This is a genomic window from Nonomuraea marmarensis, from assembly GCF_043197025.1.
GTDB lineage: Bacteria > Actinomycetota > Actinomycetes > Streptosporangiales > Streptosporangiaceae > Nonomuraea > Nonomuraea marmarensis.
Window position 1 is genome coordinate 283223 of the sequence record NZ_JBICRM010000005.1, and the last position, 56037, is coordinate 339259.

The 56037-nt window shown below is 71.1% G+C and carries 52 protein-coding genes (2 of these 52 only partly in view); 29 read left to right on the plus strand and 23 right to left on the minus strand.

Annotated features, from left to right (window positions below):
• Together ACFLIM_RS10610 and ACFLIM_RS10615 are read left to right on the plus strand one after the other, a co-directional pair.
• A protein-coding gene (locus ACFLIM_RS10610; RefSeq protein ID WP_393164294.1) for a hypothetical protein crosses the window boundary here: on the plus strand, positions 1-91 show its 3' end. Its footprint begins 491 nt before the window's first position; 91 of the gene's 582 nt are visible here — the last part of the coding sequence; its start codon lies off the left edge, out of view; it ends in the stop codon at positions 89-91.
• On the plus strand, positions 75-605 hold the full coding sequence (locus ACFLIM_RS10615; protein WP_393164295.1) for an OmpA family protein: 531 nt from the start codon (positions 75-77) through the stop codon (positions 603-605). Before ACFLIM_RS10610 ends, ACFLIM_RS10615 begins: the two co-directional genes overlap by 17 nt.
• Positions 606-713: 108 nt before the next feature.
• Here ACFLIM_RS10615 and ACFLIM_RS10620 read toward each other — a convergent pair whose 3' ends face one another.
• Together ACFLIM_RS10620 and ACFLIM_RS10625 are read right to left on the minus strand one after the other, a co-directional pair.
• The gene (locus ACFLIM_RS10620; RefSeq protein WP_393164296.1) at positions 714-1778 is read right to left on the minus strand and encodes a S1C family serine protease; all 1065 of its coding nucleotides are present in this window, start codon (positions 1776-1778) and stop codon (positions 714-716) included.
• An 18-nt stretch (positions 1779-1796) separates the two neighbouring features.
• Complete coding sequence (locus ACFLIM_RS10625; protein WP_393164297.1) at positions 1797-3227, minus strand: AMP-binding protein; 1431 nt, start codon at positions 3225-3227, stop codon at positions 1797-1799.
• Between the two features lie 389 nt (positions 3228-3616).
• On the opposite strand from ACFLIM_RS10625, the gene ACFLIM_RS10630 reads away from it, so the two are divergent.
• The 8 genes from ACFLIM_RS10630 to ACFLIM_RS10665 all read left to right on the plus strand — a co-directional run bounded on the left by ACFLIM_RS10630 (position 3617) and on the right by ACFLIM_RS10665 (position 16937).
• Positions 3617-4489, plus strand: coding sequence for a hypothetical protein (locus ACFLIM_RS10630; RefSeq protein WP_393164298.1), 873 nt, complete (start codon positions 3617-3619; stop codon positions 4487-4489).
• Positions 4490-4553: 64 nt separating this feature from the next.
• Complete coding sequence (locus tag ACFLIM_RS10635; protein WP_393164299.1) at positions 4554-6803, plus strand: acyl-CoA dehydrogenase; 2250 nt, start codon at positions 4554-4556, stop codon at positions 6801-6803.
• Between the two features lie 139 nt (positions 6804-6942).
• Positions 6943-8406, plus strand: a complete 1464-nt coding sequence (locus ACFLIM_RS10640; RefSeq protein ID WP_393164300.1) for a hypothetical protein — start codon at positions 6943-6945, stop codon at positions 8404-8406.
• 124 nt (positions 8407-8530) lie between these two features.
• Entirely contained in the window at positions 8531-8662 is a 132-nt protein-coding gene (locus ACFLIM_RS10645) for a hypothetical protein (RefSeq protein ID WP_393164301.1), read from the plus strand.
• A gap of 85 nt (positions 8663-8747) precedes the next feature.
• The gene (locus ACFLIM_RS10650) at positions 8748-9980 is read left to right on the plus strand and encodes a glycosyltransferase family 4 protein (RefSeq protein WP_393164302.1); all 1233 of its coding nucleotides are present in this window, start codon (positions 8748-8750) and stop codon (positions 9978-9980) included.
• Positions 9977-14116, plus strand: a complete 4140-nt coding sequence (locus ACFLIM_RS10655) for an alpha-(1->3)-arabinofuranosyltransferase domain-containing protein (protein WP_393164303.1) — start codon at positions 9977-9979, stop codon at positions 14114-14116. The genes ACFLIM_RS10650 and ACFLIM_RS10655 overlap by 4 nt, the downstream gene beginning before the upstream one ends.
• Entirely contained in the window at positions 14113-15963 is a 1851-nt protein-coding gene (locus ACFLIM_RS10660; RefSeq protein ID WP_393164305.1) for a hypothetical protein, read from the plus strand. Before ACFLIM_RS10655 ends, ACFLIM_RS10660 begins: the two co-directional genes overlap by 4 nt.
• Positions 15964-15968: 5 nt before the next feature.
• Entirely contained in the window at positions 15969-16937 is a 969-nt protein-coding gene (locus ACFLIM_RS10665) for a DUF3068 domain-containing protein (RefSeq protein ID WP_393164306.1), read from the plus strand.
• Here the strand turns inward: ACFLIM_RS10665 and ACFLIM_RS10670 are convergent.
• Positions 16878-17618, minus strand: a complete 741-nt coding sequence (locus tag ACFLIM_RS10670) for a class I SAM-dependent methyltransferase (protein WP_393164307.1) — start codon at positions 17616-17618, stop codon at positions 16878-16880. The two genes, ACFLIM_RS10665 and ACFLIM_RS10670, sit on opposite strands and share 60 nt — an antisense overlap.
• A gap of 34 nt (positions 17619-17652) precedes the next feature.
• Between ACFLIM_RS10670 and ACFLIM_RS10675 the strand changes: the two genes are divergently transcribed.
• A complete protein-coding gene (locus tag ACFLIM_RS10675) occupies positions 17653-19482 on the plus strand; it encodes an ArnT family glycosyltransferase (protein WP_393164308.1) in 1830 nt (609 codons plus the stop codon).
• Here the strand turns inward: ACFLIM_RS10675 and ACFLIM_RS10680 are convergent.
• Positions 19419-20672 carry an acyltransferase family protein gene (locus ACFLIM_RS10680; RefSeq protein ID WP_393164309.1) on the minus strand — a complete coding sequence of 418 codons (1254 nt, stop codon included), beginning with the start codon at positions 20670-20672 and terminating at the stop codon, positions 19419-19421. The genes ACFLIM_RS10675 and ACFLIM_RS10680 overlap by 64 nt on opposite strands.
• A 118-nt stretch (positions 20673-20790) precedes the next feature.
• Between ACFLIM_RS10680 and ACFLIM_RS10685 the strand changes: the two genes are divergently transcribed.
• The 5 genes from ACFLIM_RS10685 (at position 20791) to ACFLIM_RS10705 (ending at position 25839) form a co-directional block, all read left to right on the plus strand.
• The gene (locus ACFLIM_RS10685; RefSeq protein WP_393164310.1) at positions 20791-21711 is read left to right on the plus strand and encodes a DUF3068 domain-containing protein; all 921 of its coding nucleotides are present in this window, start codon (positions 20791-20793) and stop codon (positions 21709-21711) included.
• The gene (locus ACFLIM_RS10690) at positions 21708-22595 is read left to right on the plus strand and encodes a decaprenyl-phosphate phosphoribosyltransferase (RefSeq protein ID WP_393164311.1); all 888 of its coding nucleotides are present in this window, start codon (positions 21708-21710) and stop codon (positions 22593-22595) included. The genes ACFLIM_RS10685 and ACFLIM_RS10690 overlap by 4 nt, the downstream gene beginning before the upstream one ends.
• Positions 22592-23914 (plus strand): FAD-binding oxidoreductase, encoded by a 1323-nt coding sequence (locus tag ACFLIM_RS10695; RefSeq protein WP_393164312.1) that lies wholly within the window; start codon positions 22592-22594, stop codon positions 23912-23914. Before ACFLIM_RS10690 ends, ACFLIM_RS10695 begins: the two co-directional genes overlap by 4 nt.
• Positions 23911-24648, plus strand: coding sequence for an SDR family NAD(P)-dependent oxidoreductase (locus tag ACFLIM_RS10700; RefSeq protein WP_393164313.1), 738 nt, complete (start codon positions 23911-23913; stop codon positions 24646-24648). The genes ACFLIM_RS10695 and ACFLIM_RS10700 overlap by 4 nt, the downstream gene beginning before the upstream one ends.
• Positions 24649-24732: 84 nt before the next feature.
• Positions 24733-25839: an NAD(P)H-dependent flavin oxidoreductase gene (locus ACFLIM_RS10705; RefSeq protein ID WP_393164314.1), complete on the plus strand. Its 1107-nt coding sequence runs from the start codon at positions 24733-24735 to the stop codon at positions 25837-25839.
• Between the two features lie 3 nt (positions 25840-25842).
• Here the strand turns inward: ACFLIM_RS10705 and ACFLIM_RS10710 are convergent, their stop codons facing one another.
• From ACFLIM_RS10710 to ACFLIM_RS10720, 3 genes are read right to left on the minus strand one after another with little or no spacing between them, the layout of a single operon-like run.
• A complete protein-coding gene (locus tag ACFLIM_RS10710) occupies positions 25843-26247 on the minus strand; it encodes a type II toxin-antitoxin system VapC family toxin (RefSeq protein ID WP_393164315.1) in 405 nt (134 codons plus the stop codon).
• Entirely contained in the window at positions 26240-26518 is a 279-nt protein-coding gene (locus ACFLIM_RS10715; RefSeq protein WP_393164316.1) for a type II toxin-antitoxin system Phd/YefM family antitoxin, read from the minus strand. Before ACFLIM_RS10715 ends, ACFLIM_RS10710 begins: the two co-directional genes overlap by 8 nt.
• 49 nt (positions 26519-26567) lie before the next feature.
• The gene (locus tag ACFLIM_RS10720) at positions 26568-27377 is read right to left on the minus strand and encodes a crotonase/enoyl-CoA hydratase family protein (protein WP_393164317.1); all 810 of its coding nucleotides are present in this window, start codon (positions 27375-27377) and stop codon (positions 26568-26570) included.
• Between the two features lie 223 nt (positions 27378-27600).
• On the opposite strand from ACFLIM_RS10720, the gene ACFLIM_RS10725 reads away from it, so the two are divergent.
• Genes ACFLIM_RS10725 through ACFLIM_RS10745 form a run of 5 tightly spaced genes read left to right on the plus strand, consistent with a single transcriptional unit; the run spans position 27601 to position 33784 of the window.
• A complete protein-coding gene (locus tag ACFLIM_RS10725) occupies positions 27601-29145 on the plus strand; it encodes an acyl-CoA synthetase (RefSeq protein ID WP_393164318.1) in 1545 nt (514 codons plus the stop codon).
• Positions 29135-30034, plus strand: a complete 900-nt coding sequence (locus ACFLIM_RS10730; protein ID WP_393164320.1) for a Zn-ribbon domain-containing OB-fold protein — start codon at positions 29135-29137, stop codon at positions 30032-30034. The genes ACFLIM_RS10725 and ACFLIM_RS10730 overlap by 11 nt, the downstream gene beginning before the upstream one ends.
• The gene (locus tag ACFLIM_RS10735; protein ID WP_393164321.1) at positions 30031-31050 is read left to right on the plus strand and encodes a thiolase domain-containing protein; all 1020 of its coding nucleotides are present in this window, start codon (positions 30031-30033) and stop codon (positions 31048-31050) included. Before ACFLIM_RS10730 ends, ACFLIM_RS10735 begins: the two co-directional genes overlap by 4 nt.
• Positions 31050-32198, plus strand: coding sequence for a thiolase domain-containing protein (locus ACFLIM_RS10740; protein ID WP_393164430.1), 1149 nt, complete (start codon positions 31050-31052; stop codon positions 32196-32198). Before ACFLIM_RS10735 ends, ACFLIM_RS10740 begins: the two co-directional genes overlap by 1 nt.
• The gene (locus ACFLIM_RS10745; RefSeq protein WP_393164322.1) at positions 32198-33784 is read left to right on the plus strand and encodes an acyl-CoA synthetase; all 1587 of its coding nucleotides are present in this window, start codon (positions 32198-32200) and stop codon (positions 33782-33784) included. Before ACFLIM_RS10740 ends, ACFLIM_RS10745 begins: the two co-directional genes overlap by 1 nt.
• On the opposite strand, the gene ACFLIM_RS10750 is transcribed toward ACFLIM_RS10745, so the two are convergent.
• The 3 genes from ACFLIM_RS10750 to ACFLIM_RS10760 all read right to left on the minus strand — a co-directional run bounded on the left by ACFLIM_RS10750 (position 33771) and on the right by ACFLIM_RS10760 (position 41448).
• Entirely contained in the window at positions 33771-39854 is a 6084-nt protein-coding gene (locus ACFLIM_RS10750; RefSeq protein WP_393164323.1) for a hypothetical protein, read from the minus strand. The two genes, ACFLIM_RS10745 and ACFLIM_RS10750, sit on opposite strands and share 14 nt — an antisense overlap.
• An 85-nt stretch (positions 39855-39939) precedes the next feature.
• Positions 39940-40566: a LysE family translocator gene (locus ACFLIM_RS10755; protein WP_393164324.1), complete on the minus strand. Its 627-nt coding sequence runs from the start codon at positions 40564-40566 to the stop codon at positions 39940-39942.
• Between the two features lie 21 nt (positions 40567-40587).
• On the minus strand, positions 40588-41448 hold the full coding sequence (locus ACFLIM_RS10760; protein ID WP_393164325.1) for a LysR family transcriptional regulator: 861 nt from the start codon (positions 41446-41448) through the stop codon (positions 40588-40590).
• A gap of 110 nt (positions 41449-41558) precedes the next feature.
• Here ACFLIM_RS10760 and ACFLIM_RS10765 point away from each other — a divergent pair, with 110 nt between their 5' ends.
• Entirely contained in the window at positions 41559-42089 is a 531-nt protein-coding gene (locus ACFLIM_RS10765) for a cysteine dioxygenase family protein (protein ID WP_393164327.1), read from the plus strand.
• On the opposite strand, the gene ACFLIM_RS10770 is transcribed toward ACFLIM_RS10765, so the two are convergent.
• Positions 42068-42718 (minus strand): alpha/beta fold hydrolase, encoded by a 651-nt coding sequence (locus tag ACFLIM_RS10770; protein WP_393164328.1) that lies wholly within the window; start codon positions 42716-42718, stop codon positions 42068-42070. The genes ACFLIM_RS10765 and ACFLIM_RS10770 overlap by 22 nt on opposite strands.
• 216 nt (positions 42719-42934) lie before the next feature.
• Here ACFLIM_RS10770 and ACFLIM_RS10775 point away from each other — a divergent pair, with 216 nt between their 5' ends.
• The 3 genes from ACFLIM_RS10775 to ACFLIM_RS10785 are packed head-to-tail and all read left to right on the plus strand — an operon-like array spanning position 42935 to position 43871.
• The gene (locus ACFLIM_RS10775; RefSeq protein WP_393164329.1) at positions 42935-43060 is read left to right on the plus strand and encodes a hypothetical protein; all 126 of its coding nucleotides are present in this window, start codon (positions 42935-42937) and stop codon (positions 43058-43060) included.
• Between the two features lie 49 nt (positions 43061-43109).
• The gene (locus ACFLIM_RS10780) at positions 43110-43697 is read left to right on the plus strand and encodes a winged helix-turn-helix domain-containing protein (protein WP_393164331.1); all 588 of its coding nucleotides are present in this window, start codon (positions 43110-43112) and stop codon (positions 43695-43697) included.
• A 9-nt stretch (positions 43698-43706) separates the two neighbouring features.
• Positions 43707-43871, plus strand: a complete 165-nt coding sequence (locus ACFLIM_RS10785; RefSeq protein WP_393164332.1) for a hypothetical protein — start codon at positions 43707-43709, stop codon at positions 43869-43871.
• A gap of 60 nt (positions 43872-43931) precedes the next feature.
• Here the strand turns inward: ACFLIM_RS10785 and ACFLIM_RS10790 are convergent, their stop codons facing one another.
• Together ACFLIM_RS10790 and ACFLIM_RS10795 are read right to left on the minus strand one after the other, a co-directional pair.
• Entirely contained in the window at positions 43932-44309 is a 378-nt protein-coding gene (locus ACFLIM_RS10790) for a VOC family protein (RefSeq protein ID WP_393164333.1), read from the minus strand.
• 86 nt (positions 44310-44395) lie between these two features.
• Entirely contained in the window at positions 44396-45751 is a 1356-nt protein-coding gene (locus ACFLIM_RS10795; protein WP_393164334.1) for a dipeptidase, read from the minus strand.
• Between the two features lie 262 nt (positions 45752-46013).
• Here ACFLIM_RS10795 and ACFLIM_RS10800 point away from each other — a divergent pair, with 262 nt between their 5' ends.
• Both ACFLIM_RS10800 and ald read left to right on the plus strand, forming a co-directional pair.
• Positions 46014-47396, plus strand: coding sequence for an aspartate aminotransferase family protein (locus ACFLIM_RS10800; protein WP_393164336.1), 1383 nt, complete (start codon positions 46014-46016; stop codon positions 47394-47396).
• Between the two features lie 49 nt (positions 47397-47445).
• Positions 47446-48555, plus strand: coding sequence for an alanine dehydrogenase (gene ald, locus ACFLIM_RS10805; protein WP_393164338.1), 1110 nt, complete (start codon positions 47446-47448; stop codon positions 48553-48555).
• On the opposite strand, the gene ACFLIM_RS10810 is transcribed toward ald, so the two are convergent.
• Positions 48552-49007 (minus strand): VOC family protein, encoded by a 456-nt coding sequence (locus ACFLIM_RS10810; RefSeq protein WP_393164340.1) that lies wholly within the window; start codon positions 49005-49007, stop codon positions 48552-48554. The two genes, ald and ACFLIM_RS10810, sit on opposite strands and share 4 nt — an antisense overlap.
• The gene (locus ACFLIM_RS10815) at positions 49004-49321 is read right to left on the minus strand and encodes a PadR family transcriptional regulator (protein WP_393164341.1); all 318 of its coding nucleotides are present in this window, start codon (positions 49319-49321) and stop codon (positions 49004-49006) included. Before ACFLIM_RS10815 ends, ACFLIM_RS10810 begins: the two co-directional genes overlap by 4 nt.
• A gap of 60 nt (positions 49322-49381) precedes the next feature.
• Here ACFLIM_RS10815 and ACFLIM_RS10820 point away from each other — a divergent pair, with 60 nt between their 5' ends.
• A complete protein-coding gene (locus ACFLIM_RS10820; RefSeq protein WP_393164342.1) occupies positions 49382-49750 on the plus strand; it encodes a VOC family protein in 369 nt (122 codons plus the stop codon).
• Here ACFLIM_RS10820 and ACFLIM_RS10825 read toward each other — a convergent pair.
• The 7 genes from ACFLIM_RS10825 to ACFLIM_RS10855 form a co-directional block, all read right to left on the minus strand.
• The gene (locus ACFLIM_RS10825; protein ID WP_393164344.1) at positions 49747-51105 is read right to left on the minus strand and encodes a tetratricopeptide repeat protein; all 1359 of its coding nucleotides are present in this window, start codon (positions 51103-51105) and stop codon (positions 49747-49749) included. The two genes, ACFLIM_RS10820 and ACFLIM_RS10825, sit on opposite strands and share 4 nt — an antisense overlap.
• A 73-nt stretch (positions 51106-51178) precedes the next feature.
• On the minus strand, positions 51179-52060 hold the full coding sequence (locus ACFLIM_RS10830; protein WP_393164431.1) for an urease accessory protein UreH domain-containing protein: 882 nt from the start codon (positions 52058-52060) through the stop codon (positions 51179-51181).
• Positions 52061-52148: 88 nt separating this feature from the next.
• Positions 52149-52427 carry an SHOCT domain-containing protein gene (locus ACFLIM_RS10835; RefSeq protein WP_393164346.1) on the minus strand — a complete coding sequence of 93 codons (279 nt, stop codon included), beginning with the start codon at positions 52425-52427 and terminating at the stop codon, positions 52149-52151.
• Between the two features lie 132 nt (positions 52428-52559).
• The gene (locus ACFLIM_RS10840; protein ID WP_393164347.1) at positions 52560-52931 is read right to left on the minus strand and encodes a VOC family protein; all 372 of its coding nucleotides are present in this window, start codon (positions 52929-52931) and stop codon (positions 52560-52562) included.
• Positions 52915-53679, minus strand: a complete 765-nt coding sequence (locus ACFLIM_RS10845) for a class I SAM-dependent methyltransferase (protein WP_393164348.1) — start codon at positions 53677-53679, stop codon at positions 52915-52917. Before ACFLIM_RS10845 ends, ACFLIM_RS10840 begins: the two co-directional genes overlap by 17 nt.
• Before the next feature lie 47 nt (positions 53680-53726).
• Positions 53727-54182, minus strand: coding sequence for a Clp protease N-terminal domain-containing protein (locus tag ACFLIM_RS10850; protein WP_393164349.1), 456 nt, complete (start codon positions 54180-54182; stop codon positions 53727-53729).
• 9 nt (positions 54183-54191) lie between these two features.
• A complete protein-coding gene (locus ACFLIM_RS10855; protein ID WP_393164351.1) occupies positions 54192-54395 on the minus strand; it encodes a hypothetical protein in 204 nt (67 codons plus the stop codon).
• A 52-nt stretch (positions 54396-54447) separates the two neighbouring features.
• Between ACFLIM_RS10855 and ACFLIM_RS10860 the strand changes: the two genes are divergently transcribed.
• Complete coding sequence (locus ACFLIM_RS10860) at positions 54448-55866, plus strand: FAD-dependent monooxygenase (RefSeq protein WP_393164353.1); 1419 nt, start codon at positions 54448-54450, stop codon at positions 55864-55866.
• On the opposite strand, the gene ACFLIM_RS10865 is transcribed toward ACFLIM_RS10860, so the two are convergent.
• Positions 55863-56037, minus strand: the end of a protein-coding gene (locus ACFLIM_RS10865; RefSeq protein ID WP_393164354.1) for an ATP-binding protein. The gene runs 1304 nt beyond the window's last position; the window shows 175 of its 1479 coding nt (coding positions 1305-1479); its start codon lies off the right edge, out of view — the gene reads right to left on this strand; it ends in the stop codon at positions 55863-55865. The two genes, ACFLIM_RS10860 and ACFLIM_RS10865, sit on opposite strands and share 4 nt — an antisense overlap.

A 56037-nucleotide genomic window follows, 5' to 3' on the forward strand; every position in this document is an offset into this window, starting at 1 on the left:
CGCGATCTTCGCCGCGCCGCCCCCGGACGTCACGAAGGTCAACGTCGAGATGCCCATGATCGGCGTGATCACCGATGTTCCTATCTCTTAGCGTCGCCCTGGCCCTCGTCGTGTCCCCGACACCGCCGCCGGACGCCACCGGCGCCATCGAGAACCTGGTGCTGCCCGTGGAGGACATCATCGGCGAGGTCGAGTCGATGGACGGCTCGGAGAGCGAGACCAAGCAGGGGCGCCAGGTGACGCTCGCGCTCACCAGCGACGTGCTGTTCGCGCTGGACAAGTGGCAACTGACCGCCAAGGCCAGGCAGCGGCTGGCTCAGGTGGCAGAGAAGGTCGACGCGGAGGGCGCCGGCGGGGTGGTCAAGATCGACGGGCACACCGACGATCAGGGGAGCGACGCGTACAACGTCACGCTGTCGCAGCGGCGCGCCCAGGCCGTACAGGCGGCGATGCGGGGGTTGCTGACCGGCACGGGGGTGACCCTGCAGGCGAACGGGTACGGGGAAAGCCGCCCGAAGCTGCCCAACCTGATCGACGGCAAGCCTGTGGACGAGAACCGCGCCAAGAACCGCCGCGTCGAAATCGTCTTCACCGCCAAGCGATGACTCCGGCCTCCGGTGCCCAGCCTCGGGCGTCGCGCCCGCGGCGCTCGACGGGAAGGGGCCTCACGCGCCGGACGAGGGCCATCCAGCGAGCGGAGGCGCCGGGTGCCGTCAGTCGCCCGGCAGTTGGCCCAGCGTCACGTTGATCGTCTTCGGGGTGCCGTCCGGAAGGGTCAGCTCCACCCGGACCCGGGAGCCGGGTTTGAGGGTGGTGAGGGTTTCCGAGAGGTCCGCCATCGTCGGCGTCTTCTTGCCGTTGATCGAGACGATCACGTCCCCGGCCCGGATCCCCGCCTTGGCCGCGCCCCCGCCGGGCTCCACCGAGGCCACCGCCACACCGCTGGGCTCCCCGTCGTTGCCGATGATCGTGCTGCCACGGATGCCCAGTGCGGCCCGGTGGCTGTTGACGACCTTGCCGTACTTGACGATCTGGGCGGCGATGTCCGTGGCGGTGTTGCTCGGGATCGCGAAGCCGATGCCCGGCGCGGCGCCCCCACCGAGGTCGGGGTCCGTGGCGGCGAGGGTCGGGATGCCGATCACCTGCCCTGACAGGTCCACGAGCGCCCCGCCGCTGTTGCCGGGGTTGATCGCGGCCGAGGTCTGGACCGCGCCCGTGATCGTGGCGCCGGGCGAGCCGGGGTTCTGCGGCTCGGTGACCGTACGGCCGAGGGCCGAGATGATGCCGTTCGTCACGCTGCTGGACAGGCCCAGGGGGTTGCCCATGGCCAGGACGATCTGACCGACCCGCAGCTTGCCCGAGTCCCCGAACTTCGCCGGTCGCAGCCCGTTCGGCTTGTCCACCTTGATGACCGCCAGGTCGCCGGCGTTGAAGGACTTGACCAGTTTGGCCGGGCGCGGGGCGCCGCCGCTGGCGACCGTGACGCTCATCTGGGTGGCCTGGCCGATCACGTGCGCGTTGGTGACGATGTGCCCGGCGGAGTCGTACACGATGCCGGAGCCGAGCCCGACCTTGGTGTTGATCTGCACGATGGACGGCAGGACGTCCGTGATGACCCGCTCGTACGCCGTCTGCAGCGAATTCAGCTCCGTCGTGGGGGTCGCGGTCGGCGAAGCCGAGGTCGGTGCCGGCGTGGGCGTTGCGGTCGTACCGGCATTGGGAGGCCCGCAGCCGGCGAGCAGTACGGCGGCGGCCAGCCCTGCGACGATCTCCCTCATGGCAGCTGACTGCCCATCTCAGCCAGAAAGATACGTTTCCCGGACATAACGCCTGCTCAACTTGCCTGTCGGCGTCCGCGGCAACGCTTCGCGATACTCGATCACCCGCGGATGTTTGAGCCTGGCCAGCCGGGGCGCGCAGTGCCGCAGGAGCTCCGCCGTGAGCTCCTCCCCAGCCGAAACCCCCGAAGCGGGCTGGACGAGGGCGACGACCTTGTGACCCCACTCCGGATCCGGTACGCCGATCACCGCCACGTCCGCCACCGACGGATGTTCGAGCAGCGCCGCCTCGATCTCCGCGGGGTAGATGTTGACCCCGCCCGAGATGATCAGGTCCGTCCGCCGGTCCAGCAGGAACAGGTAACCGTCGTCGTCCAGATAGCCGATGTCCCCAGGCGTGTACGCGGCCCCGCGCATGGCCGCCGCCGTCTTGCCCGGGTCCCGGTGGTACTCGAACCGGTTGATCCCGCCGATGTACACCAGCCCCGGCGCGCCCGGCCCCACCTCCCGGCCGTCCTCCCCGACGATCGTGAACGCCATCCCCTCCAGCGCCCTGCCCACCGTCCCCGGCCTGGCCAGCCACTCCTGCGACGACACCATGGTCGCCACGGCCGCCTCCGTGGACCCGTAGTACTCCCACAACACGGGCCCCACCCAGTCGATCATCGCCTGCTTGACGGCCGGCGGGCACGGCGCGGCCCCGTGGTAGAGGTGGGTGAGGGACGACAGATCGTACGACTCCCGCCCCGGCACCCCCAGCAGCCGGTGGAACATCGTGGGCACCATGAACGCGTTAGTCACCCGATACCGCTCGATCAGCCGCAACGTGTCGACCGGGTCGAACCGTGCGGGCGCCACGATCGAGTGCCCGAACTGCAGCGCCATCATGGCCTGCCCGTACGGCGCCGAGTGGTAGAGCTGCGAGCACACCAGGTGCACCCCGCCGAGCGGCAGCCCGAAATGCCGCCAGCTCTTGCGCATCAGGATCGGGTACAGCTTCTCCGGCGTCAGATCCAGCAGCCGCCGCCGCACCCCCTTCGGCCGTCCCGTGGTCCCCGAGGTGTAGAGCATCATCGACCCGGCCCGCCGGTGCGCGGGCGCGGTTGAGGGTTGCCCCGACACCAGCTCGCCGACCGTCAGCGCCGCGGGCGAGATCACCACCTCGGCCCCGCAGTCGGCCACGATGTAGTCGATCTCCTCCGCCGTGAAGTGCCAGTTGACCGGTACCAGATAAGCCCCGATCTGGTACGTCGCGAGCATCATGGTCAGCGCGTCGAGCCCGTTCTTCAGCACGGTGACCACGCAGCCGCCAGGTCCGGCTCCGCGCGAGGTCAGGCCGTTGGAGGCCTGGTTGACGCGGGCGAGCAGCTCTCCGTAGGTGGTGCCCTCGTCACCGAGCAAGGCGGGGCGTTCAGGGTCATCGGCGGCGATCTCGTAGAAACCCCTCATGTCCGCAGACCTTACAGAATTAGATTCTGCAGGGGGAATAGAGGAATTATCCCTCGCCCTCGTGACGTAACCTCAAGGCCATGGCGGACGTCGGCGACCAGAGACCTTCAAGCGATGCATCATCCACCACCCCGTTCCGCAAGGTCGTCCTGCCCGCCGAGGAGACGATCAGGATCGCCAGGCCCCCGGCGCCGGGGCCGTCCACGCCGATCCGCCCCCCCTCGCAACCTCCGTCCCAGCCTGCACAACAGCCTGCGCAACAGCCCAAGCAGCAGCCCGCGCAGCAACCTGCGCAACAGCCCCCGCAGCATCCGGCCCAACAGCCCTCGCAGGACCATGGGCGACAGGCGCCGCAACAGCATGGGCAACAGTCCCTGCAGCAGTTCCCCATGCAGCCTCCACCCCAGGCTCTGCCCCGGCCTCCAGCTCAGGCTCCGGCGCAGCCGCCGGTCCAGCCCCCGGCGCACCAACCGCCGTACCCCCAGTTACTGCCACCGCCCAAGCCCCCGGCCAGGCGCCTCGGTGACATCCCGATCAAGGCCGTCTACCTGTTCGGCGCCATCCTCGGGACCGTCCTGGCGGTACTGCTGATCTTCGTGGTGTTCTCCGGCGACGTGCCCAACCGCAAGGAGGCCGAGCAGGTCGTCCCGGTCGCCCCCGTGCCGTCGAGCGCCACCCCCACGGTGTCGCCCACCCCGACCGTCACCGAGACCCCGATCGCGTTGCCGCCGGTGCCGGAGAGCAAGAAGTACGCCACCTTCTCCGGCACGGCGTCCGTCGTCACCGGCCTGATCACCGACAAGACGGTGGGGATCACCTATCCGCGGCTGGCGACGCCGTGGCAGGCCAGGTCGTTCCCGCCGTACTCGATCGCGCAGCGCATCGGCAAGGTCAAGATGCCGTTCACGGTGGTCGGCTCCGTGATGTTCCCCGGCGATTCGCCCGCGAAGAAGCCCTCCTCGAACGCCGACTACCGCGAGCTCGCCACCCAGGCCGTCCGCTGGGCGATCCGCACCCAGTACCCCAAGGGGGCCACGCTCACCTGGACCGCCTCCAAGAAGATCCCGGTCGGCAAGGGCTGGACGCTCGGCTACAAGGTCACCTACACCTCCGGCGGCAAGGAACAGGTCGCCCAGGCCATGCTGACGGTCGTCGAAGTGGGCAAAACCAAGCCGGGCATGCTCCTGGCGTCCATCCCCCAGACGAACAAGGCGCGCTGGCCCGACCTGAACACCCTCGCCGAGCAGGTCCGCCCGCTCTAGGTCAGAAGCATGCTCTAGAATATGATTCTGGGCATGGAATCGTACCTGGCTGGAGGCTGAGCAGATGGCGATCGGGTTGAGCGAGGAGCACGAGGCGCTCCGCGAGTCGGTGCGTGGCTGGGCAGAGCGGAACATCCCCTCCGAGCTGCTGCGCGCCGGGGCGGGCGAACGTCCCCCGTTCTGGCCGGGCCTCGCCGAGCAGGGGCTGCTCGGCCTGCACGTGCCCGAGGAGTACGGCGGTTCCGGCTACGGACTGCTGGAGGCCGCCGTGGCCGTCGAAGCGCTGGCCGAGCGGGTGGCCCCAGGGCCCTACGTACCGACCGTGCTGGCCAGCGCCGTGATCAATGCTTCCAAGCGCCCGGAACACCTGGAGTCGTTCGCCGACGGCACCCTCACCGGCGCCGTCGCGCTGACCGGCACGCTGAGCGGCACCCGTACCGAGGACGGCTCGCTGATCGTCTCCGGCACGGCCGACCCCGTGCTCGGCGGCTCGCTGGCCGATGCGCTGGTGCTGCCGGTCGCCACGGCCGACGGCGAGGAGTGGGTCCTCATCGACGCCTCCTCCGCCACCGTCACCGAGATCAAGTCCCTCGACCTGACCAGGCCGGTGGCCAGGGTGGAGCTGTCTGAGGTGATCGTGCCCGCCGAGGGCATCCTGGGCGGCGTCCAGGGCTCCGACGTGCGCAACCTCGCCGCGATCCTGCTCGGCGCCGAGGCGGCGGGCCTGGCCTCGTGGTGCGTCACGGCGGCCGCCGAATACGCCAAGGTACGCGTCCAGTTCGGCCGCCCGATCGGCCAGTTCCAGGGCATCAAGCACAAGCTCTCCCGCATGCTCGTCGCGTTGGAGCAGGCCCGCGCCACGGTCTGGGACGCCACCCGCGCGGCGGAGCGGCGAGCCGGGCCGGAGGGAGCGACGAAGGAGCCAACGGAGGCCCGTGGGAGCGCGACCATGAGCGCAGCCAAGGAGCTGGAGTACGCCGCCGCCATCGCCGGCGCGATGGCCCCCGACGCCGCCGTCCAGTGCGCGAAGGACGCCATCCAGACGTTCGGCGGCATCGGCTACACCTTCGAGCACGACGTACACCTCTACTACCGCCGCGCCCTCACCCTGCGCGCCCTGCTCGGCTCGTCGGCCGGATGGGCGGCCAAGGTGACCGAGCTGGCCCTGCAGGGCGTCTCCCGCGAGATGGAGATCGACCTGCCCGAGGACGCCGAGGAGCTGCGTGAGTCGATCCGCGCCGAGATCGCGGAGATCGCCCGGCTCGAGGGCCAGGAGCAGAAGCGGGCGCTGGCGTCACGCGGCTTCGTCATGCCCCACCTGCCCAGGCCGTGGGGCCGCGACGCCAAGCCGCTGGAGCAGGTGCTGATCGCCCAGGAGCTCAAGGCCGCCAAGGTACGGTTGCCCGCGATGATCATCGGGGCCTGGGTGGTGCCGTCCATCGCCACCTACGGCACCCCCGAGCAGCAGGAACGGTTCCTGCCCAAGACGCTCAGCGGCGAGCTGATCTGGTGCCAGCTCTTCTCCGAGCCCGGCGCGGGATCCGACCTGGCCTCGCTGCAGATGAAGGCGGACCAGGTCGAGGGCGGCTGGAAGCTCAACGGCCAGAAGATCTGGACCTCCGTCGCCCACGTGGCCGAATGGGGCATCTGCATCGCCCGTAACTCCAGTGCGGGCTCCAAGCACGAGGGCATCACGTACTTCCTGGTCGACATGAAGGCCCCCGGCGTCACGGTCCGGCCGCTGACCGAGATGACCGGCGAGAACCTGTTCAACGAGGTCTTCCTCGACGATGTCTTCGTCCCTGACGACCTGGTCGTGGGCGAGGTCGGCGAGGGCTGGAAGGTTGCCCGCAACACGTTGTCGAACGAGCGCGTCTCGTTGTCGGCCGGCTCGGGCGGCACCGGCGCCTCGGTGCGCGACCTGCTCGGCCTGATCGGCCGGCTCGGACGTGAGCTGACGCCGGTCGAGGCCCAGCACGTCGCCGAGGTCGTCTGCGAGGGCCACTCGATCAACGCGCTGTCGTTGCGGGTCACGCTCAAGCAGCTCGCCGGGTCCGAGCCGGGCGCCGACGCCTCCGTACGCAAACTGCTGTCCACCTCCCACGCCCAGCACGTCTCGGAGGCCGCGGTGGACCTGCTCGGCCCCGCGGCGGTGGTGGCCACCGACATCAAGCTCGGCGACGCGGGCTACTGGAACCGGGCGGTGCTCGCCACCAGGGCGATGACCATCTACGGCGGCACCACCGAGGTGCAGCTCAACATCATCGGCGAGCGCATGCTGGGCCTGCCCAGGGACCCCGAGCCCGGCAAGTAACACATGTGACTCCGCGGCGGCTACTCTCCCCTGTGCCTGGAATGTCTGGGAGCAGGGGAGAGGTGGTGCTTCGATGGATGTCGAGCGGTCATCGTCCGTGCACCAGAGACCCGAGCGCGTGCGCCTGAGGCTTGCGCGGATGGCTCCCGCGCTCTTGGGCGCGGGCCTGGCGGTGCTGGCGCTGGGGCCTGCCCTGGGCTGGGGGCTGGTGCTCCGCTACGACCTGCTCTTCGTGCCCGACCCGCCGCTGCTGCCGGACCGCGGCGGCTTCCCCCGCGCCGTGCCCAGCGATCTGGTCGTGGCGTTGCTGTCCCGGGTGCTGCCCGTGGAGATCGTGCAGAAGGGGCTGCTGGCCGGCATCTTCGTGCTGGCCGCGACCGGCGCGGCGGCGCTGGTGCCGCCGGAGCGCAGGCTCGCCCGGCTGGTCGCCGCCGCCTGTTACGCCTGGAACATCTATCTCGCGCAGCGGCTCATGCTCGGCCAGTGGGCGCTGCTGCTCGGCGTGGCCGGGTTGCCATGGGCGGTGCGGGCCATGGGCCTGCGCTGGACCCGCCTGGCTCTGGCGCTGCTCCCGGCGGCGGTCGGCGGGTTCCAGGCGATGCTGGTCTCGGCGCTCACCCTGATGCCGATCGCCTTCGCCCGCCGCAGGGCGCCCGTGGCCGCCGGGATCCTGATCGTGTTCAGCCTGCCCTGGGCGGTTCCCGCGCTGCTCTCGGGCGCGGAGACGGATCCGGTGGGGGTGGACGCGTTCGCCGCCCGCGCCGACGGGCCCTTCGGCGTGCTGGGCAGCCTGCTTTCCCTGGGCGGCATCTGGAGCGCCGACGCCGGGCTGCCCGGCCAGGAGTCGTGGTGGCTCGCCACCGCGCGCCTGCTCATGGTCGCGGTAGGCGTCTTCGGGTACGTACGGCTCCGCTCCGCCTCTGACCGGCCGGAGTGGTGGGGCGGGCTGGCCGTGTCCGCCGTGGCCGGGTTCTGCCTCGCCGCGCTGGGGGCGTTCCAGGCGGGGCGCGAGACGCTCAAATGGCTCATCGCGTTGTGGCCTGGATTCGGGCCGCTGCGCGACGGCCAGGTCTATCTGGCGCCGCTGGTCCTGCTGGTCGCGGTCGGCCTGGCCGCGGCCCTGCGGTCGGGTGCCCCCGCGCTGGTGGGGGTGCTGGCGCCGGTGCTGGTGCTGCCGACGTTCGCGTTCGGGGCGTTCGGCCGGCTGGCGGCGGTCACGTACCCGCCTGACTGGCGGGCCGTGCAGCGGATCGTCAACGCCGATCCCGTCCCCGGAGCGTTGTTGTCGCTGCCCTGGGGCGCGCACCGGGCCTTCGCCTGGAACGGCGGCCGGATCGTGCTCGATCCGGCGACCAAGCTCTTCGAGCGCCGGGTGATCTGGGACGACACCCTGCTCGTCGGCCTGCATGATGGCGGCCGGCTGCGGGTGCGCGGTGAGGACCCGCTCGACCGGCGCGCCGGCCAGCTCCTGGCCGCCCGCGACTACGCACGGCTCCCGGCCAGGTACGTGCTGATGGCCACCAGCCAGAACGGGTTACTCCTTGAGCTGACCGGCTGGAAGACGGTTTTCAAGGGCAAGGAGCTCCACTTACTGCGGCGTTGACCGGCTGTTTCGTGAGGTACCGGATAGTAACTTGCTTTATCACGGTTTGACTAATTTCATGGAGTCAAGGCGAAGAAAGTTCTAGTCTCGGCACACTGCGCCACTGATCGGAAGGAGTGCTCTGTTGTTGAGACTTCTCGTGGCCTTGGCCATCGGAGTTCTGCTGGCGGTCGGAGCATCCGTCGCTGTGGTCAATGTGGCCTCACCCTCCCTGACTCCGCCGAACCAGCCGCTCTACAACTACAGCACCAGGTGATCCCTCCCGCTTGACGGGTCGTACCAGCTCAGCAGCACAGAGGTTGGCTTTGTCATGCCCGCGTGCGCGCTGATGAGGAGTGACGGTGGTCTCTACCGGTGGGCACCAGGCGGAGGCGGCTCGCCTGGCCGAGCCGCGGATCCGCGGCAAAGGGGGGAGCGAAAGGGGGGACGAGCGGCCGCTCGCGGGGATCCGCGTCGCCATGCTCAATTTCCGCGAGCCCCGGCAGTCGACCGCCGGCGGCGCCGAGGAGTACGCCTGGCAGGTCAGCCGGTTCCTGCTGGCCCAGGGGGCGTCGGTCGTCCTCGTGACCGGCCGCCAGCGGGGACAGCGCCGCGCCGAGGTCGTGGAGAACATCCAGCTGCGCAGGATGGGCAATCCCTATCTGGTCTACGTGCTGGTGCCGCTCTGGTTGTTGTTCCACCGGCGCCGCATCGACGCCGTGATCGACACGATGAACGGCATCCCGTTCTTCTCCCCCCTCGTGGTGCGCCGCAGAACGCCCGTGCTCTGCCTCGTACATCACGTCCACGACCAGCAGTTCCACGCCTTCCTGCCGCGGTGGCTGGCCCGGATCGGCTGCTTCGTCGAGGGGCCCGTCGCCCGGCTGCTCTATCGCCGCTGCCTGACGATCACCGTCTCGGAGTCGTCCAAGCTGGAGCTGCTGCAGAAGCTGCACTGGCTCGCGCCGATCACCGTCGTGCCCAACGGGTGCGTCGAGCCCGAAGAGGTCGCGCAAGAGCCTGGCCAGGGCGATCCCGCGATCGTGTACGCCGGGCGCCTGGTCGGGCACAAGCGCATCGAGCGGGTCGTGGACCTGGCTGCCGAGCTGGACGCGTCCTGGCCGGGGCTGACCGTGCACGTCGTCGGGCGCGGTCCCGAGCAGGGCCCGCTGGCCAACCGGGTCGCGGGCAAAGGGCTGCGCGAGCGGGTCGTGCTGCACGGGTTCCTGTCCGAGTCGCGCAAGAACGCGCTGCTCGGCGCCGCCCGGCTCAACGTGACGGCCTCGGAGTTCGAAGGCTGGGGGCTGACCGTGATCGAGGCCGCCGCGCTCGGGGTGCCGACGGTGGCCTACGACGTGGCGGGATTGCGCGACTCCGTACGCCATGGTGTCACCGGGTGGCTCGTGGGCGAGGGGGAGAGCCTGGCCGACGTCGTCGAACGCGCGCTCAAGGAGCTGTCGGACGAGGACCGACGGGCCGAGGTGGCCGACGCCTGCCGCGCCTGGGCGCGGGAATTTACCTGGACGCGAACTGGAGCTAGCATAACCGGACTTATCCTGGCGAACCTCCAAGATCGCGGCGGAGCCTATCAGTGACCCAAGCCTCGCCTGAACTCATCAGGGGGGAGCTCGCGGAGCCCGCCACCGAGAGCTACGAGACACGGATCAGGCACAGGCTGCGACTGCTCGCCTCGTGCCTCCTGCTCGGGGCCATCGCGTTCAACACCTCGACCGAGAAGATCATCCCCGAGACCAAGCTCGACATGGCGGTCAATCCGCTGGGATTCCTCGGCAGAGCCCTGCATCTGTGGGACGGCGCCTACTTCGGTCACCTGCAGAACCAGGCCTACGGCTACCTCTTCCCGATGGGACCGTTCTACGCGCTCGGCCTCGAGCTGGGCATGGATTCCTGGACGGTCCAGCGGTTGTGGATGTCCCTGGTCCTGTGCACCGCCTTCCTCGGCGTGGTCCAGCTGGCCCGTGCCTTCGGCATCGGCGGCCCGTACACCCGCGTGATCGCCGGTTTCGGGTACGCGCTCGCGCCGCACGCGCAGGCGCTGATCGGCATCAACTCCTCGGAGTTCCTGCCCAGCGCCGTCCTGCCGTGGATCGTGCTCCCCCTTGTCAAAGGGGCCAGGGGTGAGCTGTCACCGCGCCGGGCGGCCACGCTGTCCGCGTTCGCGTTCCTCTTCTGCGGCGGCGTCAACGCCGCGGCCGAGGCCGCCGTCCTCGTCGTTCCGCTGCTGTACCTGCTGACCAGGCGCGGCGGACCCGAAAAACGCCGGCTGATCGCCTGGTGGCTGCCGCTCATCGCGCTGGCGTCGATGTGGTGGGTCGCGCCGCTGCTGACGCTGGGCAGCTACATCTTCTCCTTCCTGCCCTACATCGAGACGGCCGGCGCGACGACCGGCGTCACCTCGCTGGTCAACGCGCTACGCGGGACGTCGAGCTGGCTCAGCTTCCTGACGGTGGACGGGCAGACCTGGCTTCCCGACGCGAACCAGCAGGCCACGGTTCCGTGGCTGATCGTGGTCACCGCGGCCGTGTCGGCGCTCGGCTTCGCCGGCCTCACCCTCCGCAGGCTGCCGGAGCGGCCCTTTCTGCTGATCAGCCTGCTGCTCGGCGTCGCCATCATCACGACGGGCCATCCGGGGACCCCCCACCACGAGCTCATGGTCGAGCTGCTGGACGGCCCGCTCGCCGCCTTCCGCAACCTGCACAAGTTCGACGCCCTGATCAGGCTGCCCGTGGCGCTCGGCCTCGCCGGGCTGCTGTCCCTGGCACGCCTGCGCTGGCGCAAGCCCCTGACCGTGGTCGCGGTCGGGCTCATGGGGCTGTCGAGCCTGCCCATCCTCTACGCGGGGCTCGCGCCGGCCGGCGGCTTCACCGCGATCCCCGACTACTGGAAGCAGGCCATCTCCTGGCTGGGGCGCACCGCCGGAGACGGGATGGTGCTGGCCGTGCCCGGGGCCAAGCGCGGCGAGTATCTCTGGGGGCGCCCGCTGGACGAGCCGCTGCAGGCGGTCTCGCAGGTCCGCTGGGCCACGCACACCATCGTGCCGTGGGGGACGGCCGGCATCTCGCGGCTCATGGCGGCCATCGACGAGCGCCTGTCCACCGGTGTGGGGTCCGCGGGGCTCACGGCCACGTTGCGCCGGATGGGGGTGACGTACCTGGTGGTCCGCAACGACCTGGACCGCGCCACCATCGGCACGGCCTGGCCCGTCCGCGTGCATCAGGCGCTGGAGGACTCGCCCGGCATCTCGCTCGCGGCCCGGATGGGGCCCGGCGTCGGCATCGCCCAGTACGGCAGGGCCGCCGCCTGGCTGGACCAGCCCTACTCCGCGATAGAGATCTACCAGGTGTCGGGAGCCGCGCCGCTCGTCGGCACCGTCGACGCCACCCGCCCGCTGCGCGTGGGGGGCGCCCCGGAGGCCGTGCTCGACCTGGCCGAGCAGGGACTCCTGGACGACGACCGCCCGGTCCTGCTCAACGACGACCCGGGCCAGGTCGAGGTGCCCGCGCACGACACGGTGCTGACCGACACCCTGCGCCGCCGCGAGGTCTCCTTCCCCGACCTGCGCCGCAACTCCAGCGCCACGCTCACCGCCGACGAGCCGTTCCGGGGTGACTCGCCGTCGAACGACCTCCTCGACCCGGGATGGGAGAGATACCTGGCCACGGCGAGTATCACCGGGATCGCGAAGGTCACGGCGTCCACCTCCGAAGCGGATGTCACGGCGGCCCCCCAGACCAGGGAGCCCGGCCATCAGCCCTTCGCCGCGCTCGACGGCGACCGGCGCACCAGCTGGCGCTCCACGGGCTGGAACGGCGCGGTCGGCGAATGGCTGGAGGTCACCTTCACCGAGCCCCTGACGGTCCCCACGATCGAGGTGGCCTTCGAGAACTCCTCCATCGGCCCTCCGCCCAGCGAAGTGGTGGTGGAGACCGACACCGGCGCGCTGCGCCAGAAGGTACGCGCGACCGCGGACCCGCAGGAGCTGGTGGTGCCGAAGGGCCCGGTCAACCGGTTGCGCCTGAAGGTCGCCGCCACCTCCTACGAGCCGGCGAGCAGGCTCGGCAGCCGGGTCGGGATCACCGAGCTGACCATCCCCGGCGTGCACGCCGGCCGCTCGATCACCGTGCCCGACCCCGGCGCCGGCTCACCCGAGCCACCCTCGGTCGCGGTCAGCAGGACCGGTGACGTTCCCGGCTGCGTCAGGGGATCGCTCGCCTGGAGTTGTGCCAAGGGCCATGAGGTTCTGGGCGACGACGGCACCGGATTCGACCGGTCCTTCACCGTCAGGAAGGACGGCTCCTACGGCGTCTCCGGCCGTACCGTGCTCACCGAGCGCGCCGCCATCGAGCGGCTCAGCACGCTGCCCGGCGACCCCATGAAGGTGCAGGCGTCCTCGACCGCGGTCGAGGACGGCGCGGCCGGCGGCCGGTGGGCGTTCGACGGCGACCTGAAGACCGCCTGGTTCGCTGATCCGCTCGACCCGAGGCCCACGCTGAGCGTCGAACTCGCCCGCAGGACGCAGCTGTCGCAGATCCGGGTCGTCACGCCCGACTCCTACCTCGGTGCCCCGCCCATCCGGGTGACGATCCGCGCCGAGGGCGGGGTCAGGCAGAGCTGGGTGGGCCAGGACGGCCTGATCCGCTTCCCCGTCATGGCGGCCCAGCGGATCAAGCTGGAGTTCGGCGCTTCGAGCGGCCGCCCCATCGAGATCAGCGACATCGCCTTCCCCGGGGTGCGCCCGCTCGGCGCGTTGACCGGCTTCCCGCTCAGGCTGCCCTGCGGCTTCGGCCCGACGCTCACCGTCGACGGCGATGCCGTGCGCACCGAGATCGTCGATGGCACGCTCAACGACGTGGTCACCGGCAAACCCGTCGCGTTCAGGACCTGCGATCCGCTGCGACTCGTGACCGGCCGGTCCCGGCTGGCCGTACGGCCGGGAGATTCCTACCGCATCGAGTCCGCGATCATCAGTCCCGAGTCCGGCAGCCCGAAGGTCGCGCCCACGGAGATGCACGAGGTGGCCGTGGAGTCCTGGGACGCCGGCGAGCGCGTGGTCCAGGTCAGTGTCACCAACGACTCCTACCTGATCGTCAACGAGAACTTCAACGCCGGGTGGCGGGCCCGGCTGGGAGTCGTCGAGCTCAAGCCGGTCCGGCTCGACGGCTGGCGGCAGGCGTGGTTCCTCCCTTCGCTCACGGCGGGCACCGTCACGCTCACGTACGAGCCCGACGGCCTCTACCGCGCGGGGCTGGCGGCCGGCGGCGCCCTGGCGCTGCTCGTCGCGGTGCTCGCCCTGGTCGGAACGGCCCCGCCGGCGCGCCACCGGGCGCTGGTCCGGCCCGCCCGCCTGCGCGCGACCCACCTCCTGCCCTTCGCCCTCGCCCTGGGGTTCTGGGTGGGCGGAGCGGCGGGCGCGGCGGTGGTCGGCGCGGTCTACGTGCTGGGGGCGTGGCTGCGCCCGCTGCGCGAGGCCGGGCACGGGCGCGCGGGGCCGCGCCGGCGCCTGCTGCTCGGGCCGCCGGCGGGTGTCGCCCTCTACCTGATCGGTGCGGGCCTGGTGGCCGTGGGCGTGGGTGGCCTCTGGCCGCAGCTGCTCTGCCTGCCACTCCTGGGGCAGCTGCTCGCCGAGATCCCCGCCAGACGGGCGGCCAGGCTGCCCGAGATCCCTGTCCCCGTCGCCGCAGGCGGCCCGACCATGACGAGTGTTTCGTGACCGAGACGACCGAGCGCCGCACCGGCATCGTCCTCACCGTCCCCGCCCCGATGGCCCGGACCGCCGCGGCAGTGTCCCGGTGGGCCCGGCGGCACGGCGTCCTGCTGGCCGCGCTCGCGCTCATCGGCGCGGCCATGGCGTGGAAGACGGCCATCCTCCAGAGCGCCTACTTCAAGGAGGACGATTTCGAGTTCGTGGCCAGGGCGATGGAGAGCGATCTCTCCTTCGACTACCTGACCCGGATCCATTTCGGCCAGTTCATGCCGGGCGGTTTCCTGCTCGCCTGGTTCTCGGCCCGGCTGGAGCCGTTCGGCTGGGGTTACGCGGCCGGCGGGATCCTGGTGTTGCACGCCTGCGCCGCCCTCGCCGTCCTGCGCATGCTCCGCGTCGTGTTCGGCGACCGGCCCGCGATCCTCGCCCCGCTCCTGGTCTTCCTCGTCGCGCCGATCGCCGTGCCCGCACTCGTGTGGTGGGCGGCGGCGCTCAACACCGTCTTCCTGCAGATCGCCCTGCCCATGGCGGTCGCCTCGCACTGGCACCATCTGCGGTCCGGCCGGCTGCGGCACGCCGTGGCCGCCGCGCTGTGGGTGCTGTTCGGGCTGCTCGGGTTCGTCAAGGGCTTCGCGCTGCCGCTGGTGCTGCTCGCGCTCACGGCGATCTACCACGGCGGTCTCCGTACCGCGCTGCGCAGGTACGTGACGGCCTGGTCGATGTACCTGATCGTGCTGGCGGCCTTCGGCGCGCTCTACGTCCAGCGGTCGCTGTCGGCGCCCAACACAGGGGCACTGCCGATCTTCGATCAGGCCGCCGGCTTCCTGTGGGAGCTGCTCGGCAAGACCTTCGCCACCACTGTGCTCGGCGGCCCCTGGCGGTGGTTCGCGGCCGCCGACTGGGGAGTGGCCGCGCCGCCGCTGCCGGTCGTGATCGCCTCCCTCGTGACCATCGCGGCCCTGGTGTCGGTCACCGGGTACTACCGCAGGCGAGCCGGGCTGGCGTGGGCGCTGCTGCTCGGGTACCTCCTCGTCGCCGACGCCCTGCCGGTGTTGTGGGGCCGGGTCCATCTGCTCGGCTCGTTCGCCGGCACGGACACGCGGTACGTCGCCGACGCCATCCCGCTGGTCGCGCTGGTCGTCGGGCTCGTGCTGCTGCCGCTCCCCGGCGAGGCGGAGCCGTACCGGAGGGCGCTGCCCGGCAGGGAGCGGCTGGCCGGGATCGGCGGCGCGGTGCTCGGGGTGTTCGTCGGCGCGTCGCTGGTGTCGGTCTCGCTCTTCGCCGGCTACCTGGGCGCGGACCGGCGCCACCGCTACATCGAGACGGCCCGCGCCGAGCTGGCCACGGCGCCGCCCGACGCCGTGATCTACGACCGGCTCGTGCCGGCCGACGTGCAGCCGAGCGGCTACCGGACCTACAGCCTGACCTCCAGGGTGCTGGGCGCGATGGCCACGCCGCGGCTCAGGGCCAGGATGCAGGCGCCGCCCGCGGCGCTCGACGCCCTGGTCTTCGACGACCAGGGCCGCCTGCGGCCCGCGGACGTGCAGGGCATCCCGCTCGCCCCGAGCACGCGGGACGGGTGCTGGCCGGTCACCGGCGGCACCGTGCAGGTGCCGCTGGACAACCGGGTCAGCCGCGTGGAGGGCACTCTCGTCCGGCTGGGGTACGCCGCCCGCTCGGACACGAAGCTCACGATGTGGATGGCCGATCGCGCCACCGACGTGGAGCTGCGGGCGGGTCTGGGCAAGGTGTTCATGCTCGCGGCACCGGGCGCCGACCGCATCGTCGTCCACGACGTGCCGCCGGGCGTGTGCGTCGGCGCCGTGACGCCGGGACAGGCGGTGCCGCGACCGTGAACCTCATGAGCCGCAGGAACCTCGCGCTGGTGCTGGCCGGCCTGGGCGCCTTCCTGCTGACGCTCATCCCCCTCACCCGCCTGTACGTGTCCGTCCACGTGCTCAAAGCACCGCTGGAACAGCAGAGCATGACCAGGTCGGTGGCGGAGTCGGCGACCTACCTGGACCCGGTCACGATGCGGCCGGCGGTGGGGGACCTCGTGCAGACCCGATGGCTGATCGGCGACGTGCTGGCCGGGAACGACGACCGCGCGGTGTGGGGCGAGTCGGTCTCCCTGTCCACGCGGGACGACGAGCGGCTGGACTACCACGAGCGGCGCCTGGCCTTCGACCGCCGCACGGGGGCCATCGTCAACTGCTGTGGCGAGTACCTCGACGACGACACCGCGATCAGGCAGTCGGGGCAGGCGTTCCGCTGGCCCTTCAACGCCCAGCGCCACGACTACACGCTGTTCGACCTGCGGCTGCGCCGCCCGGTCACGGCCGCGTTCGACGGGGTCGAGCAGGTGCGCGGCGTCGAGACCTACCGCTACGTCCAGCGCACGCCGCGCCGGCTCGTGCCGGGAGAGACGGCGCCGCTGCCGCGCCACCTGCTCGGGCTGCCGGGCACGGGCGACGTCGGGCTGGCCCGCTACGCCGAGATCCGGCGCACGTACTGGGTGGAGCCGGTCAGCGGCCAGCCGGTCAAGACGCTGGACGAGGTGAAGGAGACGCTGGTCACGGCCGACGAGCGGGGCCGGCTGACCGCGCTGGACGCGGCGTTCCGCAGCACCGAGGCCGACGTCGCGACGGCGCTGAACACGGCCGCGGCCTACCGCCGCTGGATCCTGACGCTGGGAACCGTGGCGCCGGTGGGCGGCGGCCTGCTCGGCGTCGGCTGCGTGGTGGCCGCCGTCTGGCTCATGCGGCGGCGCTCACCTGCGGCGCAGGACGAGAAGCAGGTTCCAGGTGACCAGCTCGCGGATGCCAGGTAGGTGGACGACGTGCCGAGCCCAGCGGGGATGGTAGCGGGGGACCGCGTCCAGGATCTCCGCGTCGCGGCAGCGCCGCGCCCAGGCCAGCGGCTCGGCCACGCCGATGGCGAACATGCTCTCGCCGTAGACGTTCTTTGGCTGTTTGCCGTGCCTGCGCGCGTACCGCCGGGCGGCGTAGCGGCCGCCCAGGTAGTGCCAGGGGGAGGTCTCGTGGCCGCCCCACGGGGAGAGCCAGACGGTGTACGACAGGTAGACGATCCCGCCGGGACGGGTGACCCGGACCATCTCGTCCGCCATCCTGAGCGGGTCGGGCACGTGTTCCAGCACGTTCGACGAGAAGCACACGTCCACCGAGCCCGTGGCGAGCGGCAGGTCGAGCGCGCTGCCCAGCACCGCTCCCCGTGGCGGCACGCCGTCGCGCAGGCGCATCTCCCCGGCATCGCAGTCCACGCACACGGGCCGCGCCCCGGCGGCGCGCAGCGCGTCCGCGAAATAGCCCGGTCCGCCCCCGACGTCGGCCACCGTGGCGTCCGCCAGCTCCGTGTACGTCGCGAGCTGGGCGACCGTGTCCCCGGCCAGGGTGCCGTAGAAGAAATCCGGATCACTCTGCTCAAGGCGGAAGGCGCGCAGCAACCGGACGGATCTACCGAGATCCGCTCGGAACGCTTCGGGGGTGTCCACGGCGCGGAGCTTACTGCAGCGGAAGGAAACGACAATGGTTGAAGACGTCAAGCGCTCCGAACCCTTGCGGATCACGCTGCCCGCGATCCGCACCGGGCCGGTCATGGGCGTCGGCCTGCTGCTCATCCTGGTCTCGCTGGTCTTCAGGGCCGGCATCCTCAGCAAGGCGTACTTCGTCGAAGACGACTTCCTGTTCGTGGGCAGCGCCAGTGACAGCGGGCTCACCTGGGAATACCTGACCCGGGTGCACAAGGGCCACCTCATGCCCGGCGCGCTGGCCCTGGTGTGGCTGCTCACGTCGGTGGCGCCGTACACCTGGGCGCTGGTCTCGTTCGTGACCCTCGCGTTCCAGGCGGCGGCCTCGATCGTGTTCCTCGTGCTGTTGCGGCGGTTGTTCGGCGACCGTGTCGTCGTGCTCGCCGCGCTGACCGTCTACGCCTTCGCGCCGCTCACCGTGCCCGCGACGAGCTGGTGGTCGGCCGCGCTCAACGCGGTGCCGCTGCAGCTCGCGCTGGTCGCCGCGCTGGCCGCGCACATCAGGTACGTACGCGACGGCAAAGGCAAGTGGGGCGCCCTCATCTGGACCGCCGTCGGCATGGCCTTCTCCACGAAGGGAGTGTTCATCCCCTTCGTGGTGCTCGGCGTCACCAGCGCTTACCTGGGCCAGGGGCGGTGGCCGCGCGCGGTGCTGACCGAGCTGCGCAGACCCGTCTGGTGGGCGCACGGCCTGCTGCTGGCCGGGTACGCCGTGCTCTACCTGCTGCGCCGCGACAGCGCCGGCTCCGACACGCTGACCGGGCCGAAGGCCGAGGTGGTCCCGGGGCTGCTGCGCAGGTTACTGGGGGAGACCTTTCCCACGGGCGCCGTCGGCGGCCCGCTGCGCTGGGGCGGGCTCACCGCCACCGGCGGGCTGGCCGACCCGGCCCCGGCCATGGTGATCGTGTCCTGGGCGGTGATCGCGCTGGTGGTCGTGATCACGTGCGTGTACCGCAGGCGGGCCTGGCGGGCCTGGGCGATCCTGGCCGCCTACGTCGTCGTGGCCGACGCGGTGCCCACCGTCATCGCGCGGGCGACCGCGTGGGACCTGGTGGGCGCGGAGACCAGGTACGTGGCCGACGCCGCGGTGCTGTTCGCCCTCTGCCTGGCGCTGGCGTGGCAGCCGGTCGAGGGCGAGCCCGGCGCCCGGCGCAAGCCGGTGCCGGGCGAGTTGTCGCTGGCCGCGGGCGGGGCGATCGTCACGTTCCTGGTCGTGTCGCTGATCTCGATCAACGCCTTCGGTGACACGCTCAGCGGGGACAAGGTCCGGACCTACCTGGACAACGCGCGGGCCTCGCTGGCCACCGCGTCGCCGGACGCCGACATCTACTCGCGTCCCGTGCCGCCGGAGATCGTCCTGCCCTGGAACGGCTCGCGCCGGCTGACGTCGTACGTGCTCGCGCCGCTGGCCGAACCCGAGACCAGGGAGCGCATGCGCACTCCGCGCCCCTCGGCCGCACCGTACGTCTTCGACTCCACGGGCAAGCTCGTCCTCGTGGGCCGGGTGAGCCCGTACTTCGACGCGGTCGAGGGCAGGAAGTGCTACCCGGCGGACAAGTCCTTCCCCGTCGCGTCCTTCGGGGGCCCCGGCATGGTGGTGGCCATGGCCTACACCAGCCCCCGGCCGGTGCACGTCGTGGTGGACCTCGGCGGCACGCAGCGGGCGGCCACGCTGCCCGCGACCGGCGTCATGGGATCGCTGTACTACGTTCCGCACGACGGGGCGGGCAAGGGGCTGCGGGTCAGCGCGGCTGGTGCTCAGGGTCAGGCGTTCTGCCTCAGGGCGGTGGCCTTCGGCGAGCCGGGGCCCGCCCCTCCGGCGCTCTGAGGGACGAAGCGGATCAGCCGCCTGGCGGGCTCCTCCACGTAGCGGTGGGTGAGTCCGGCCAGTGCGATCGTGAGAGCGGTGACCGCGGCCAGATTGAAGATCATATTGCCGGTCCACGGCTTCTGTCCGGTGAAGTCGTACCAGAGGTAGAGGACCACGAACTGCCACAGGAAGACGCCGTAGGAGATCTGGCCGAGATAGCTCATGACCCGCCCGCCGAGCAGCGCGCGCACCCGCGTGGACCGCTCGGGCTCCAGCGCTGCGGGCGCCACCAGGCAGAAGGCGATGAGCGTGTAGAGGGCCTGCTCGTAGAACGCGGTCCAGATGCCGCCCAGGCCGACGAAGCGCGGCCCGGTCACGGGGGTGGCGGCGATCAGGTACGCCAGCCCGGCGATCAGCCACAGCGTGCCCCACGAGGAGGCCAGGGCCGCGCACAGACGGCGCGTACGGCCGTCCTCCGCCCTGGCCCAGACGGTCAGGACCGCCAGCGCCATGCCGGGCACGAAGAACGTCCAGGAGCGCGGCAGCCACACGTTCATCCAGGGCCGGTAGTCGGGGAAGAACTCGAAGATCGTGTACACGTACGACAGGGCGCCGAAGGCGGCCAGCCCGATCAGCAGGCGCCTGGCCCTGGCCCGCAGGTCCGGTCCCGCGCGCAGCGCGAACCAGCGCAGCGCGGCCGCCATCAGCGGGAGCGTGAGATAGAAGGACAGCTCGACCGCCAGGCTCCACACCTGGCCGAGCCCCTTGGGCCCGAGGCCGTACCACCACGGGCTCGGGTCGTAGGTGTGCACCAGGAACAACATCTGCGCCCACGTCCACGGGTCGGACCGGTGGGCCGCGCCCCACAGCAGCAGCGCCACAGCCACCACCAGCCAGTAGGCGGGGATGATGCGCAGGAAGCGCCGCCACAGGTAGCGGCGTGTGTCCGGGGCCCGGCGGCCGGTCAGGACCTCCGCCGCCCAGGGACGGTACAGCAGCAGGCCGGACAACGTGAAGAAGATCGGCACGCCGATCTCCCCCCTGGACAGCACGCCACCCAGGAATCCGGGCTGCAGCGCCGTTCCCGCCTCCATCGCGACGTGGAAGAGCAGGACGGCGAAGGCGGCCACGGCGCGTATTCCGTCGAGAGAGGCCTGGTGCCCGGAGATCGCCGGCGACTCCGTCGATGTAGAACCTGTTTCGGTCACGTTTCTGCATCCCTGGTGACGTTGGTCACTCCCCGCAATAACATACCGGCGAGTAGAACTTTGTTTCAGTCACTTAACCACCCAGACAGGCGTCCGTGCACCTGCACATGGAGGGTCCATGAACCGGGTCGTCGTTGGCAGCGTTCTCATCGCCGTCGGGGCATTCCTCATCGTTCTGGCTCCCTTGGTGCGCTTCCAGGTGGCGCCCTCACTCATGGCCGCCAAGGGCGACCAGTACGGGATCACCAAGCTCCAGGCGACCGGTGCGCAGTACTTCAGCGTCGCCGACGGCAGGGTGCTGACCGCCGACCTCGACATCATCGTCACCACCCGGGGCGACGTGAAGGAGGCGTCCGGCGACCGGGTCGTGTGGGACGAGTTCACCGCCGTGAACGACGTCACCAACGGCAAGCCCGGCATCGACTACTCGGAGCGGCGCAGCGCCTTCGACAAGCGCTCCGGCGTCGGGCTCAACTGTTGCGGCGTCAGCATCGACAAGGCTCCGGTGCAGCTCCAGGGGCAGATCTACAAGTTCCCGTTCGACGTGGAGAAGAAGACCTACCTGGTCTTCAACTCCAGCGCGAGCAAGGCGTTCGACGCCAAGTTCGTCGGCGAGGAGCAGGTCAACGGGCTGAACACGTACAAGTTCGAGCAGGTCGTCCCCGAGACCAAGACGCAGACCCTGAACGCGCCCGCCGCCTGGTTCGGCATGGGCACGTCCGGTGACGTGCAGCTCAACCGCGTCTACTCCGGCACGGTCACTTACTGGATCGAGCCCACCACCGGCGCCCCCGTCCGCCAGGTGCAGCAGCGCAACGAGGTGCTCAAGAGCCAGGACGGCATTGAGCGCTCCAAAGCCTTCGTGGCCACCGCCAAGATGACCGACGACACCATCAACGGGCTCGTGGGCAGCGCCAGAGACGGCAAGAGCCAGATCACCCTGATCAGGGTCACGCTGCCGATCGTGCTGGCCGTGCTGGGCATCGTGCTGTTCGCGGCGGGCCTCCTGCTGTACCTGCGCGGCCGCAAGGCCACATGAGCCAGGGGGCGGTCGCCCGGCCCTGGACGGCGACGCCCGCGCTGGCGCTGGTCAGGGCCGCCAGGCCGCGCCAGTGGGTGAAGAACGTGCTGGTCCTGGCCGCGCCCATGGCAGCCGGGGTGCTGGGCCAGCCGCGCAGCCTGCTCGCGGCGCTGCTGGTCTTCGTCGCGTTCTGCCTGGCCGCGAGCGGCTCCTACCTGATCAACGACGCCGCCGACGTTGAGGCCGACCGGCTGCACCCGCGCAAGCGGCGGCGGGCGATCGCGTCGGGGACGGTGTCCGTGCGGACGGCCCGGGTGACCGGCGCCGTCCTGCTGCTCCTGGCACCAGCCGTCGCCGCGCTCGCCGGGAGCTGGCAGCCGTCCGCCGTGGTCGCCGGGTACATCGCCCTGACGTTGTCGTACACGCTGTGGCTCAAGCACCAGGAGGTCGTGGACCTGATCGCGGTCGCGGGGTGCCACGTGATCAGGGCCTACGCCGGGGCCGTGGCGGTCGACGTGCCGGTGACCGGGTGGTTCCTGGTGGTCGTCTCGCTGGCCGCGCTGCAGTTGGTGGCGGGCAAGCGGGAGGCGGAGCTGCGGCTCCGGGGCGCGACGGGGACGCGCGCGACGCTGGCCGCCTATTCTCCCGCCTACCTGGCTCAGGTCCGGATCATGTGCTCGGGCGCGATGATCGTGACGTACTGCCTGTGGGCGCTCAACGCGCACGACGACCTCTTCTACGGGCTCAGCATCATCCCGTTCCTGCTGCTCGTGCTCCGGCACAACCTGCTGGTGGACCGGGGGAGCGGCGAGGAGCCGGAGGAGCTCGCGGTACGCGACCGGCCCACCCTGCTCTTCGCCGCCGTGCTGATCGTCCTGGTCGGCGTGGGGATCTACGCATGACGACGTTCCTGACCGGCTGGGGGCGCACGGCGCCCACGCCGGCCACGCTCGCGCGGCCCCGCTCCGTCGAGCAGCTGCGCGACCTGATCGCGGCCGCACGGGGCGGGCGGGGCGTGGTGGCGCGGGGCCTGGGCAGGTCGTACGGCGACGCCGCCCAGAACGCCGGCGGCCTCGTCCTGGACTGCACCGGCCTCGACGCGTGGACCTTCGACGAGGACAGCGGCCTGGTGACCGCCTCTGGCGGGGCCAGCCTGCACGAGCTGATGACGGCACTGGTTCCCCGGGGCTGGTTCGTCCCCGTCAGCCCCGGCACCCGGCACGTCACCGTCGGCGGCGCCGTCGCGGCCGACGTCCACGGCAAGAACCACCACCGCGACTCCTCCTTCGGCGCGCACGTCCGCTCGCTCACCCTGGTGACCGCCGACGGGACGGTCCGGACCCTTCGCCCCGGCGAACCGCTGTTCCAGGCCACCGTCGGCGGCATGGGGCTGACCGGGGTGATCGCCGAGGCCACGTTCGGCTGCGTGCCCGTCGAGACCTCCTTGATGCGGGTGGACGTCCGGCGCACCGCCGACCTGGACGAGACGCTGGCGACCATGGCGGCCACCGACGACCGCTACCGCTACACGGTGGCCTGGATCGACCTGCTCGCCCGGGGCCGCCGGATGGGGCGCAGCGTGCTCACCAGGGGCGATCACGCGGCACGTACCGGCGAGAAGGAGCCGCCGGCCTTCGCGCCCGGCGCGCTGGCGCGAGCGCCCGCGTGGGTGCCCGGCGGGCTGCTCAACGGGCTGAGCGTGCGCGCCTTCAACGAGGTCTGGTACCGCAGAGCGCCGCGACGCGGGACCATCGTGCAGGGCATCGCGCCGTTCTTCCATCCGCTCGACTTCGTCGACGGCTGGAACCGCATGTACGGCTCGCGGGGTTTCGTCCAGTACCAGTTCGTGGTGCCCTTCGGCGCGGAGGAGACGCTGCGCGGCATCGTCGGGTCGTTGTCGGCGCACGGCACCGTGTCGTTCCTGACCGTGCTCAAGAGGTTCGGGCCGGGATCGGGCGGGCTGCTGTCCTTCCCCATGCCCGGCTGGACCCTGGCCCTGGACATCCCCGCCGGGCAGCGCGGGCTGAGCGGCCTGCTGCGCGGCTTCGACCGGCGGGTGGCCGAGGCCGGGGGGCGGGTCTACCTCGCCAAGGACTCGCGGCTGCGCGCTGACATGATGGCGGCGATGTATCCCGAGCTGGAGCGGTGGCGACGGATCAGGGACCAGGCCGATCCCGCCGGGTTGTTCCGCTCCGACCTGGCCAGGAGGCTGCGGTTGTGAAGAACGCTCTCGGCGCGGTCGACACCGTGCTGCTGCTCGGCGGGCGCAGTGAGATCGGCTTGGAGATCGTCAGGCTGCTGGTGGGGCTGGGCGCGAGCCGGGTGGTGCTGGCCGTACGGGGCGAGCTCGTCCCGACCGAGCTCGGCGCGGAGGTCCATGTCGTGCCGTTCGACGCGCTGGACGTGCCCGCGCACGGCGCCGTCTTCGCCAAGGCGGTGGAGCTGGTGGGCGACCTCGACGTGGTGATCTCCGCGTTCGGCGTGCTGGGGGCCCAGGCGGACTACGACGCCGATCCCGCGGCCGCCGCGCAGGCCGTCGCGGTCAACTACGGCGCTCATGTGTCGGTGGGCCTGCACGCGGCCAGGGTGCTGCGTGAGCAGGGCCACGGCACGCTCGTGGTGCTGTCGTCGGTCGCCGGCGCACGGGTGCGCAGGGCCAACTTCGTGTACGGCTCCGCCAAGGCCGGGCTCGACGGGTTCGCCCAGGGGCTCGGCGACGCCCTGCACGGGTCGGGCGCCAGGGTGCTGATCGTGCGGCCGGGCTTTGTGATCGGGCGGATGACGGCGGGGCTCACTCCCGCGCCGATGTCCTCGACACCACGGCAGGTGGCGTTGGCCACGGTGGGCGCGCTGCGCGACGGCGCGCCTTCCGTCTGGGTGCCGCGCGCGCTCGGCCCGGTCTTCGGTTTGTTCCGGCTGCTGCCCCGCGCCCTCTGGCGCAGGCTGCCCCGCTAGAACCGGTTCCATATCGAGGACCGAGTAAAGGTTCTAGAGTGGAACACGTTGCAGTTTGTTGCCTGGGCGACTTATCGTCGGCTCATGCGGACACGTGTCACGGACATGTTCGGAATCGAGCTCCCGATCTTCGCGTTCAGCCACTGCCGGGACGTGGTGGCCGCCGTCAGCCGCGCTGGCGGCATGGGTGTGCTCGGGGCGCTCTACTTCACTCCAGAAGAGCTCGAGATGGAGCTCAAGTGGATCGACGACCACGTGGACGGCCGGCCGTACGGGGTGGACGTCGTCATGCCGGCCTCGTACGAGGGCGCGGACTTCGCCCCTGAGGAACTGGTCGGCCGCCTGCAGTCGATGATCCCCGACGGGCATCGGACGTTCGTCGAGAACCTCCTGACCCGGCACGGGGTGCCACCCCTGTCCTCGGACGCGGACCCGGGGCGCGTCCTGCTCGGCTGGACGGACGCCACGGCCAGGCCGCAGGTGGAGGTCGCTCTGCGGCACCCCATCGCCCTCCTGGCCAACGCCCTCGGCCCCCCGCCCGCCGACGTCGTGGACCTCGCCCACTCGCACGGGGTGAAGGTGGCGGCCCTCGCCTCCACGCCCCGCCACGCGCTCAAGCAGGTGGAGGTGGGCGTGGACGTGGTGGTCGCCCAGGGCACGGAGGCCGGGGGGCACACCGGCGAGATCTCCACCATGGTGCTGATCCCGCAGGTGGTGGACGCCGTCGACGTGCCGGTGCTGGCCGCGGGCGGCATCGGGAACGGCCGCCAGATGGCCGCGGGCATGGCGCTGGGCGCGGAGGGCGTCTGGACGGGCTCGCTCTGGCTGACGGTCGAGGAGGCGGACACGCCGGAGATGGCCAAACGCCGCATCCTGGAGGCCACGTCCAGGGACACCGTGCGCTCGCGCAGCTGGACCGGCAAGCCCGCACGGTTGCTCAGGAACGAGTGGACGCAGGCCTGGGAGTCGGAGGAGTCGCCCGGGACGTTGCCGATGCCGCTGCAGTTCATGCTGGTGTCGGACGCCCTGCGCCGGATCGGCCGCTCGGACGTCTCGGAGCTGGCCACGTTCCCCGCCGGCCAGATCATCGGGATCACCAACCAGGTACGGTCCACGAAGGACGTGGTGTTCGGCCTGCTGGAGGAGTACGCCGAGGCGCTCGAACGGCTGGAGCGCATCACGGCGGACTGACGTTCACACAGGGACGACGGTGACCAGACTTTCGAGTCCGACGAAGTCGTCGGTGTTGCGCGTATAGAGCGGCAAACCTCGGCTGGAGGCGACTGCGGCGATCATGAGGTCCATTCGCCGAGGCCGAGGGTCACGCTTCGCCGCGAGGGTCAGCGCGACGAGACTGCTGTAACGAGCCGCCGCGTCGGCGTCGAAGGGCAGAGGCTCGAAGTCGGTCACCGCGGCGCCCAGCTTCTCCATGCGGGCAGCTCGGGTGGCCTGGTCCTTGGCCATGGCGACACCCTGGTGGAGTTCGGCGAGGGTGACGGCCGTGAGCTCGGGATAAGCCGGGAGACCAGCGGGAGAGATCTCGGTGAGGTCGATGTAAACGCACGTGTCGATCACTCCGGCACTGTGCCGCTCAGCCATCGCGCCGCTCCCAAGGGTCGTCGTCGATGCGGTCTTCGGAGCTGAAGAACTCGTCGGCCTCTCTGCGCATCTCCGCGTAGTCCACGACTGCGAGCCGGCGATGCCTGGCGACGAGCTCTTCAGCGCTCAAACGCCGCCGGCGCGGAAGCGGTCGCAGCTCCGCGATCTCGACTCCGTTGCGGGTGATGTGAAAGACCTCGCCCGCCTCGACCTGATCCATGACAGCGGCGGAGTTGTTGCGGAACTCACGCTGGGTGATGACCTTCATCATGCGCCTACCGTAGCTCGGTGTAGCGTCTTGTGCTACATAGTATGCGTTATCAGCGGGCGCGGTACGTCGGGGGGCGCTTCTCGCGGAAGGCCCGGGTGCCTTCCTTGGCGTCCTCCGAGCCGATGACCGGCCAGCCGAGCTCGTCCGACACCTTCAACGCCTCCGGCTCCGGCAGGCCCAGCGTGTCCCGGTACGTGCGCAGGATCGCCTGGACGGCCAGCGGGCCCGAGGCGGCGACGTCGGCGGCCAGTTCGCGGGCCGCCGACAGCGCCTGGCCGTCCGGGACCACGCGGTTGACCAGCCCCATCTGGAGGGCTTCCGCCGCCGTGATCGGGCGGCCCGTGAGGAGGAGGTCCATGGCGTGGCAGTACGGGATCTGGCGGGGCAGGCGCACGGCGCTGCCGCCCATCGGGAACAGGGCACGTTTGGCCTCGAACAGGCCCAGCGTGGCCGACTCCGCCACCACCCGCAGGTCCGTGCCCACCAGCAGTTCCGTCCCCCCGGCGACCGCGTAGCCCTCCACCGCGCTGATGATCGGCTTGGTGGGCAGGTCCTCGCGCAGCAGACCCTTCCAGTGGAAGTTGGCGATTTGCGCGGCTCTGGCCTGGACCTCCGGATCCGTCGACGGCTGCCCCATGGCCTTGAGGTCGGCGCCCGAGCAGAACGTGCCCTCCGCGCCCGTCAGGATCGCCACCCGGATCCCGGCCTCCGCGGACGCGTACGCCCAGGCCGAGGCCAGGCCGATCAGCATGTCCGAGGAGAGCGCGTTGCGGGCCTCGGGCCGGTTCATGGTGATGGTCAGGACATGGCCGTCACGCTCGATCCGGCAGTGGGGGGTGCTGATCGGCAGGAGCTCCACGGATGCCTCCGAAGTGGTCAAATCAAGCGCTTGCTACGAACTTCGGCCCCAGGATACGCTCCCAGCAGCAAACAAGAACAGGTTCCTGTTTTGCTGCCTGCCGCGAGGGAGTGCCGTCGCCTGGAGGAGCGGCGGGAGCGTAGCGACCAGAGCGGAGGAAGGCGGCGGCGTCTGGCGACCGAGCCGCCTCACGGAGTGAGGCCATGAGCACTGAGGAGATCAGATGGGCACGCTCGGCTTCTGGAGGCTCGCGCAGGCGGATCCCGAGTGGATCGCGGCCGTGGATCCCGACGGCACGGAGCACCGCGCGGGCGACCTCCTGGCCAGGTCGAACCGCCTCGTGCACGGCCTGCGCGAGCTCGGGCTCCAGCCCGGCGACGGCATCTGCGGCCTGATTCCGAACGGCGCCGACGGCCTGGTCCTGTACCTGGCCGCGCTGCAGGCCGGCTGGTACTACACCCCGGTCAACTGGCATCTCACGGCGCCTGAGATCGCGTACATCGTGTCCGACAGCGAGGCCAAGGCCTTCTTCGTCGACCCCCGCTACCTCCGGGAGGGCGCCAAGGGAGCCGAGGCGATCGAGCCGCACCGCCGTTTCCTCCTGGGGGAGGCGCAGGGGTTCAGGCCGGCGAGCGAGTTGACCGACGGGCAGCCGGACACCGCCCCCGCCGACCGCACCGCCGGGGCCACCATGCACTACACCTCGGGCACCACCGGCAAGCCCAAAGGGGTCAGACGCCGGCTGAACGGCCTGGATCCGGACGACTCCGCCGAGCTGATGACGTTCCTGCTCGGACTGTTCGGGATGACGCCGGGCCGGCCCAACGCCCACCTGGTCACCTCCCCGAGCTACCACACGGCGGTGACGCAGTTCGGCGGCTCCGCCCTGCACATGGGACACACGCTCGTCTACATGGACAGGTGGGACGCCGAGGAGATGCTCCGGCTCTGCGAGCGCCACCGCGTCACCAGCTCCCACATGGTCCCGACCCATTTCAAGCGGCTCCTCGCGCTGCCGGAGCAGACCCGCGGCAGATACGACCTGTCCTCGCTCGCCTGGATGATCCACGCCGCCGCCCCCTGTCCCGTGCCGGTGAAATGGGCGATGCTCGAGTGGTGGGGGGACTGCGTGTACGAGTACTACGCGGCCACCGAGGGTGGCGGCACCCTGGCCACGCCCGAGGGCTGGAAGTCGCACCCGGGCACCGTCGGCACGGCCTGGCCGATCAGCGAGCTGCTCATCGCGGACGAGTCCGGCGAGCCCGTACCGACCGGCACCGCCGGGACGATTTACATGAAGATGATGGGCGTCCCGTTCGAGTACAAGGGCGACCCAGCCAAGACCGCCGCGAACCGCCTCAAGGACTACTTCACCGTAGGAGACATCGGATACCTGGACGAGGACGGCTTCCTCTACCTCTGCGACCGCAAGGCCGACATGATCATCTCCGGAGGTGCCAACATCTACCCGGCCGAGATCGAGAACGAGCTCATGGTCCATCCGAAGGTGGCGGACGTGGCCGTGTTCGGGATTCCGGACGAGGAGTGGGGCGAGCAGATCAAGGCCGTCGTCGAGCCCGCGCCCGGGATCGAGCCCTCCCCGGAGCTGGCGGCCGAGCTGATCGCGTCGCTGGAGGGCCGCCTGGCCAGGATGAAGTGGCCCAAGAGCGTCGACTTCATCGCGGAGATGCCCCGCGAGCCCAACGGCAAGCTGCTCAAACGCAAGCTCCGCGCCCCGTACTGGGAGGGACACGACCGTGCCATCTGACCCGCTGGTCGCTCAGCACGTCCTGGAGTTCCCCGGCGGCTACACGCGTACCACCGGGCCGGTGATCGGGCGGTTCCTGAGCGAGTTACGCGCCCGCCGCATCGTCGGGGTGCGCACGGCCGAGGGCAAGGTGCTGGTGCCGCCCCTGGAGTACGACCCCGCGACGGGCGAGCCGGTCACCGAGGAGTACGTCGAGGTCGGCCCGGCCGGCACGGTCACCACCTGGGCGTGGGTGCACGAGCCGCACGAGAGCCAGCCGCTCGACCGCCCCTTCGCGTGGGCGCTGATCAAGCTCGACGGCGCCGACACCGCGCTGGTGCACGCCGTGGACGCGGGCAACCCCAAGGCGCTCCAGGCGGGTACGCGGGTCTGGCCGGTCTGGCGCGACCGCCCCACCGGCCACATAACCGATATTTCGTGTTTCGTCCCCGAGGTCACGAAGATCGTGTCCAACGTGCGCGCCGAATACCGCCTCCAGGCGGGCGGCGCGCTGCGCGTCTTCCTGGAGGGCGTCGAGCGCGGCGTCCTGCTCGGCGGCCGGTGCGAGAGCTGCGACAAGGTGTACGTGCCCTACCGCCTGTCGTGCCCCGAATGCGGAAACGGCATCACGGAAACGCTCGAACTCCCCGACACCGGGACCATCACCACGTTCGCCATCAACAACCTGCCGGATCCGCGGGCTCCGCAGGTGCCGTTCGTGTCGGCGTACATACTGCTCGACAACGCCGACATCCCCATGATCGCGCTGATCGGGGACGTACCCGCGCACGAGGTGCGTCAGGGTATGCGGGTCAAGGCGGTCTGGGTTCCTGAGAGTGAGCGCACGGCGTCCATGGCGAACATCCGCTGGTTCGCCCCCACCGGCGAGCCCGACGTGGAGTTGTCATGAGAGAGGTGGCGATCGTCGCGTTCGCCCAGACGCGGCACACCGGTCACGACACCGGGCTGACCGAGCCCGAGCTGATCCTGCCGGTGATCAACGAGGTCAAGGAGCGCACCGGGCTGAAGAGGTTCGGCTTCACCTGCTCGGGGAGTTGTGACTATCTGGCGGGCGCGCCGTTCTCGTTCGTGTCGGCCCTCGACGCCCTGGGCGCCTGGCCGCCCATCTCCGAGAGCCACGTGGAGATGGACGGCGCCTGGGCCCTCTACGAGGCCTGGGTACGCCTCCAGCACGGCGACGTCGACTCGGCCCTGGTCTACGGCTTCGGCAAGTCGTCGCTGGGCGATCTGCGCCAGATCATGACGCTCCAGCTCGATCCGTACTATCTGGCCCCGCTCGGCCTCGACCAGCTCTCCTACGCCGCGCTTCAGGCCAACGCGGTCGGCGCGGACCGGAAGGAACTCGACGAGATCGTCCGGCGCAGCCGTGCGGACGGCCGGAGCAACCCGTACGCGCTCGATCTGCCCGATCCGGACGGCGCGGACTTCGCGGTCGAACCGCTGAAACTGACCGACGTACCGCCCATCACGGACGGCGCGGCCGCCATCGTGCTCGCGACCGGAGACCTGGCCGGGCGACTCTGCTCCGATCCCGCCTATATCAAGGGCATCGCGCATCGCATAGAGCCCCATTACCTGGGTATGCGAGATCTTGCCCTGTCGGCTTCCGCGGCCGATGCCGCACGTGCCGCGGGGGTCGGCAAGGGTCCGGTCGAGGTGGCCGAGTTGCACGCGCAGTTCCCGCACGAGGAGATCGTCCTGCGCGAGGCGCTGGAGCTGGGCGGCGACACGGTGATCAACCCGTCCGGCGGCCCGCTGGCGGCCAATCCGGTCATGGCCACCGGCCTCATCCGCATCGGCGAGGCGGCGCAACGCATCCTCGACGGCGACGCTCACCGGACCGTCGGGCACGCGGCCAGCGGCCCCTGCCTGCAGCACAACCTCGTGACCGTCCTGGAGGCATGATGGGAAACCGCTGTGCGGTCATCGGCGTCGGGCAGACGCACTACACGACCAAACGCCGGGACGTGTCGATCGCCGGGCTCGTGCGCGAGGCGGCGGTGCGGGCGCTGGAGGACGCCGGGCTGACGTTCAAGGACATCGACGCCGTGGTCATCGGCAAGGCGCCGGACCTGTTCGAGGGCGTGATGATGCCGGAGTCGTACCTGGCGGACGCGCTCGGCGCGGCGGGCAAGCCGATGATGCGGGTGCACACGGCCGGCAGCGTCGGCGGCTCCACGGCGCTGGTCGGCGCCGGCCTCATCCAGGGGGGCGTGCACGAGCGGGTGCTGGTGGTGGCGTTCGAGAAGCAGTCGGAGTCCAACGCCACCTGGGCGCTGTCGACGCACCTGCCGTTCAGCGCGTCGCTGGTAGTGGGCGCGGGCGGCTACTTCGCGCCGCACATCCGCGAGTACATGCGCAGATCCGGCGCCCCCGGACACGTCGGCACACTCGTGGCGGTCAAGGACCGGCTCAACGCGCTCAAGAACCCCTACGCGCACCTCAAGATCCCCGGCATCGACCAGAAGATGGTCGAGTCCACGCCGATGTTGTGGGAGCCGATCCGCTACCTGGAGACCTGCCCGTCCAGCGACGGCGCCTGCGCGATCGTCCTGTCGTCCGAGTCCGCGGTCACCGGCACGCCGGCCTGGGTGCACGGCACCGCGATGCGCTCCGAGCCGATCTTCCGGGCCGGGCGCGACACCGTCAGCCCGCAGGCGGGCAAGGACTGCGCGGCCGACGTCTACGGCCAGGCCGGGATCGCCGACCCGCGGCGGCAGATCGACGTGGCCGAGGTGTACGTGCCGTTCTCCTGGTACGAGCCGATGTGGCTGGAGAACCTGGGGTTCGCGGCGGAAGGGGAGGGATGGAAGCTCACCGAGTCCGGCGCCACGGCGCTCGACGGTGACATTCCGTGGAACGCCTCCGGCGGGGTGTTGTCGAGCAACCCGATCGGGGCCTCGGGGTTGATCAGGTTCGCCGAGGCCGCGCTGCAGGTGCGCGGGATGGCCGGCGAGCACCAGGTGGACGGCGCCCGTACGGCGCTCGGCCACGCCTACGGCGGGGGAGCCCAGTTCTTCGCGATGTGGATCGTCGGACGGGAGAAGCCCTGATGGAATTCAACCACGCTGACCTGTTCGAGGGGCTCGCGGACACGATCGGGGACAGGACGGCGGTCGTCTGCGGCGACGAGCGCCGCACCTACGCCGAGCTGGAAGCCGAGTCGAACCGGCTCGCCCACTACCTCATGGACCTCGGCGTCCAGCCGGGCCAGCACGTCGGCCTGCACCTCTACAACGGCATCGAGTACGTCGCGGGGTTGCTCGCCGCCTTGAAGATCAGGGCCGTGCCGATCAACGTCAACTACCGGTACGTCGAGGCCGAGCTGCTCTACCTATACCAGGACTCCGACATCAGGGCGCTGGTCTACGACGTGGAGTTCGACGCGCGGGTGGCCGCCGTGGTGCACCAGGCGCCGCTGCTCGACCACCTGATCTCGGTCGGCGGGGCGTCGGCGATCGGCTCGGCGGTGCCGTACGAGCTGGCTCTGGAGCGAGGCAAGCCGGAACGCGGCTTCCCGACCCGCTCGGGGGAGGACGTGTACATCATCTATACCGGAGGCACCACCGGCATGCCCAAGGGCGCGATGTGGCACGTCGAGGACCTGTTCATGGGCTTCGGCGGCGGCAACCCGTACGGCGAGCCGCGCGCCACACCCCATGAGGTCGTCGACGAGGCGGTCAAGGCCAACCCCATGGTGATGATGGCGGCGCCGCCGCTGATGCACGGGGCCGCGCAGATGGCCACGTTCATCGCGTGGTGGATGGGCTCGACCATGGTGTACGTGCGCAAGTTCGACGCCGCCGAGGTGTGGCGGGCGGTCGAGCGGGAGCGCGTGTTCACCCTGAACATCACCGGCGACGCCATGGCCAGACCCCTGGCCGAGGCGCTGGAGAAGGGCGGCTACGACGTCTCCTCGCTGTTCGTGGTCAGCTCGACCGGGGCGATCCTGTCCGGCGCGGTCCGCGACCGCCTCCAGGAGCTGCTCCCGAACATCATGATCCTGGACAACTTCGGCTCCACCGAGTCCGGCTACACGGCCTCGGGCGTGGCCGGCTCTTCGCCGGAGAAGGGGCTGCGTTACCAGCCGAACTCCGTGGTCAAGCTGGCCGTGCTGGACGAGTCGCTGCGGCCCGTCGAGCCCGGGTCCGGGCAGCTCGGGACGGTCGCCCGGTCGGGGCGGGTGGCGTTCGGCTACTACAACGACCCGGAGAAGACAGCCCGCACGTTCGTCACGGACGCTTCCGGCACGAGGTGGCTGCTGACCGGCGATCTGGCGAGCGTCGATCCCGACGGGACCGTGAACGTGTTCGGCAGGGGGTCGCAGTGCATCAACACCGGCGGGGAGAAGGTGTTCCCCGAAGAGGTGGAGGCGGTGCTCAAGGGGCATCCGTCGGTGTTCGACGCGGTGGTGACCGGGGTGCCGGACGACCGGTGGGGGAACAGGGTGGCGGCCGTGGTCGAGCCGCGCCAGGGGGTCGAGGTGACGGCCGCCGAGCTGGACGAACACTGCAGGAAGCTGTTGTCGGGGTACAAGGTGCCTCGTTCGTACGCGTTCGTGGCGGAGATGGTGCGCTCCCCCGCCGGGAAGGCGGATTACCGGTGGGCCAGAGAGACCGTGGAGGCTACCGGTTTGTGAGGCGGTGTAGCTCGTCCTCGACCGCCCGCAGCTCGTCGCTATCGCCGGCCTTCTCCAGGATCCTCAGCCTGCCGCGCAGCACGTCATCGAGCAGCTCGGCCAGGTCCCTCTGTTCGGGGACCAGGTCGCGGAGGAGGCCGGCCGAGACCCGCAGGGCGGCGTCGGCGGCGTCGTCCCTGCCCAGCTCCTGCTGGCAGAAGCCGAGCCTGGCGTGCGCCACGGCCCTGGAGAGCTCGTCACGCGTCACCTGCGTGCCACGGTGGAAGACGAGTCCCGCCTCCAAGGCCCGGCCCGCCTCCATGAGCGCGTCGCCCAGCATGAGCATCGCCCTGGACAGCAGCCCCGCCTGCAGCGGGTTGCCCGGCGCGAACCGCTCCAGCGCCGCGACCGCCTCCCGCAACGGCTGGACCGCGTCCGCGGCCAGGTCCCGCATCCGCAGCGCGGCCGCCAGCGTGAGGCAGGCTCCGGCCCGGCTGGTGTGCAGGGCCTGCGCGTTCATGCCGGTGGTCAGCAGCTCGTCGTAGATCGCGATGGCCTCCCGCGCCCTCGCCTCGGCCTCCGTCCCGCCGTCCAGCCGCAGCAGCGGCAGCAGCTCGGAGCTCTGCGCCAGCGAGTCGGCCAGGATCGCCCGGTACGTGAGATCGTCCGGCGACCTCCTGGCCTGCGGGATCAGGCCTTCCACCAGCGTGTTGGCCGCGGCCAGCGCGCCGAGCATCATGTGGCACCTGGCGAGCCGCTGGGTGGCCAGCGCGTGCTTGACGGTGCCCTCGGGGTGGCCGGTCGTGGCGATACCGGCGTACTCGGCGGCTTCCTCGGGGCGCCCTTCGGCCATCAGGTCGTCGGCGACCACTGCGGCGGTCTCGGCCGCGGCCAGCGGGTCCGGCAGCCGGGCGAACAGCCGTACGGCCTCCACGAGGTGCGCCAGCGCCTCCTGCCTCCTGCCGAACGCCCGTAGCACCTGCCCGCGTACCTGGATGGCCTGAGCCCGTATGTGCGGCTGCTCCTCTTGGGCCCGGTTAAGTTCGGCCAGCGACCAGGTGATCGCCTCCAGGGCGGCCTGCGGGCGGTCGAGCAGCGCCAGTGCGGCGCCGAGCCGGGCGTAGGTGGCGGCCGCGACGGCGGGGTCGTCCAGCTCGTCGCAGAGATCGGCGGCCCGCTCGCAGTGGGCCAGGGCTTCGACGGGGCGGCCTTGTTCGAGCAGCTTGACGGCGTAGAGGTTCAAGGTGTCGGCCAGCGGCCTGCCCGGCTCCCCGGCGCCGAGCAGATCGACGGCCTGCTCCAGCACGGCGAGCTCCGGGTGAACCGGACCGGCTGGGGCGGCACGACTCGGAGCGGTTGCGGCGGCGTTCGCCAGGCGGGCCAGGGCGGCCAGCGCCATGCCGAGGCGGCCACGGTACTCGCTGGAGACGGCGGCGAGCTCCCTGTAGACCCGAACGGTCAGCTCAGCGCCCAGTGCCGCACTCGCGGCGTCACCCTCCCGAGCCGCGGCGTCGCTGAACCGGGCCAGACACTCCCCGAACCTGTCATGCACCTCGGGGTCGCCGCTCAGCGGCACCTCCCGCTCCAGCGCGTCAGTGAACGAGGTGAGCGACGGCAGCAGCCCAGCCGGATCCGCACCGGACATGTCATCCAGATAACCGGACAGCTCCTCGATGAGGATGTCGAGCACCTCCGCCCCGGGTAGCGGCCGGATTTGCAGTATGCGGGCATGCAGCCCGACTCCCGCAGCCGGTCCTTCCTCCTCGACCCGCAGCCTGGCCAGCCGGATCAGAGCCAGCAGATGCACGTTGACCAGATCGGGCGGGACGGACCGCTGCTCTTCCAGCAAGGCGGTGCCCTCGGCCAGCTTCGCCCCGGCCGCCTCGTTGTCGTGCGATTCGGCCAGGCACAGGCCGCCGAGCTCCAGGCAGGTGGCGGTGAGCAGGTGTTCGGCGGGCTCCGACGGCATGACTTCCAGCGCCCGGGTGACGGATTGGCGTGCGCCTTCCACGTTCTGCCTGGTGAAGCGGATCCCGGCCTGGAGCCGCAGCGCCCCGGCGAGGGCGAGGGGAGGTTGGAACCGTTCGGACACGAGCTCGGCGTACAGGTCGACGAGCCGGTCGGCGGCCGACTCGGCGTCGGACGGGCAGGCGGCGCGGGACAACGCGACCGTCTCAAGGATCACCAGCTCGGCCAGCTCCAACCTGAACGCGAGGCTCGTCCCGGTCTGTGGCTCGTAGGACTCGATGGCGGTGAGCAGATGCGGTATGGCCTCCTTGTGCCGGCCGAGCGCCACGAGCGTGCGCCCGAGCGCCGCCGCGACCATGCCCACGGCGATCGCATGCGGCCGGTCGGGCCCGGTGGTCGCGTGCGGCCGGTCAGGCGCGGCGATTGCGTTTGGCCGGTCAGGCCAGGCGTGCCGCTGCAGCAGCTCAGCGGCCTGCATCGCGAGCACGAATCCATCCGCCGCCCGCCCCACGTCCGCCCAGACCCGGGCAAGCATGGCCTGAGCGGAGAGATACGCATGAATCTCCTCAACTCCCGGCGAACCCGCACTCTCGACGACCTTCCTCCGCTCGGCCAGCAACTGCTCCGCCCTGACCACGGCCTCCTCCGGCGGCCGCTCGCTGACCAGCGCCAGCATCCAGGGCCGCTCGTCACCACGCTCACCGGCCGGCCGCATCCTCCCGAGCCGTTCATGATCGACGGTCAGCACCGACTGCAGCCGCCTCAGCCTGACCCCCACCTCGGACCGTTGGCCCAGGTAGAGGTCACCCTCCGCGCCCAGCACGTCGTACAACTCGGCGGCGATCTCCAACTGCGCCAGACCGTCCACGGGCCGGCCGATCTCGTCCAGGCACAGGCCGAGCAGCTGCCTGGCTCTGGCCTGCGTGGCGGTGTGCCGCTCCGCCGCCACGCTCATGGCCTCCTGCAACGGACCGAGCGCCTCCTCAGCCCGGTCGTCGACCAGCAACAGCTCACCCAGGTCGAGCAACTGCCCGGCCAGGTGGGGGCGGTGCTCGTCGGGCTCCAGCGCGACCAGCGCACGCAGATTCCGTACGGCCTCCGCGGCGGACCGCACGGCGGCGTCCAGGTCATCCCGGCGAGCATGGAGCCTGGACAGCAGGCCGGCGGCCTCCGCGAGCAGGTACCGAAGTCCGGGCTCCGAACTTGCCAGGCCACGCAACCGCACGACGGCCTCGGCGGCCGGAACGAGCGCATCGGCCGCCCTGTCCCGCCCCGCCAGCCAGTCGGCCAGGAGGTGGAGACGGTGGGCCACGTCCCGGTTCGTGGGGGCGGCGTTCTTGACGGCGCTGGTGGCGGCGACGGCGAGACCCGCGGCCAACTCTGGCAGCGCGCCCGCGCCCGCCTCCTCGAACGGCGCCAGCGGTTCGGGCGCCGCACCCGCGGCCGGCGGTTGCCGCGTCGCGCCCGGCGATGCGTCCGGTGCCTGGGTGGTGGCCTGGTCCGCGTGGATCGGTGGTAGCACGGACAGGACGCCTGCCAGGTTCGCGGCGAACTCGGTGTCACCACCCGCCGCCTCGAACGCCTCGACGGCCTCGCCCAGGCGACCGACCTCCAGCAGCGCGCACGCCAGGTTGTGATGCGCCCGCGCGGCCTCCCCGGCGTACCCCGGATCGTCCTCTGCCAGGATGCGGAACCTGGCCGCCGCCTCCTGCGCGGGCTTGAGCGCGCCGCCGGACTCGCCCGCCAGCAGCAGGCCCGCGGCCAGGTTGAACAGCGCCTCCGCCCGCCCGGCCGCCTCCTCGTACGGGGGAGCGGCGGCGAAGATCTCAGCGGACTCCGCGGCCACGACGACCGCCTCACCCACCCTGCCCACAGCAGCCAGCCGCCCGGACAACACCGACAGAGCTCTCGCCAACAAGATCCGCTCACCCGTGGCCCGGCGATGCCGCACGATCAGCTCACCAAGCGTCACATCGAGCGCCCGCAACCCAAACCGCACATCCCGCCGCACTGACAGCGCAGCACCGGCCCCGATCGCCTCTGGTTGTGTGGCAACGGCCGCGGCGAGTTCGCGGTCGCCCGGGAACAGGTCGAGCGCGGCGTTGAGCACGTCGCCGAGCCGGGTGGCGGGCGCCGCCGCGGCCTCCGTGACCAGCGCGCCGATCCTCGCCGCGACCAGCGACCGCAGGGCCGACCTGACCGGCTCCCTGTTGGCGGACAGCCGCAGGACGTCGAGCAGCCGCACGAGGTGCTCGACCGTGCGACCTTCATGATCGTGTACGGCGAGTACGAGCGCGTCCAGATCCTCCGTCTCGGCCAGGAGCTGCTCGGCCACGAGGTCCGGGCCAAGGGGCGCCAGCCGTTCGCCACCAGGAAAGATCCGGCCCAGCCAGGCGGCCACGTGCAAGGTGCGCCCGCGGAGCCCGGCCGCGCTCATCGCCCGGCTGTGCAGCCCCGGCACGGCCGTCAGCAGGCCGGGCAACTCGGCGGGCGTGGGCGCGCTGAGCGTGAGCACCGCCACGGCCTGCCGCGCCGTCACGCCGTCCACGCGTTCGTGCCCGTCGGGCCAGACCCGCGCCCACTGGTCGCACTCACGCGCGAGGAACCGGCTGAGCAGCCCATCACCCACTTGTGCGCCACCACCGAACAGCGGTATCGGCTCGCCGCCGCCACCGCTCAGGGACGTCGGCCCGCCGCTGTCACCGCGTAGGCGCATCGGCTCCGTGCTCGCCTCGGCGTCGGAGCCGTGCGAACGCCCCGCCTCCTCGTCCCCGTCGCGCAGGCGCAACAAAGCGGCCAGATGGACGCGGAGCGGCAGACCGTACTCGGGGTCGTCGAGACGGGGCGGGGCAGGCAGGGCGGCGCGGCTGGGCGCGAAGGCATTCATGGCCCCGAGCGCGTGCTCGGTGCGTTCGGTAAGCGTCAAAGGGTGGGCGTTGAGCTGGACGGTCGTGGTGTTGAGGCGCCGTAGCCAGCCGCCCGACGCCGTGTCGAGCCGCCGCCACCACTCGGCGTCGCCGGGCTCACGGGCCAGCAGTAAAAGCCGGATCCGGGGGTTGCGTTCATGCTTGGCCAGCCGCCGTACCAGCTCTCCCACCAGCGGTGAAGACGGCTCCGGGTGGTCGATGACCAGCAGCGTCGGGCGCAGGGCGGCCAGGCTTGTGGCTCGCGCGGCCAGGGGCGCGCAGACGGAGGTCAGGGGGAGGAATCCGGCGTCCCAGCCGGCCGCTGCCAGCTCCGTGCACAGCTCGCCCGCCAGCCTGGTCTTGCCGGTGCCGCTCCGGCCGGTCAGCACCGCGATCGACAGGGCGGACGGTTCCGCGGCCCAGGCACGCAGGGCCGCCAGTTCCTCGTCTCTCCCCATGAACGGCACCACCGCGTGCCGCGCCATCAGCAGCGGCCAGTCCGGGCAGTCCTGCGGCAACTTCTCACGGGCCGGAGCCAGCATGCCGGGCAGGATCACCGCCGGGTCGCCCTCCGCGACCGTTTCGAGCCGGCCGGGTGCCACGCCCGCCAGCTCGCGGAAGCGCTCGTCGCTCAGCAGCGCGGTCACCGGTACGGCGTCCAAGCGGCGCTGAGCGTACCCGGCGATCACGCCGATGAGCTGCCCGGCGGGCTCGGCGAGCAGCACGGCGCCCGACATGCCCCGCCAGAGCGAGGCGGGCACCGCCTCGGGGCTGAGCACGCTGACCGTCAGCGCCTTCGACACCGCGCCCGTAGGGGCTTCGACCAGCCCGGACAACGTCTCCGCGGCCTGCGGATCAGCCCGGTGCCCCGGAAACCCCCTGGCCACGCAGCGCAACCGGTAGCGGCCCTGCTGATCAGGCCTGGCCCAGCGGACGTGGTCGATCCCCGGCACCTCGCGCCACGGCGAATCGGCCACCCGCAGCAGCACCGCGCCCGCCTCGCCGCGCCCCCGCCACACCTGCTCGGCCGCCACCCACCGAGCAGACCACGGCGCGCGTACCTGACACGGCGCATCGGGATCCACCACGTGCCCGGAGGACAGCACCAGATCGGCACCGATCACATAACCAGACCCGGTCACCCCGACGAGGTCGTCGTGACCCGAGTAGACCTCGACGACCCGTTCGAGCCCGAGGCGGTGCGGTGGCGTGTCCATGGGGTCCGCCTATGTGGTACTTCCCGACGTGCCGTCCTCGATCAGATCTCACTATCGCACTATGGAACGGAAATTTCCTGGCTTGTCAGGCCTTCTCGGTCGTGAGCCACGCCGCCAGCCCCAGGTACACGAGCCCGCTGCCCACGTCCAGCCGCCGCCGCGCACGGGTCGACCTGCGTACCCGACCGGCCAGGGCCGAGGCGAGCATCGCGTACGTGCCATCCGAAGCCATCCCGAGCACCAGCCACAACAGCCCGAGCAACAGGATCTGCGGCCCGACCGGCCCCACGTCGGGGTTGGTGAACTGCGGCAGGAACGCCAGGAAGAAGATGGCCGTCTTCGGGTTGAGCACGTTGACCACGAACCCCTCCCAGAACAACCGCCGCTTCGACTGCACCCGCAGCTCGATCGGCTCCTCGGTCTCACCCCGCCGCATCAGCTTGCGTACGCCGAGCCAGAGCAGGTAGGCCACGCCCACGTACTTGACCACGGTGAACGCCGTGGCCGAGGCGGCCAGCAGCGCGCTGATGCCCAGGGCCGCGGCGCCGATGTGCACCAGTGAGCCCGTATGCACGCCGAGCACCGAGATCAGGCCCGCCGAGCGGCCTTGCGAGACGCTCCTGGTGACGATGTAGAGGACCGCCGGCCCGGGCACCAGCAGCAGCCCGAGGGTGGCCGCGCAGAAGACGGCAAGTGTTGGAATGTCCGGCATGGGGCCATCGTAGGGCTGGCGTCAAAGGCTTTCTCGCAGGGCCTTCACCAGTGCCTCCGTGGCCGGGGGATGGGGTGGTTCGCCGTAGACGGCGGCGTACACGTGCCTGGTCGAGCCCGGCACCTCTGCCACCTCCACGTCCGGGTTGCGGTGGGCCCTGAGCGCGAGCCCCGGCAGCATCGTCAGGCCCAGGCCCGCCGCCACCAGCGCCTGCACGGCCACGATGTCGTCGCTGGTGAACGAGATCCGCGGCTCGAACCCCGCCTTCTCACAGATGTCCAGCAGGTGGCTGCGGCACCGGTCGCACCCCGCGATCCACGAGGACTCCGCATGGTCGGCCGGCTCGCCCGCCGGGCCGTTCGCCACCAGGTAGCTGGGGTCGTCGAGCAGGTGGACCAGGTGCAGGCCGTTGTCCTCGGGGGCGGTGTCGTCGTACCGGAAGATCACCGCCACGTCCACCCGCCCCGCGCGCAGCAGCCTGAGCGCCTCCGGCGGCTCGGTCTCCGTGAGCTGCAGGCGCAGCCCGGGGTGGGCGCGGGCCAGCAGCCCGGCCGCCTTCGGGATGAACGTGCCCAGCGCGGAGGGGAAGGCGGCCAGCCGCGCCCGCCCCGAACGCAGCCCCACGTGCGCGGCGAGCTCCTCGGCCGTGGCGTCGAGGCGGCCGATGATCTCCGCGGACCGCTCGGCGAGCAGCCGGCCCGCCTCCGTGAGCCTGATGCCGCGCCCCACCCGCTGTACGAGCCGGGCGCCGGTCTCCGCCTCCAGCCGGGACAGGTGGTGGCTGACCGAGGGCTGGGAGTAGTGGAGCTCTTTGGCGGCCGCGGTCAGCGAGCCCTTGCGAGCGATCGCGACGAGGACGCGCAGGCGTACGACATCGAGCATTCATCAATCGTATCTATGTATGGCCCAGAAAACTTCTGTTGGACCTATCGGTCAGGACGTAGCACCGTAGAGAGGGAAGTCAGGTTATCGTCTTTCCCTAGGGGAATACCATGGATATGGCGACCATCACCACCGCCAGACCCGGACTCGACGCACTGGTGTCCGGCATCTCCGAGATCGTCGGCCTGCGGCGAACGCCCCGCGAGACCGCCTACGCCGTCGCCGACCTGCTCCGCGACCGCCTCCCCGGCCTCGGCCTCCTCACCCCGCAAGAACGCGAGGGCTCACCCGACACGTACGTCTCCCACCTGCTGCACGCGCGGGACGACTTCTCGATCGTCGCGGTCGTGTGGCGCCCCGGCCAGTACACGGTGATCCACGACCACGTGTCCTGGTGCACGTTCGGCATCCTCAGCGGCATCGAGCACGAGACCCTCTACCGGGACATGGGCGACCACCTGGTGGAGATCGGGCGGGCGGACAACCGGCCGGGCGAGGTCAGCGGGTTCGCGCCGCCGGGGGACATCCACATGGTGCGCAACATCAGCGCGGAGGTCGGGGTGTCGCTGCACGTGTACGGCGCCGACGTGAGCAGGCTGGGCAGCAGCGTGCGCCGCGTCTACGACCTGCCCGTCAGGTAACCCTCCAGCCGGTCGGCCAGCTCCGCGGGCCTGGCCAGCATGGGCGAGTGGCTGCCGTCGATCTCGTCGGGCGTGATGCCGAGCCGGTCGCGTACGACCTCGCGCATGAAGTCGGGCGTGAAGAACCGGTCGTCGCGGCACAGCAGGAACCTGGTCGGCACGTCCGGCCACTTGTCCAGCGGCCACGGCTCCGCCAGCGCCTTGTCGGCGTGGTTGCGCCCCTTCGTCAGCAGCTCTTCCGCCAGCTCCTTGGGCACGTCGTGCAGGAACAACCCGATGGGGTCGTCCATGTCCTTGTGGCCGAACCCCGTGTTGCCCCACCAGTCGGACGGCGGCTCCCCGGGGGCCGGGATCATGGCCGTCACCAGCACCAGCAGCTCGGCGGGAATCCGGGCGCACACGAGCGGGCCGACGAAGCCGCCCCACGAATGCGCCACCACGACCAGGTCGCGGCGCTCCCCGACGGCCGCGGCCACGCTGTCGGCGTAGTCGAGCAGGCTGGCCGACTCGTCCTCGACCGGCAGGTCCACCGCCACCACGTCATGGCCGCGGCCGCGCAGCTCGGCCTCCAGCAGGTGCCAGTCCCAGGCGGAGCCTCCGCCGCCGTGGATCAGCGCGAACGTCGCCATTGTGCATACCTCCAGATCATGAGCCGGGCAGGCGCGTCTGGAAGGCCAGCACCCCCACCCAGGCCGGCTTGACGGCGATACGTCCCATCCTGACACCTGGCCGAGGGCCCGGGGACGTCGGTGGTGACGGGATAGTGCGCCGATTTCCGGGCCCCGCGATGAGTTCCTGACGCCGGGCGAGTCTGTTCATGCGCACGCCGTACCGAAGGAGCGATCATGGAACCGACCACGAAGCTGGACGCGCGGTTCAGCGCCGAGGCGGCTCTGGTGTTCGCGGTCGCGCCGGACAAGGTGCTGGGCTTCCGCAAGGGCGTCTACAGCCAGACGCGCTGGCGCTGCTAGATACGAAAATTTATTTGCGAAAATTCTCTTTCGCTTCTAGGCTGGTGCCATGCCTGCCGAGAAGACCCACCGCATCAAGGACCTCGACACGCTCAAGGCCCTGGGGCACCCGCTGCGCATGAAGCTCTACCGCGCCCTCAACGTCGCGGGCACGGCGACCGCCTCGCAACTCGCCGACCAGGTCGACGAGGCCGTCTCGCTGGTCAGCTACCACCTGCGCAAGCTGGCCAAGCACGGCATCATCGAGGAGGCGGAAGAGGGCCGCGGGGACGCCAGGGAACGCTGGTGGCAGCCCACGGCCACCGCCATCAGCACCAGGGACGAGGACTTCCGCGACGCCCCCGAGCGCGCCGCCGTCCACATGGCCGTGTCGCGCATGCACGCCCGCCAGCGCAACGAGATGTACGAGAGCTACCTCGACACGCAGGCGGCCTGGCCGGACGACTGGCGCAGCGCGGCGTTCAGCTCCGAATACCCGATGGCGCTCACGGCCGAGGAGCTGCGGCGGCTCGGCGAGGAGATCAACGAGATCGTGATGAAGTGGCGGGCCCACGGGACTTCGGCCCGCGAGGCGGGCGACACGGAGGGCCGGGAGAACGTCGTCGTGCACACGTACGGCTTTCCGTTCCGTACCTGAGGAGGGGTGATGTATCCAGAGTTATACCTGTACGTCGAGCGCGTGCGAGCCCGCGAACTGCAAGCCGAGGCGGCGCGCCACCGCCGGGAACGACGGCCATCCGTAACCTGGGAGACGCGCCTGGGCTGGGTCCTGGTGGAGACGGGCCTCCGGCTCGTGCACCGACGTGCCTAGTCCAGCCCGGGCTGGTGCCGGATGGCCACGGCATCCCTGATGGCCCAGTGGTGAGCGGGGCTACTCGACGATCTCGAAACCGTTGCCGTCCGGGTCGCGGAAGCCGAACATCGGCGGGACGCCGGCCCACAACAGCAGCTCGCCCACGTCCACCCCGCGCGCCACCAGCTCCTTGTGCAGCGCTGCGGCGTCCGTCGCCGTGAGCCGGATCCCCGTCTCGACGCCGGCCGGCACTTTCGGGGACGCCGGAATGAGCGCGATCGAAGTGGCCGATCCCGGGGCCGCCACCTCGATCCACCGCCCGCCGAGCTGCTCGAGCGGGGCGTCCAGGCGCTTCTCCAACCCCAGTACGCCCACGAAGAAGTCAACGGCGCGGTCCTGGTCGGTGACGGGTACGCCGATGGTCCGCACGCCGGTGATGCTCACTTGTTCGCCCACTTCGGGCCTCCTTTTCGCGGTGCTCATCGGGTTAGACCGGTGAGCACAGCGAAACTCATCGCCGCTCGCCCAGTTTCGGGCCGGGACTAGATGCCCAGTGCCGAGGGGAGGCTCAGCTCGCGCAGGAAAAGGGCCTCCGTGGTGGCCACCCGGCGCAGCTCCTCCAGGTCAACCCGCTCGTTGGGCGCGTGGATGGCCGCGTCCTCGTCCTCCGCCCCGAACAGCAGGATCTCCGCCGCGGGGAACTGCTTCAGCAGCGTGTTCACCAGCGGGATCGACCCGCCCGCGCCCACGTCCCGAGGCGGCCGGCCGAAGGCGCGCTCCATCGCCCGGTTCAGGGCCGCGCGGGCCTTGCCGCCCGAGTCCGCCTGGTAGCCGGACCCCACCGTGAAGTCCCCGAACGCCACCTGCGCCCCCCACGGCGCCACCTGCCGCAGGAACTCCACCACCGCGTTGACCGTCGTCTTCGGGTCCCCGGCCGGAGGCACGCGCACCGTTACCCGGGCCCGCGCCGCCGGCTGGACCGCGTTCACGGCCCCGGACACCGTCGGCACGTCCAGGCCGGTCACCGTGATCGCGTACGACGACCACAACCGGTCCGCCAGCGAACCCGAGCCCACCAGCGAGACCCCGTCGAGCACGCCCGCCGTCTTCCTGAACTCCTCCTCCGACGGCCCCTGCCCCAGGAAGTTGCCCCGCGGCAGCCCCGGGACGCGGATGTCGCCGTTGTCGTCGTGCAGCGAGGTCAGCATGCGCATCAGGGCTGCCAGCGCGTCCGGGGCGGCGCCGCCGAACGAGCCGCTGTGCACCGCCTCGCGCAGCGTGCGGACCTCGATGGTGAACGCGGCCATGCCCCGCAGCGACGTGGTGACCGCCGGGTCGCCGACGCGCGGGTTGCCGGTGTCGGCCACCACGATGGCGTCGGCCCGCAGCAGGTCGGGGTTGCGCTCCACGAACGCCTCCAGGCGCTCGCCCGCGTATTCCTCCTGGCCCTCGATGATGACCTTGATGCCCACGGGGAACCGCCCCTGGAAGGCCCGCAGGGCGGTGATGTGCGAGATGAGGCCCGACTTGTCGTCCGCGCAGCCCCGCCCGTACAGCCGGCCGTCGATCAGGGTCGGCTCGAACGGCGGTGTGCGCCACGCGGCCGGGTCACCGGCGGGCTGCACGTCGTAGTGCGCGTAGAGCAGGACGGTGGGCGCGCCGGGCGGGGCGGGGGCCTCGCCGTAGACGGCGGGGAAGCTGCCCTCCACGGCGACCTGCTGGACGCGCGGCAGGCCGACGGAACGCAGCAGCTCCTCGGTCATCGCGGCGGCGGCGAACACCGGCTCTTCCGGGTGTCCGGGGAAGGCCACGGACGGGATGGCGGCGAGCCGCCTGAGCTCCTCGACGGCCTGTGGCATCGCGGCAGCGACAGCGCTCTCGATCTGGTCAGGAGTCACGGGACGGTCCCCCGGGGTTGTTCTCTGCGGTTCTCGACTGTTGGGAACCGGTTCTGGGCATTTTGCTCTCATTGGATCACAGAAGGCTCCGCAGTGCGGATACCGGCATGACCCGCGCGCCAATCTACATGCGGATTTCGTCGTCGTTACATTGGGGTTCTGCGGATCTCGATTATCCTGCATAGTGCTGCGACCGATTCGCTTGGCAAACCGCAGGTGAGCATGCAGACTGTGGGAAGTTCAGACACGAGGGAAGATAACCATGACGCAGCCGGAAAACGACGTCCTCAAGGCCGCGCAAGACAACCTGTGGTTGCACTTCACCAGGCACAGCGCCTACCAGCAGTCCGAGATCCCGACCATCGTGCGTGGTGAGGGGTCCTACGTCTACGACATCCACGGCAAGCGCTACCTCGACGGCCTGGCCGGGCTGTTCGTGGTCCAGGTCGGCCACGGGCGGCAGGAGCTGGCCGAAGCCGCCGCCAAGCAGGCCCAGGAGCTGGCCTTCTTCCCGTTGTGGTCCTACGCGCACCCGAAGGCGGCCGAGCTGGCCCAGCGCCTGGCAACGTACACTCCCGGTGACCTGAACCGCGTCTTCTTCACCACCGGCGGCGGCGAGGCGGTCGAGTCGGCGTGGAAGCTGGCCAAGCAGTACTACAAGCTGGTCGGCAAGCCGCTCAAGCACAAGGTCATCAGCCGCCAGATCGCCTACCACGGCACCCCGCAGGGCGCGTTGTCGATCACCGGCATCCCGGCGCTCAAGGAGATGTTCGAGCCGCTCGTGCCCGGCTCCATCCGCGTGCCCAACACCAACCACTACCGCGCCGACGAGATCTCCGGCATCAAGGGCATGACGCCCGAGGAGTACGGCTTCTGGGCCGCCGAGCGGGTGGCCCGCGCCATCGAGATGGAGGGCCCCGACACGGTGGCCGCCGTCTTCGCCGAGCCCGTCCAGAACGCCGGCGGTTGCTTCCCGCCCCCTCCCGGCTACTTCCAGCGGCTGCGCGAGATCTGCGACGAGTACGACGTCCTGCTCGTCTCCGACGAGGTCATCTGCGCCTTCGGCCGGCTCGGCACCATGTTCGGCGGCCAGAAGTTCGACTACGTGCCGGACATCATCACCTGCGCCAAGGGCCTGACCAGCGGCTACTCGCCCATCGGCGCCATGATCGCGCACGAGCGGCTGTTCGAGCCGTTCAAGAACGGCGACACCATGTTCGCGCACGGCTACACGTTCGGCGGCCACCCGGTCTCGTCCGCCGTCGCGCTGGCCAACCTCGACATCTTCGAGCGCGAGGACCTGCTCGGCCACGTGACGGAGAACGAGCCGCTGTTCAAGGCCACCCTCGACGGCCTGCGCGACCTGCCGATCGTCGGCGACGTGCGCGGCGCCGGCTACTTCTGGGGCATCGAGCTGGTCAAGGACAAGACCACCAAGGAGACGTTCAACGCCCAGGAGTCGGAGCGGCTGCTGCGCGGGTTCCTGTCGAAGGCGCTGTTCGAGGCGGGCCTCTACTGCCGCGCCGACGACCGCGGCGACCCCGTCATCCAGCTGTCGCCGCCGCTGATCGCGGGCCCCAAGGAGTTCGACGAGATCGGCTCCATTCTCCGAAACGTGCTCACCGAGGCGTGGGCGCGCCTCTAAGACCCTCAATCCGGTACGACGGCGTGCTGGTTCGCGAAAGGATCCACTCATGAAGATCGGCGTTCCCGCCGAGGTCAAGAACCACGAATACCGTGTCGCCGCCACCCCGGCAGGCGTGCACGAACTGGTGCGCAACGGCCACGACGTACTCGTCCAGCGAGGCGCGGGCCTGGGCTCGCACATCACGGACGAGGAGTACCTCTCGGCGGGTGCGAAGATCCTCGACAGTGCCGACGCCGTCTGGGGCGAGGCGAACATGGTGCTCAAGGTGAAGGAGCCGATCGCCGAGGAGTACCACCGGCTGCGTGCGGGCCTGGTGCTGTTCACGTACCTGCACCTGGCCGCCTCCCGCCCGTGCACGGACGCGCTGCTCGGCGCGAAGACGACGGGCATCGCGTACGAGACCGTGCAGGTGGGCAACGCGTTGCCGCTGCTGGCCCCGATGTCCGAGGTCGCGGGCCGGCTGGCGCCGCAGGTGGGCGCGTACAACCTGATGCGGTTCAACGGCGGGCGGGGCGTCCTGCCCGGTGGGGTGCCCGGCGTGGCGCCCGCGAAGGTGGTCGTGATCGGCGGCGGCGTGTCCGGGCTGAACGCGGCCCAGATCGCCGTCGGCATGGGTGCTGACGTGACCGTGCTCGACACGAACGTCGACCGCCTGCGCTTCATCGACGCCATCTACCAGGGCCGGCTCAAGACCCTGGTCTCGACGTCGTACGCGATCGAGCAGGAGGTCCTGCAGGCGGACCTGGTCATCGGCGCGGTGCTGATCCCCGGCGCCAAGGCCCCGACGCTGGTCTCCAACGACCTGGTCTCGCGCATGAAGCCGGGCTCGGTGCTCGTCGACATCGCCATCGACCAGGGCGGCTGCTTCGAGGACTCGCGCCCGACCACGCACGCCGCGCCCACGTACAAGGTGCACGGCTCGGTCTTCTACTGCGTGGCCAACATGCCGGGCTCCGTGGCCAACACCTCCACGTACGCCCTGACGAACGCGACCCTCCCGTACGCGGTCAAGCTGGCCAACCTGGGCTGGCGCGAGGCGCTGCAGAAGGACAAGGGGCTCGCGGGCGGGCTCAACACGCACGACGGCCTGCTGACCAACCAGCCGGTCGCCGAGGCGCTCGGACTGCCCTACACGCCCGTGTCCGAGCTGGTCTAGTCAGGAGGGTACGGCTCGGCCGCCGTGCCCTCCACGATCTCGTCCGGGGTGAGCTGCTCCCTGGCCGTCGTCACCGCCCACCGGTGCCCGAACGGGTCGCGCAACACGCCGTACCGTTCGCCCCAGAACATCTCCCGCACCGGCAGCTCCACCTCGGCCCCCGCCGCCACCGCCCGCTCGGCCACCGCGTCCGGGTCGGCCACCTCCAGCAGGATCAGCACCGGGCTCCCGCCCAGCGTCGGCGGGGCAAAGGCGCCGAGCGCGGGCGTCTCCTCGCTGACCAGCAGCCGCCCCGCGCCGAGCTGCAGCTCCACGAAGAGGATCACCCCGGTGGGCAATGTGTTGCGGAACACCTCCACCGCCCCGAGCCCCTCGCGGTAGAAGGCGATGGCCGCCTCGGCGTCGATCACGAACAGATGGGGGCACAACCCCTGCGGCCGAAGCGATGTCATGTGATCAGCCCTGCCTCTCTCGCCGCCGTCACCAGGCGGGCCAGCAGCGCCGCCTCGGTCCGCGCGGCCTGCTCACCCTGCGGGGTCAGCCGGTAGTAGCGCCGCCTGGCGTCGTGCGGCGCCGCCGGGTCGCCCTCCTCGGACTCCACCACCAGGCCGTCGGCCACCAGGCGGCTGATGGTCCGGTAGAGCGTGCCGGGACCCAGCCGGACCGCGCCGCCGCTGACCTCCTCGACGAACCGCATCACCGCGTAACCATGCCCGGAACCGCTGGCCAGCGCGAGGAGCACGTGGAACCCGGCGGCCGTGAGCATGATTGACACGATAGCACCACAGTGGTTATATCCATCTTGGATACAACCTTAGGGGGAGCGATGGCGCTCAGCATCAGCCAGGTCACCATCTACGTCGAGGACCAGCAGCAGGCGGTCGACTTCTGGACCGGCAAGATGGGCTTCAAGGTCACCACCGACATGCCGTACGGCGCGGACCGCTGGATCGAGGTCGAGCCGCCGGGCGGCGGCGCCCGGCTGGTCATCTTCAAGGCCGACCCCAACTGGCCCGGGCTGGCCAAGGACATGCCCAACTACGTGCTGTTCCACGCCGACGACATCGTCCAGACGCATCGTGAGCTCGCGGCGCGCGGCGTCGAGTTCACCCAGGAGCCCAAGCAGGAGCCCTGGGGCTGGTCAGCGGTCTTCAAGGACGACGCAGGCCACCTGTTCCACCTGGGACAGCGCTAACGCACACCCAGCCGTCGCCGCAGGTCGCGGGCGGTGGCCAGGACGTGCTGGATCTCGCCCGTGCTCGGCCACGGCGCGCTGCCCGGGCGCAGCAGCGTGCCGCGCACCGACGCCAGGTGCTCGATCGCGCTCGCGTGCACCCCGCTGCGCGCCACCAGCCACCCGATCACGTCCGAATGGTCGTGCAGCGGCCTGGTCACCAGGTCCCACGTGCCCAGGACCTCCGTCAGATCCGCCACGGCCAGCGGCACGCCGCCCCGGCGCCCGGTGGCGGCCGCGGCCAGCTCGGCCCTGGCGGCCAGCTCGGGCTCGGCGGGCCGCCCCCACGCGGGTGGCGGCGGGTCGGACAACCATTCCTGCGCCTCGCCGTGCTCGCCGGCCACCGACAGCAGTCCGCCCAGCTCGACGGCGGCCCCGTGGTGCCCGGCCCGCGCCGCCTGCCGGAACCAGTGTTGCCCCCCGGCCAGGTCGCCGAACTCGGCGATGAGCAGCAGGCCGTAGTCGTAGGCCGACTCGGCGTCCCCGCCGGCCGCCGCCCTGCCGAACCAGTGGCTGGCCGCCGCGCAGTCGCCCAACTCCACGCACACGAACCCGGCCATCCGCTGGCCCTCGATGCGCCCCGCCGCCGCGGCCCGCTCGAACCAGGCGCGGGCCGTACGCAGGTCGCCCCTGGACAGCGCGACCCCGCCGAGCCGGGAGGCGGCGCCCGGGTGCTCGCTCTTGGCGGCCAGCCGGTAGTAGACCTCCGCGCCCTCGGGGTCGCGGCTGGCGTGCAGGTAGAGGCCCATGCAGTACGCGGACTCGGCGTGGCCGCCCCTGGCCGCGTATTCCCACCAGCGCACGGTCTCCTCGTCCTCGCCGGCCGAGTACGCCAGGAAGCCGAGATCGTACGCCGAGGCCACGTCGCCGTCGCCGGCCGCCTGGCGGTGCCACTCGCGCGCCGCCGCCAGCTCGCCCGCGTCCTCGCACAGCAGCGCCAGCCGGCGAGCCGCGGTCCTGGACCCGGCCCTGGCCGCGCTCTCGAACCAGCTCCTGGCCGCCTCCAGGTCGCCGCGCTGCTCCAGCAGGAGCGTCGCCAGGTTGGCCGCGGCCTCGGCGTCGCCGGTGCCGGCGGCGATCTCGTACCAGCTGACGGCCTCCTCCAGGCTGCCGTGCTTCTCGTGCCAGATGCCCAGGTTGTAGGCGCTGTCGATGTTGCCGCCCGCGGCGGCCCGCTCCCACCAGAGCCGGGCGGCCGCGCGGTCGCCGTGCTGGGCGTAGAGCTTGCCGAGCCGGTGCGCGGCCTGCGCGTCGCCCCCCTGCGCGGCGGCCAGCAGCTCGGGTTCGTCTCCCACGCGCGGGGCCGGTACTGCCACCTCTCCTTGCCAGGCCATGGCGACAGCGTGGCACGTGATCGCGCGATCGCGAACGGTAATCGCCGACAAGGCCCTACGAGAAGTTGATGAAGCCCGTATACATGCCCATCCCGCAGACGTACCGGAGCGAGCCGGGCCGTTGCGGCGGCAGCCGCACGGTGGCCGGCAGCGCCACGTCGCGCCCGCCGATCGCCACCGTGCCGGTGCACCCCCGGTCCATCAGCTTGAAGACCACCTCGACCGGTACGCCCGCCCGCGCCGTCACCATGGCCGGCCGGTAACCGTCGCGGGTCGCCCACACGGTGACCGTCTGAGCCCCGGGTCCCGACACGGGCGGCGCAGCGGCGGGCGACCAGCCGCCCAGGCTCACCCCGGCGCCGATGGTCCACAGCCCCGCGCCGATCGCCACGACCCCGGCGAACCTGGCCAGCCTGGTCCGGGAGACGCGCCGCAACACGTACCCGAGCAGCGCGAAAGCGGGAGCGCTGCCGACCACGAACCCCGCCATGGCCGCCGCCCCCGTCACCGGAGAGCCGCTGGAGACCGCGATCATCTCCACGCCGAGCGTCACGCCGCAGGGCACCAGGATGGTGGCCGCGCCCAGCAGGGGCGCCTTGTACTTCGAAGGAGGCTCGGTCTCGGGCGTCGCCGCGCAGTGCCCGCGCCTCATGAGCCGGACGGCGAAGACGATCACGGTGACGCCGGCCGCGACGAGCAGCACCGCCCGCGCCTGCGGCGGCAGGCTGACGGCCGAGCCCAGCAGCCCGAGCAGCGCCCCGACAGCGGTGTACGAGGCCAGCCGCCCGGCCAGGAACCAGCCCACCATCGCCGGATCGCGCCCGTGGTGCCGGTCGACCAGTCCCATGAGCAGCCCGCCCTGGGCCGCGGCGCATGAGGCGGTCCCCGCCAGGAGCCCGGCGGCGACACCGCCCGCGAACAGGGTTGTCGTGCTCAGTGACCCACTCTCCTATGGAAGCCGTATACGAAACGTAACGCTGCTCCACGGATGCGGCCAGTGACACTTAATGCACCCTTAGTGATGTTTACGACATGCCGCCTTTGAGAACGGATATCTTTTCGAAGTATTCGTCATCGCTCATCTCGCCCCGGGCGTACCGCTCGGCGAGGATCTGCTCCGCGGACGCGGTGGGCATGGTGGGCGCGGCGGCGTGGGCGTGGCGGGGTCCCCACCAGCCCTTGCGCCGGGCCGTGATGGCGAGCGCGACGACGGCGACCCAGAACAGGCCCCAGAAAACCGGGATGATCGGCCAGAAACCGCCGCCGCCGCCCCAGTGAGGGGCCCACTGTGCGATCGTGTTCATGTTCTCCTCCTTGACGTGTTACCTCAAGGATCCGCAAACCGGGAGCTCGCCGAATCGCCCGCGAGTCTCTACTTCAGCTCCACCCCGGGGAGTGCTCCAGGCGGGTCGCCTGTACACCCGCAGGGGTAGTTTCTAGGCCAGGCAGAACTCGTTGCCCTCGGGATCGGCCGGGACCACCCAGTCGTCGTACGTGGCCAGCAGCTTGGCGCCCAGCCCGATCAGCCGGTCGAGCTCGCCGTCGAGGTCGTCGGCGCGCAGGTCGAGGTGCAGGCGGTTCTTGACGACCTTGCGCTCGGGCACCCGCTGGAACCACAACCGCGGCGGCCCGCCCTCGACCAGCACCGTCGGATCGTCCTCGGGGTCGTCGACGCCCTCGCTGCGCAGCCGCGCGAGCTCGGCCGCGTCATAGGGCGCCACGGCATAGCCGTCGAGCGCCGCCGCCCAGAACCTGGCCAGCGAGGCCGGATGCCGGCAGTCCACCACCACGTCATGCAGCCTGGCCACCGGGCCGCCTCGCCTCGATGAGGAACCGGGAGGAATGAGCGACGAACGGCCCATCGGCCTCGATCAGCTCGTGCATCTCGCGCAGCCTGGCCCGATAACGCTCGACCGAGAACCCCGGCACGGTCCAGATCACCTTCCGCAGGAAGTAGATCACCGCCCCGACGTCGCCGAACTCCATCCGCAACCGCTCGAACCGCAGGTCGACGACCTCCAGCCCGGCGGATTCCGCCGCCGCCCTGGCCTTCTCGGGATCGCGGGCCGAGCCGTCCCGAGGTCCCATGAAGAACTCGGCCAGCTCGAAGACGCTCCTGGGCCCGACCTGCTGGGAGAAGTAGGCCCCGCCGGGCCGCAATACGCGGGCGATCTCATCCCACCACGTCTCCACGGGATGGCGGCTGGTCACCAGGTCGAAGACCCCGCTCCTGAACGGCAGGCGCGGCTCCTCGTCGTCGGCCACCACCCAGGCCCCGCGCGCCCGCAGCCGGGAGGTCGCCAGCTTGAGGTTGGGCGGCCACGACTCGGTCGCCACGGTCACCGGCGGCAGTTTCGGCACGCCCGCCAGGATCTCGCCGCCACCGGTCTGGATGTCGAGCGCGGCCCGGGCCCCGGCCATGCGCTCGCCGAGCAGCCTGGCGTAGCCCCACGAGGGCCGCTCCTCGGTGGCCCGGCCGTCCAGCCAGGAGAACTCCCAGCCGTCGACGGAGACGGTGTCCGCCTCCCGGACGAGATCGTCGTACGTGCGCCCCATCCTTCGACCTTGTCAGCGGCCCGGCTGGAGGTTCAACCAAATTTCGGTCATGCGATCCGGCTGCGTACGGCCGCGCGGTCGATGCCGAGCTGGTCGACGAGCTGCGCGACCGGATCGGGTCGGCCCTGCTGGAGCAGTGCGAGCACCAGGTGCCGCGGCGCTTCCGCCGACCTGGTCTTCATCGTCGTGCCCTTGATGGCCTGGTTGATGACCGCGCGAGCGCTGGAGGTCAGCGCCGTCCCCGGGACCGGGGGATGCTTGCGCGGCACCCGCGGCATGTCGCCGACCTCGAGGCCGAGCATGCGCAGCGCCGCCTTGTCGAGCTCTTCGAGCGCGGCCCGTGCGCCGGCCACGTCCACGCCCAGCGCCCGCGCTGCGCGTGGTTCGTGCAGGAGTCCGAGCAGCAGGTGCTCGGTGCCCATCCGCCGATCCCCGCGCTGCCTGGCCTCCTCGAACGCGGCCTTGATGACCACGTGGAACGGCGTCCTCTCCCTGCCGAACATCGCGAATCCTCACTTCCCGTATTTGGCGTGCACGGACTGCCGTGACATGCCGAGCGCGTCGCCGATCTGCTCCCAGGTCCAGCCCTGCTCCCTGGCCAGCGCCACGGAGATCGCCTCGACCTGCTCGGCCAGCCGGTGCAGCGCGCCCACCGCCCGCAGTCCCATGGCGGGGTCGCCGGACCTGATTCGCTCGGACAGCTCTGTTACGTCCACGGCTGTCAGGCTAGCTTGACAGACGCGGATCTGTCAATCTAGCCTGACGAACATGGAAGATGTGCTGATCGTAGGGGCCGGGCCCGTGGGGCTCATGCTCGCGTGCGAGCTGAGCCTGTCGGGAATCCGCCCGATCGTGCTGGAGAAGAGACCGGAGCCGAGCGAACTGCCCAGGGCCAACGGCCTCAGCGGGCAGATCGTCGACTTACTCGACCACCGCGGCCTGCTGGAGCGGTTCAGCGAGGGCAGCGCGTTCTCGGGCCGGGCGCCCGGGTTCCCGTTCGGCGGGGTGCCGCTGCGGTTCGCCGGGATCGACGACCTGCCGCTGCGGTTGCTGCTGATCCAGCAGCCGCGGCTGGAGCGGCTGCTGGCCGAGCGGGCGGCCGGGCTCGGGGTCGAGATCAGGCGGGGATACGAGGTTCTTTCGCTCTCCCAGGATGAGGAAGGAGTGACGCTCGACGTCGACGGCGCACTCGTACGGGCCCGCTACGTGGTGGGTTGCGACGGGGGCCGCAGCCTCGTCCGCGAACAGGCCGGGATCGCCTTCCCCGGCACCACCGACGACGAGGTGCTGTGGTTCGGCCACTTCAAGGCGGTGGGCGACGCGAGCCCGTTCGAGTCCCCGCAGCTGGACGGCCTGGAGCCGGGCTGGAACCGGACGCCACGCGGCCGCCTGCTGCTCACCTCACTCCAGCACGGCGTGCTCATCGCCGGCGTGCGGGAGAAGGGCGAGCTCCAGGACGGGCCCGTGACGCTGGACGACCTCCACGCGGCCGTGCGCCGCGTCCTGGGCCGGGACCTGTCGCTCGGTGAGCCGATCTGGCTGTCGAGCACGGTCGTGCAGGCCAGACTGGCCGAGCGGTACCGGGCCGGACGGGTGTTCCTGGCTGGGGACGCCGCGCACCTGTTCCCGGCGGGCGGCTCGGCGCTCAACGTCGGCATGACCGACGCGGTCAACCTCGGCTGGAAGCTGGCCGCCAGGCTCCGCGGCCGGGCGTCCGACGCGCTGCTGGACACGTACGAGTCCGAACGCCGGCCGGTCGGCGAGGTCACCCTCATGCAGTCCCGCGCGCAAGCGGCGATCGACCGCGCGGCGGGCGAGGACGGCGAGGCGCTGCGCGCGCTGCTCGCCGAGGTGTTCGCCTTCGAGCAGCCCGCACGCCACCTGGCCGGGCTGCTGCAGGACTCTGGCGTCCGGTACGGCTCCGCGTCGCATCCCCTGGTCGGCCGGTTCGTCCCCGACCTGGCGCTGGCGGACGGGCGCCGGGTGGCCGAGCTCATGCGCGCGGGCCGCCCCGTGCTGCTCGACCTGGGCGGCGGCGCCGAACCGGACGGAAACGGCTGGATCGACGTGGTCAAGGCGACCTGCGCCGCCCCACCCGCCGACGCCCTCCTCATCCGCCCCGACGGCTACGTGGCCTGGGCAGGCACGCCAGGCATGCCCGAAGCGGTCTCCGCCTGGTTCGGTTAGCCGGGCGCGTACATGGACTCGAGATCGAGGAGACGGACCTGTCCCTTGGCGGCGGCCGTCTCCAGCTCGGACGGGAAACCCGCCCTGGAGAAGATCGCCGGCAAAGCGTGTTCGGCATCCCAGCCGAGACCCGTGAGCAGATCGCGGATGTGCTCCAGCCGGCGGAGGTCG

Bases quoted from the DNA above. Each gene is read 5' to 3' on its own strand.
- ACFLIM_RS10615 (WP_393164295.1), top strand. From the start codon at position 75: ATGTTCCTATCTCTTAGCGTCGCCCTGGCCCTCGTCGTGTCCCCGACA.
- ACFLIM_RS10620 (WP_393164296.1), bottom strand. From the start codon at position 1,778: ATGAGGGAGATCGTCGCAGGGCTGGCCGCCGCCGTACTGCTCGCCGGC.
- ACFLIM_RS10625 (WP_393164297.1), bottom strand. From the start codon at position 3,227: ATGAGGGGTTTCTACGAGATCGCCGCCGATGACCCTGAACGCCCCGCC.
- ACFLIM_RS10630 (WP_393164298.1), top strand. From the start codon at position 3,617: ATGCAGCCTCCACCCCAGGCTCTGCCCCGGCCTCCAGCTCAGGCTCCG.
- ACFLIM_RS10635 (WP_393164299.1), top strand. From the start codon at position 4,554: ATGGCGATCGGGTTGAGCGAGGAGCACGAGGCGCTCCGCGAGTCGGTG.
- ACFLIM_RS10640 (WP_393164300.1), top strand. From the start codon at position 6,943: ATGGCTCCCGCGCTCTTGGGCGCGGGCCTGGCGGTGCTGGCGCTGGGG.
- ACFLIM_RS10665 (WP_393164306.1), top strand. From the start codon at position 15,969: ATGAGCCGCAGGAACCTCGCGCTGGTGCTGGCCGGCCTGGGCGCCTTC.
- ACFLIM_RS10675 (WP_393164308.1), top strand. From the start codon at position 17,653: ATGGTTGAAGACGTCAAGCGCTCCGAACCCTTGCGGATCACGCTGCCC.
- ACFLIM_RS10685 (WP_393164310.1), top strand. From the start codon at position 20,791: ATGAACCGGGTCGTCGTTGGCAGCGTTCTCATCGCCGTCGGGGCATTC.
- ACFLIM_RS10690 (WP_393164311.1), top strand. From the start codon at position 21,708: ATGAGCCAGGGGGCGGTCGCCCGGCCCTGGACGGCGACGCCCGCGCTG.
- ACFLIM_RS10695 (WP_393164312.1), top strand. From the start codon at position 22,592: ATGACGACGTTCCTGACCGGCTGGGGGCGCACGGCGCCCACGCCGGCC.
- ACFLIM_RS10705 (WP_393164314.1), top strand. From the start codon at position 24,733: ATGCGGACACGTGTCACGGACATGTTCGGAATCGAGCTCCCGATCTTC.
- ACFLIM_RS10710 (WP_393164315.1), bottom strand. From the start codon at position 26,247: ATGGCTGAGCGGCACAGTGCCGGAGTGATCGACACGTGCGTTTACATC.
- ACFLIM_RS10715 (WP_393164316.1), bottom strand. From the start codon at position 26,518: ATGATGAAGGTCATCACCCAGCGTGAGTTCCGCAACAACTCCGCCGCT.
- ACFLIM_RS10725 (WP_393164318.1), top strand. From the start codon at position 27,601: ATGGGCACGCTCGGCTTCTGGAGGCTCGCGCAGGCGGATCCCGAGTGG.
- ACFLIM_RS10735 (WP_393164321.1), top strand. From the start codon at position 30,031: ATGAGAGAGGTGGCGATCGTCGCGTTCGCCCAGACGCGGCACACCGGT.
- ACFLIM_RS10740 (WP_393164430.1), top strand. From the start codon at position 31,050: ATGGGAAACCGCTGTGCGGTCATCGGCGTCGGGCAGACGCACTACACG.
- ACFLIM_RS10745 (WP_393164322.1), top strand. From the start codon at position 32,198: ATGGAATTCAACCACGCTGACCTGTTCGAGGGGCTCGCGGACACGATC.
- ACFLIM_RS10750 (WP_393164323.1), bottom strand. From the start codon at position 39,854: ATGGACACGCCACCGCACCGCCTCGGGCTCGAACGGGTCGTCGAGGTC.
- ACFLIM_RS10755 (WP_393164324.1), bottom strand. From the start codon at position 40,566: ATGCCGGACATTCCAACACTTGCCGTCTTCTGCGCGGCCACCCTCGGG.
- ACFLIM_RS10760 (WP_393164325.1), bottom strand. From the start codon at position 41,448: ATGCTCGATGTCGTACGCCTGCGCGTCCTCGTCGCGATCGCTCGCAAG.
- ACFLIM_RS10765 (WP_393164327.1), top strand. From the start codon at position 41,559: ATGGATATGGCGACCATCACCACCGCCAGACCCGGACTCGACGCACTG.
- ACFLIM_RS10770 (WP_393164328.1), bottom strand. From the start codon at position 42,718: ATGGCGACGTTCGCGCTGATCCACGGCGGCGGAGGCTCCGCCTGGGAC.
- ACFLIM_RS10775 (WP_393164329.1), top strand. From the start codon at position 42,935: ATGGAACCGACCACGAAGCTGGACGCGCGGTTCAGCGCCGAGGCGGCT.
- ACFLIM_RS10780 (WP_393164331.1), top strand. From the start codon at position 43,110: ATGCCTGCCGAGAAGACCCACCGCATCAAGGACCTCGACACGCTCAAG.
- ACFLIM_RS10785 (WP_393164332.1), top strand. From the start codon at position 43,707: ATGTATCCAGAGTTATACCTGTACGTCGAGCGCGTGCGAGCCCGCGAA.
- ACFLIM_RS10800 (WP_393164336.1), top strand. From the start codon at position 46,014: ATGACGCAGCCGGAAAACGACGTCCTCAAGGCCGCGCAAGACAACCTG.
- ald (WP_393164338.1), top strand. From the start codon at position 47,446: ATGAAGATCGGCGTTCCCGCCGAGGTCAAGAACCACGAATACCGTGTC.
- ACFLIM_RS10810 (WP_393164340.1), bottom strand. From the start codon at position 49,007: ATGACATCGCTTCGGCCGCAGGGGTTGTGCCCCCATCTGTTCGTGATC.
- ACFLIM_RS10815 (WP_393164341.1), bottom strand. From the start codon at position 49,321: ATGCTCACGGCCGCCGGGTTCCACGTGCTCCTCGCGCTGGCCAGCGGT.
- ACFLIM_RS10820 (WP_393164342.1), top strand. From the start codon at position 49,382: ATGGCGCTCAGCATCAGCCAGGTCACCATCTACGTCGAGGACCAGCAG.
- ACFLIM_RS10835 (WP_393164346.1), bottom strand. From the start codon at position 52,427: ATGAACACGATCGCACAGTGGGCCCCTCACTGGGGCGGCGGCGGCGGT.
- ACFLIM_RS10845 (WP_393164348.1), bottom strand. From the start codon at position 53,679: ATGGGGCGCACGTACGACGATCTCGTCCGGGAGGCGGACACCGTCTCC.
- ACFLIM_RS10850 (WP_393164349.1), bottom strand. From the start codon at position 54,182: ATGTTCGGCAGGGAGAGGACGCCGTTCCACGTGGTCATCAAGGCCGCG.
- ACFLIM_RS10860 (WP_393164353.1), top strand. From the start codon at position 54,448: ATGGAAGATGTGCTGATCGTAGGGGCCGGGCCCGTGGGGCTCATGCTC.